The 55723-nt window shown below is 67.7% G+C and carries 54 protein-coding genes, 1 tRNA gene and 1 pseudogene (1 of these 56 cut by a window edge); 20 read left to right on the forward strand and 36 right to left on the reverse strand.

The window, feature by feature from the left end; translation table 11 throughout:
* The 5 genes from prfB to B3E43_RS04095 form a co-directional block, all read right to left on the reverse strand.
* Nucleotides 1–1021 (reverse strand): peptide chain release factor 2 gene (prfB, locus tag B3E43_RS04075; RefSeq protein ID WP_292026862.1). Its coding sequence is split into 2 segments (ribosomal slippage), with 1020 coding nucleotides annotated over them: nucleotides 1–951 and nucleotides 953–1021; the frame shifts between segments, so codons are not numbered across the junction. This gene is flagged as partial in the annotation.
* Between the two features lie 166 nt (nucleotides 1022–1187).
* Nucleotides 1188–3578, reverse strand: coding sequence for a penicillin-binding protein 1A (locus tag B3E43_RS04080; protein WP_292027414.1), 2391 nt, complete (start codon nucleotides 3576–3578; stop codon nucleotides 1188–1190).
* A gap of 63 nt (nucleotides 3579–3641) precedes the next feature.
* The gene (locus B3E43_RS04085) at nucleotides 3642–4370 is read right to left on the reverse strand and encodes a DUF3820 family protein (RefSeq protein WP_292026864.1); all 729 of its coding nucleotides are present in this window, start codon (nucleotides 4368–4370) and stop codon (nucleotides 3642–3644) included.
* 52 nt (nucleotides 4371–4422) lie between these two features.
* Nucleotides 4423–5736, reverse strand: coding sequence for an MFS transporter (locus B3E43_RS04090; protein WP_292026866.1), 1314 nt, complete (start codon nucleotides 5734–5736; stop codon nucleotides 4423–4425).
* 134 nt (nucleotides 5737–5870) lie between these two features.
* Nucleotides 5871–6329 carry a hypothetical protein gene (locus tag B3E43_RS04095; protein WP_292026867.1) on the reverse strand — a complete coding sequence of 153 codons (459 nt, stop codon included), beginning with the start codon at nucleotides 6327–6329 and terminating at the stop codon, nucleotides 5871–5873.
* A 212-nt stretch (nucleotides 6330–6541) separates the two neighbouring features.
* On the opposite strand from B3E43_RS04095, the gene B3E43_RS04100 reads away from it, so the two are divergent.
* The gene (locus tag B3E43_RS04100; protein WP_292026869.1) at nucleotides 6542–7429 is read left to right on the forward strand and encodes a LysR family transcriptional regulator; all 888 of its coding nucleotides are present in this window, start codon (nucleotides 6542–6544) and stop codon (nucleotides 7427–7429) included.
* 566 nt (nucleotides 7430–7995) lie between these two features.
* Here the strand turns inward: B3E43_RS04100 and B3E43_RS04105 are convergent.
* Nucleotides 7996–9228: an N-acetylmuramoyl-L-alanine amidase family protein gene (locus B3E43_RS04105; protein ID WP_292026871.1), complete on the reverse strand. Its 1233-nt coding sequence runs from the start codon at nucleotides 9226–9228 to the stop codon at nucleotides 7996–7998.
* 435 nt (nucleotides 9229–9663) lie between these two features.
* On the opposite strand from B3E43_RS04105, the gene B3E43_RS04110 reads away from it, so the two are divergent.
* From B3E43_RS04110 to B3E43_RS04120, 3 genes are read left to right on the forward strand one after another with little or no spacing between them, the layout of a single operon-like run.
* Complete coding sequence (locus tag B3E43_RS04110) at nucleotides 9664–12312, forward strand: Rne/Rng family ribonuclease (RefSeq protein WP_292026872.1); 2649 nt, start codon at nucleotides 9664–9666, stop codon at nucleotides 12310–12312.
* Between the two features lie 60 nt (nucleotides 12313–12372).
* Nucleotides 12373–13782: a M48 family metalloprotease gene (locus tag B3E43_RS04115; protein WP_292026875.1), complete on the forward strand. Its 1410-nt coding sequence runs from the start codon at nucleotides 12373–12375 to the stop codon at nucleotides 13780–13782.
* Between the two features lie 21 nt (nucleotides 13783–13803).
* Nucleotides 13804–14574: a thioredoxin domain-containing protein gene (locus B3E43_RS04120; protein ID WP_292026877.1), complete on the forward strand. Its 771-nt coding sequence runs from the start codon at nucleotides 13804–13806 to the stop codon at nucleotides 14572–14574.
* A gap of 18 nt (nucleotides 14575–14592) precedes the next feature.
* On the opposite strand, the gene B3E43_RS04125 is transcribed toward B3E43_RS04120, so the two are convergent.
* The 4 genes from B3E43_RS04125 to gor form a co-directional block, all read right to left on the reverse strand.
* Entirely contained in the window at nucleotides 14593–15291 is a 699-nt protein-coding gene (locus tag B3E43_RS04125) for a chorismate mutase (RefSeq protein ID WP_292026881.1), read from the reverse strand.
* 300 nt (nucleotides 15292–15591) lie between these two features.
* Complete coding sequence (locus tag B3E43_RS04130) at nucleotides 15592–16188, reverse strand: prephenate dehydratase domain-containing protein (RefSeq protein ID WP_292026883.1); 597 nt, start codon at nucleotides 16186–16188, stop codon at nucleotides 15592–15594.
* Nucleotide 16189: 1 nt separating this feature from the next.
* On the reverse strand, nucleotides 16190–17563 hold the full coding sequence (locus B3E43_RS04135) for a class II 3-deoxy-7-phosphoheptulonate synthase (protein ID WP_292026885.1): 1374 nt from the start codon (nucleotides 17561–17563) through the stop codon (nucleotides 16190–16192).
* A 55-nt stretch (nucleotides 17564–17618) separates the two neighbouring features.
* Nucleotides 17619–19004, reverse strand: a complete 1386-nt coding sequence (gene gor, locus B3E43_RS04140; RefSeq protein WP_292026886.1) for a glutathione-disulfide reductase — start codon at nucleotides 19002–19004, stop codon at nucleotides 17619–17621.
* Nucleotides 19005–19222: 218 nt separating this feature from the next.
* On the opposite strand from gor, the gene B3E43_RS04145 reads away from it, so the two are divergent.
* On the forward strand, nucleotides 19223–20173 hold the full coding sequence (locus B3E43_RS04145; protein WP_292026888.1) for a hypothetical protein: 951 nt from the start codon (nucleotides 19223–19225) through the stop codon (nucleotides 20171–20173).
* A 6-nt stretch (nucleotides 20174–20179) separates the two neighbouring features.
* Here B3E43_RS04145 and rpiA read toward each other — a convergent pair whose 3' ends face one another.
* Both rpiA and glmU read right to left on the reverse strand, forming a co-directional pair.
* Nucleotides 20180–20866, reverse strand: coding sequence for a ribose-5-phosphate isomerase RpiA (gene rpiA, locus B3E43_RS04150; RefSeq protein WP_292026891.1), 687 nt, complete (start codon nucleotides 20864–20866; stop codon nucleotides 20180–20182).
* Nucleotides 20863–22212 carry a bifunctional UDP-N-acetylglucosamine diphosphorylase/glucosamine-1-phosphate N-acetyltransferase GlmU gene (glmU, locus tag B3E43_RS04155; RefSeq protein WP_292026893.1) on the reverse strand — a complete coding sequence of 450 codons (1350 nt, stop codon included), beginning with the start codon at nucleotides 22210–22212 and terminating at the stop codon, nucleotides 20863–20865. The genes rpiA and glmU overlap by 4 nt, the downstream gene beginning before the upstream one ends.
* Before the next feature lie 66 nt (nucleotides 22213–22278).
* On the opposite strand from glmU, the gene B3E43_RS04160 reads away from it, so the two are divergent.
* The 3 genes from B3E43_RS04160 to B3E43_RS04170 all read left to right on the forward strand — a co-directional run bounded on the left by B3E43_RS04160 (nucleotide 22279) and on the right by B3E43_RS04170 (nucleotide 23604).
* Nucleotides 22279–22983 (forward strand): HAD hydrolase-like protein, encoded by a 705-nt coding sequence (locus B3E43_RS04160; RefSeq protein WP_292026895.1) that lies wholly within the window; start codon nucleotides 22279–22281, stop codon nucleotides 22981–22983.
* A 52-nt stretch (nucleotides 22984–23035) separates the two neighbouring features.
* A tRNA-Val gene (locus B3E43_RS04165) sits at nucleotides 23036–23110 on the forward strand.
* 269 nt (nucleotides 23111–23379) lie between these two features.
* Nucleotides 23380–23604, forward strand: a complete 225-nt coding sequence (locus B3E43_RS04170) for a hypothetical protein (RefSeq protein WP_292026897.1) — start codon at nucleotides 23380–23382, stop codon at nucleotides 23602–23604.
* A gap of 56 nt (nucleotides 23605–23660) precedes the next feature.
* Here B3E43_RS04170 and B3E43_RS04175 read toward each other — a convergent pair whose 3' ends face one another.
* The 7 genes from B3E43_RS04175 to B3E43_RS04205 all read right to left on the reverse strand — a co-directional run bounded on the left by B3E43_RS04175 (nucleotide 23661) and on the right by B3E43_RS04205 (nucleotide 29021).
* Nucleotides 23661–24296: a hypothetical protein gene (locus B3E43_RS04175; protein WP_292026900.1), complete on the reverse strand. Its 636-nt coding sequence runs from the start codon at nucleotides 24294–24296 to the stop codon at nucleotides 23661–23663.
* Complete coding sequence (locus tag B3E43_RS04180) at nucleotides 24293–25183, reverse strand: DNA-processing protein DprA (protein WP_292026902.1); 891 nt, start codon at nucleotides 25181–25183, stop codon at nucleotides 24293–24295. The genes B3E43_RS04175 and B3E43_RS04180 overlap by 4 nt, the downstream gene beginning before the upstream one ends.
* A 323-nt stretch (nucleotides 25184–25506) precedes the next feature.
* Nucleotides 25507–27084 (reverse strand): Fic family protein, encoded by a 1578-nt coding sequence (locus B3E43_RS04185; RefSeq protein ID WP_292026905.1) that lies wholly within the window; start codon nucleotides 27082–27084, stop codon nucleotides 25507–25509.
* A gap of 231 nt (nucleotides 27085–27315) precedes the next feature.
* Nucleotides 27316–27735 (reverse strand): helix-turn-helix transcriptional regulator, encoded by a 420-nt coding sequence (locus B3E43_RS04190; RefSeq protein WP_292026907.1) that lies wholly within the window; start codon nucleotides 27733–27735, stop codon nucleotides 27316–27318.
* Nucleotides 27732–27932, reverse strand: coding sequence for a hypothetical protein (locus B3E43_RS04195; protein ID WP_292026909.1), 201 nt, complete (start codon nucleotides 27930–27932; stop codon nucleotides 27732–27734). The genes B3E43_RS04190 and B3E43_RS04195 overlap by 4 nt, the downstream gene beginning before the upstream one ends.
* On the reverse strand, nucleotides 27925–28212 hold the full coding sequence (locus tag B3E43_RS04200) for a hypothetical protein (protein WP_292026911.1): 288 nt from the start codon (nucleotides 28210–28212) through the stop codon (nucleotides 27925–27927). The genes B3E43_RS04195 and B3E43_RS04200 overlap by 8 nt, the downstream gene beginning before the upstream one ends.
* Complete coding sequence (locus B3E43_RS04205; protein ID WP_292026913.1) at nucleotides 28209–29021, reverse strand: transglycosylase SLT domain-containing protein; 813 nt, start codon at nucleotides 29019–29021, stop codon at nucleotides 28209–28211. Before B3E43_RS04205 ends, B3E43_RS04200 begins: the two co-directional genes overlap by 4 nt.
* Nucleotides 29022–29124: 103 nt before the next feature.
* On the opposite strand from B3E43_RS04205, the gene B3E43_RS04210 reads away from it, so the two are divergent.
* Complete coding sequence (locus B3E43_RS04210; RefSeq protein ID WP_292026915.1) at nucleotides 29125–29532, forward strand: nuclease; 408 nt, start codon at nucleotides 29125–29127, stop codon at nucleotides 29530–29532.
* A 498-nt stretch (nucleotides 29533–30030) separates the two neighbouring features.
* Here the strand turns inward: B3E43_RS04210 and B3E43_RS04215 are convergent, their stop codons facing one another.
* Complete coding sequence (locus B3E43_RS04215) at nucleotides 30031–30393, reverse strand: hypothetical protein (protein WP_292026917.1); 363 nt, start codon at nucleotides 30391–30393, stop codon at nucleotides 30031–30033.
* Here B3E43_RS04215 and B3E43_RS04220 point away from each other — a divergent pair.
* The gene (locus tag B3E43_RS04220) at nucleotides 30377–30982 is read left to right on the forward strand and encodes a lysophospholipid acyltransferase family protein (protein ID WP_292026919.1); all 606 of its coding nucleotides are present in this window, start codon (nucleotides 30377–30379) and stop codon (nucleotides 30980–30982) included. The genes B3E43_RS04215 and B3E43_RS04220 overlap by 17 nt on opposite strands.
* A complete protein-coding gene (locus B3E43_RS04225; RefSeq protein WP_292026920.1) occupies nucleotides 30979–32085 on the forward strand; it encodes a glycosyltransferase family 4 protein in 1107 nt (368 codons plus the stop codon). Before B3E43_RS04220 ends, B3E43_RS04225 begins: the two co-directional genes overlap by 4 nt.
* A 380-nt stretch (nucleotides 32086–32465) precedes the next feature.
* Here B3E43_RS04225 and B3E43_RS04230 read toward each other — a convergent pair whose 3' ends face one another.
* Nucleotides 32466–33122 carry a DUF6629 family protein gene (locus tag B3E43_RS04230; protein ID WP_292026922.1) on the reverse strand — a complete coding sequence of 219 codons (657 nt, stop codon included), beginning with the start codon at nucleotides 33120–33122 and terminating at the stop codon, nucleotides 32466–32468.
* A gap of 338 nt (nucleotides 33123–33460) precedes the next feature.
* Between B3E43_RS04230 and B3E43_RS16180 the strand changes: the two genes are divergently transcribed.
* The 4 genes from B3E43_RS16180 to B3E43_RS04245 all read left to right on the forward strand — a co-directional run bounded on the left by B3E43_RS16180 (nucleotide 33461) and on the right by B3E43_RS04245 (nucleotide 35302).
* The gene (locus B3E43_RS16180) at nucleotides 33461–33649 is read left to right on the forward strand and encodes a DUF2933 domain-containing protein (protein ID WP_366517872.1); all 189 of its coding nucleotides are present in this window, start codon (nucleotides 33461–33463) and stop codon (nucleotides 33647–33649) included.
* A gap of 60 nt (nucleotides 33650–33709) precedes the next feature.
* Nucleotides 33710–33970, forward strand: a complete 261-nt coding sequence (locus B3E43_RS04235; protein ID WP_154726943.1) for a DUF5676 family membrane protein — start codon at nucleotides 33710–33712, stop codon at nucleotides 33968–33970.
* A 262-nt stretch (nucleotides 33971–34232) separates the two neighbouring features.
* Nucleotides 34233–34526 carry a hypothetical protein gene (locus B3E43_RS04240; RefSeq protein ID WP_292026928.1) on the forward strand — a complete coding sequence of 98 codons (294 nt, stop codon included), beginning with the start codon at nucleotides 34233–34235 and terminating at the stop codon, nucleotides 34524–34526.
* Nucleotides 34527–34777: 251 nt separating this feature from the next.
* On the forward strand, nucleotides 34778–35302 hold the full coding sequence (locus B3E43_RS04245) for a hypothetical protein (protein WP_292026930.1): 525 nt from the start codon (nucleotides 34778–34780) through the stop codon (nucleotides 35300–35302).
* Here B3E43_RS04245 and B3E43_RS04250 read toward each other — a convergent pair.
* Genes B3E43_RS04250 through B3E43_RS04260 form a run of 3 tightly spaced genes read right to left on the reverse strand, consistent with a single transcriptional unit; the run spans nucleotide 35287 to nucleotide 38234 of the window.
* The gene (locus B3E43_RS04250; protein ID WP_292026931.1) at nucleotides 35287–36645 is read right to left on the reverse strand and encodes a hypothetical protein; all 1359 of its coding nucleotides are present in this window, start codon (nucleotides 36643–36645) and stop codon (nucleotides 35287–35289) included. The genes B3E43_RS04245 and B3E43_RS04250 overlap by 16 nt on opposite strands.
* Nucleotides 36646–36694: 49 nt before the next feature.
* Nucleotides 36695–37909 (reverse strand): acetate/propionate family kinase, encoded by a 1215-nt coding sequence (locus tag B3E43_RS04255; protein ID WP_292026933.1) that lies wholly within the window; start codon nucleotides 37907–37909, stop codon nucleotides 36695–36697.
* A gap of 52 nt (nucleotides 37910–37961) precedes the next feature.
* On the reverse strand, nucleotides 37962–38234 hold the full coding sequence (locus B3E43_RS04260; protein WP_292027445.1) for a hypothetical protein: 273 nt from the start codon (nucleotides 38232–38234) through the stop codon (nucleotides 37962–37964).
* Between B3E43_RS04260 and B3E43_RS04265 the strand changes: the two genes are divergently transcribed.
* From B3E43_RS04265 to B3E43_RS04275, 3 genes are all read left to right on the forward strand, one after another.
* A complete protein-coding gene (locus tag B3E43_RS04265) occupies nucleotides 38175–38303 on the forward strand; it encodes a DUF2933 domain-containing protein (protein WP_292027415.1) in 129 nt (42 codons plus the stop codon). The genes B3E43_RS04260 and B3E43_RS04265 overlap by 60 nt on opposite strands.
* Nucleotides 38304–38314: 11 nt before the next feature.
* The gene (locus B3E43_RS04270; protein ID WP_292026935.1) at nucleotides 38315–38974 is read left to right on the forward strand and encodes a methyltransferase family protein; all 660 of its coding nucleotides are present in this window, start codon (nucleotides 38315–38317) and stop codon (nucleotides 38972–38974) included.
* A 279-nt stretch (nucleotides 38975–39253) separates the two neighbouring features.
* On the forward strand, nucleotides 39254–39940 hold the full coding sequence (locus B3E43_RS04275) for an RNA polymerase sigma factor (RefSeq protein WP_292026938.1): 687 nt from the start codon (nucleotides 39254–39256) through the stop codon (nucleotides 39938–39940).
* Here B3E43_RS04275 and B3E43_RS04280 read toward each other — a convergent pair.
* The 9 genes from B3E43_RS04280 to B3E43_RS04320 form a co-directional block, all read right to left on the reverse strand.
* Complete coding sequence (locus B3E43_RS04280) at nucleotides 39898–41424, reverse strand: thymidine phosphorylase family protein (RefSeq protein WP_292026940.1); 1527 nt, start codon at nucleotides 41422–41424, stop codon at nucleotides 39898–39900. The genes B3E43_RS04275 and B3E43_RS04280 overlap by 43 nt on opposite strands.
* Nucleotides 41421–42779 carry an MBL fold metallo-hydrolase RNA specificity domain-containing protein gene (locus B3E43_RS04285; protein WP_292026942.1) on the reverse strand — a complete coding sequence of 453 codons (1359 nt, stop codon included), beginning with the start codon at nucleotides 42777–42779 and terminating at the stop codon, nucleotides 41421–41423. Before B3E43_RS04285 ends, B3E43_RS04280 begins: the two co-directional genes overlap by 4 nt.
* Nucleotides 42776–45157, reverse strand: a complete 2382-nt coding sequence (locus B3E43_RS04290) for a xylulose 5-phosphate 3-epimerase (RefSeq protein WP_292026944.1) — start codon at nucleotides 45155–45157, stop codon at nucleotides 42776–42778. Before B3E43_RS04290 ends, B3E43_RS04285 begins: the two co-directional genes overlap by 4 nt.
* Before the next feature lie 196 nt (nucleotides 45158–45353).
* Nucleotides 45354–45803, reverse strand: a complete 450-nt coding sequence (locus tag B3E43_RS04295; RefSeq protein WP_230307566.1) for a hypothetical protein — start codon at nucleotides 45801–45803, stop codon at nucleotides 45354–45356.
* Entirely contained in the window at nucleotides 45800–46294 is a 495-nt protein-coding gene (locus B3E43_RS04300) for a pyridoxamine 5'-phosphate oxidase family protein (protein WP_154725712.1), read from the reverse strand. Before B3E43_RS04300 ends, B3E43_RS04295 begins: the two co-directional genes overlap by 4 nt.
* A gap of 80 nt (nucleotides 46295–46374) precedes the next feature.
* Nucleotides 46375–46836, reverse strand: coding sequence for a DUF305 domain-containing protein (locus B3E43_RS04305; RefSeq protein ID WP_292026946.1), 462 nt, complete (start codon nucleotides 46834–46836; stop codon nucleotides 46375–46377).
* Between the two features lie 92 nt (nucleotides 46837–46928).
* Nucleotides 46929–48206: an MFS transporter gene (locus tag B3E43_RS04310; protein WP_292026948.1), complete on the reverse strand. Its 1278-nt coding sequence runs from the start codon at nucleotides 48204–48206 to the stop codon at nucleotides 46929–46931.
* Nucleotides 48203–48562: a heavy-metal-associated domain-containing protein gene (locus B3E43_RS04315; RefSeq protein ID WP_292026950.1), complete on the reverse strand. Its 360-nt coding sequence runs from the start codon at nucleotides 48560–48562 to the stop codon at nucleotides 48203–48205. The genes B3E43_RS04310 and B3E43_RS04315 overlap by 4 nt, the downstream gene beginning before the upstream one ends.
* Nucleotides 48563–48649: 87 nt before the next feature.
* A complete protein-coding gene (locus B3E43_RS04320; protein WP_292026952.1) occupies nucleotides 48650–49735 on the reverse strand; it encodes a type II glyceraldehyde-3-phosphate dehydrogenase in 1086 nt (361 codons plus the stop codon).
* A gap of 106 nt (nucleotides 49736–49841) precedes the next feature.
* On the opposite strand from B3E43_RS04320, the gene B3E43_RS04325 reads away from it, so the two are divergent.
* Nucleotides 49842–50600: an HAD family hydrolase gene (locus tag B3E43_RS04325; RefSeq protein ID WP_292026954.1), complete on the forward strand. Its 759-nt coding sequence runs from the start codon at nucleotides 49842–49844 to the stop codon at nucleotides 50598–50600.
* Between the two features lie 14 nt (nucleotides 50601–50614).
* Nucleotides 50615–52915, forward strand: coding sequence for a glycoside hydrolase family 65 protein (locus B3E43_RS04330; protein ID WP_292026956.1), 2301 nt, complete (start codon nucleotides 50615–50617; stop codon nucleotides 52913–52915).
* A gap of 98 nt (nucleotides 52916–53013) precedes the next feature.
* Here the strand turns inward: B3E43_RS04330 and B3E43_RS04335 are convergent, their stop codons facing one another.
* From B3E43_RS04335 to B3E43_RS16185, 3 genes and pseudogenes are all read right to left on the reverse strand, one after another.
* Entirely contained in the window at nucleotides 53014–53400 is a 387-nt protein-coding gene (locus tag B3E43_RS04335; RefSeq protein ID WP_292026958.1) for a c-type cytochrome, read from the reverse strand.
* A 417-nt stretch (nucleotides 53401–53817) separates the two neighbouring features.
* Nucleotides 53818–54195 (reverse strand): copper-binding protein, encoded by a 378-nt coding sequence (locus B3E43_RS04340; RefSeq protein WP_292026960.1) that lies wholly within the window; start codon nucleotides 54193–54195, stop codon nucleotides 53818–53820.
* Nucleotides 54192–55723 (reverse strand): annotated as a pseudogene (locus B3E43_RS16185) (efflux RND transporter permease subunit) (it continues 1775 nt past the right edge of the window). Before B3E43_RS16185 ends, B3E43_RS04340 begins: the two are co-directional and overlap by 4 nt.

Here is a 55723-nt window from a genome sequence, read left to right on the forward strand (position 1 = left end):
CTCGACGTTGGTCCGCAGGTCCTTGACCATCTGATAGGGCTGCAGGACGTAGGACCGGATCTGGTGGCCCCAGCCGATGTCGGTCTTGGCGTCGGCCACGGCCTGGGCCGCCGCCTCGCGCCGCTGCAGCTCCAGCTCGTACAGGCGGGCGCGCAGCATCTTCCACGCCTGTTCGCGGTTCTGGTGCTGCGACCGGCCCGCCTGACACGCCACGACGGTGTTGGTCGGGATGTGCGTCAGACGCACCGCCGAGTCCGTCTTGTTGATGTGCTGGCCGCCCGAGCCCGAGGCGCGATAGGTGTCGGTGCGCACATCCGACGGATTGATGTCGATCTCGATGGCGTCATCCACCACCGGTGAAACCCCGATCGAGGCGAAAGACGTGTGCCGCTTGGCCGCCGCGTCATAGGGGCTGATCCGCACCAGCCGGTGCACGCCCGATTCCGACTTCAGCCAGCCATAGGCGTTCGGCCCGGTGATCAGGATGGTCGCCGACTTGATCCCCGCCTGGTCGCCGTCTTCCGACGCCTCCAGCTCGACCTCATAGCCATGGGCCTTGGCCCAGCGGGAATACATCCGCAGCAGCATCCCGGCCCAGTCGCAGGACTCGGTGCCGCCGGCGCCGGAGTTCACTTCCAGATAGGCGTCATTGCCGTCGGCCTCGCCGGACAGCAGGGCCTCCAGCTCGGCGCGGCCGGCGCGGTCCTTGATCGCCTTCAGCGAGGCGCGCGCCTCCTCCAGCGTCGCCTCGTCGCCTTCCTCGTCGGCCATGTCGGCGAGCATGACGCCCTCCTCCAGACCGGTCTCCATCTCGCGGACGGTGTCGATCTGGGCGGCCAGCCGGGAGCGGTCGCGCGACACGGCCTGGGCCGCCTCGGGGTCGTTCCACAGCGTCGGGTCCTCGACCCGTGCGTTCAGCTCATCCAGTTTTCGAAGCGCGACATCCCAGTCAAAGACGCCTCCTGAGCAGAGCGATGCTCTGCTCGATGTCGGCCTTCATGGCCTCGACATCCGGTCTCATCGCATTCTCCAGCGATACAAAAGTGAGGCGCGGACATAGAGCGCGCCGGGGGAAAGGGGAAGGGCGAGAGAGTAGGACTTGGGAACTAGGAATTAGGGGGTTCAGGGAACGCCGGCCACCGGAGCCGGCCTCCCTAATTCCCAATTTCTAATTCCTACTGCCTTCTTCAATACAGCCCGCTCAAATCCTCCGCCGGCTCCTTCTTCGGCGGCGGCGGCGTGACCGGCGGGGCGGGAGCGGTCGACGGCGTCTGGCCGGCAGCCTCCTCCTGCTCGCGGCGGACCACTTCGTTGTAGTTCTGCGGGCCGGTCGGGATTTCCTGCGCCGGGGCCTCCTCCTGGCGCTGGCGCTCGGTGCCGGGGCGGAAGGCCTCCTCTATACCGTTGATGGTGCGGAAGACCGCATTGCGCGGCCGCACGAACGGTCGCGCCGGGCGCTCGCGCAGGGCGGCCTGCATGAATTCGGTGAACACCGGCACCGGTCCGGTCGCGCCCGTCTCGCCCGAGCCCAGCGGCCGGTTGTCGTCGAAGCCGATGAAGACCCCGACCACGATGTCCGACGAGAAGCCGACGAACCAGGCCGAGCGGTATTCGTTGGTGGTGCCGGTCTTGCCGCCGACCCAGCGGCCCAGACCCCGGGCGCTGGCGCCGGTGCCGCGCTGGACCACGCCCTCCAGCATGGAACTGATCTGATAGGCGGTCACAGGATCGATGACCTGCGTCCCGCGTCCCTCGAGCCGGGGCGATTCCTGACCGGTGAATGGCCGGCCGCAGTCGCGGCAGCGGCGCTGGTCGGCGCGGAAGATGGTCTCGCCGTCCCGGTCCTGGACCATTTCGATCAGATAGGGATCGACCCGCCGTCCGCCGTTGACGAAGGCGGCATAGGCCGCGGTCAGGCGATAGGGCGTGGTCTCCCCCGCCCCCAGCGACACCGACAGGTTGGGCTGCAGATTGTCGGCCACGCCCATCCGGCCGGCGAGCGCCACGACATTGCGCATGCCGACGTCCTCGGCCAGCCGCACGGTCATGACGTTGCGCGACAGCTCCAGCCCGCGACGCAGGCTCTGCGGCCCATAGTATTCGCGGCTGTAGTTCTCGGGGCTCCAGCGCGTGCCGTTCGGACCGCCGGCGAAGCTGATCGGCGCGTCCAGCACGATCGAGGCGGGCGTATAGTCGCCCTCCAGCGCCGCGGCATAGACGAAGGGCTTGAAGGCCGAACCCGGCTGGCGGTTCGCCTGGGTCGCGCGGTTGAAGCTGGACAGGGCATAGGAATAGCCGCCGACCATCGCCAGCACGCGCCCGGACTGTGGTTCGATCGCCACCAGGGCGCCGTTCACATTGGGCACCTGTTTCAACAGATATTGCCCGCCGCGCGCCTCGACGAAGATCAGGTCCCCACGCCTCAGCTGGCGGTTGGCGTTGGCCCAGGCCGCGTCGGCCGTGACCAGCGCGCCCGAGCGGTTGTCGCGCGCGGTGCGGATGCGGACATTGTTGCCCGCGACGGATTCGACGGCCGCGGCCTCCCAGGCCCGGCGTTCGGGCGGTCGCTGACCGCGCACGGCGGTCTCGCGCCAGCCCTCGGCGAAGTCGGTCCTGCCCCACGGTCCGCGCCAGCCGTGCCGGCGGTCATAGTTCTCCAGCCCGCGCATCAGGGCGTCGCGCGCCGCCGACTGCAGCGTCGGGTCCAGCGTCGTCCGCATATAGTAGCCGCCGCGGTTGACCTCCTCCTGGCCGAAGCGGGCGATGGCCTGACGGCGCGCCTCCTCGACGAAGAAGTCGGCGTCGGCGTACGCCGCCCGGCGCGGCGCGTCCTGCGCCGACAGCGGCCGGGCCAGCGCCGTGGCCAGCTGGGCGTCATTGATGAAGCCGTTCTCGTTCATCTCCCCCAGCACCCAGTTGCGGCGGCCCAGGGCGGCCTCGGGGTGGCGTTTGGGGTGATAGTTGTTCGGCCCCTTGGGCAGGGCCGCGAGGAAGGCCGCCTCGTCCGGCGTCAGCTGGCTCAGCGACTTGCCGAAATAGTTATAGGCGGCCGCGGCCACGCCATAGGAGCGATAGCCGAGGAAAATCTCGTTGAGATACAGCTCCATGATCTGCTGTTTGGTCAGGGTCGCTTCCAGCCGGTTGGCGAGGATGGCTTCCTTGACCTTGCGGTTGATGCTGCTCTCATTGGTCAGCAGAACGTTCTTGGCCACCTGCTGGGTGATGGTCGAGCCGCCCTCCAGCCGCCGCCCGGTCGCGGCGTTGAAGATGTTCTTGAACATGGCCCGGCCCAGACCGCCCACATCGATGCCGCCGTGGTTGAAGAAATTCCGGTCCTCGGCCGCCAGAAACGCCTGGATCACCGGCAGCGGGATCTGCTCATAAGGCACATAGATGCGCCGCTCGTCCGAGAACTCGCCGATCAGCGTCCCGTCGCCGGCATAGACCCGCGTCGCCGTCGCCGGCCGATAGTCGGCCAGCTCCGAGGCGTCGGGCAGGTCATGGAACAGCCAGGCCGCATAGACGGCCACGATCAGCCCGGCCAGGGCGATCCCGCCCAGCAGGGCCACGCCCGCCATCACGAACCAGCGTTCGGCAATCTTCAACCTGAATACTCCGAAAGTCGGGCCCGATGGGCTGGTTTAGCCCGCGTCGGAGGCCCCGGCTAGAGCCGTGACGCGACGGTCCAGCTCCTGTCGCGCGGCGGCCACGACATCGGCGTCCATATCCCCTTGCCCGGCCATCCAGCGCAGATAGTCCTCGGGCGCCGCCGTCCACGGCTGGCCGCGATGCTTGCCGAACGGAATCCGGTCCAGCCGCCGCTTTTCATTCGTCCAGGCCAGCAGCTGCTCGACCGTGGCGACCTTCAGCATGTCGATCAGCAGATGCGCCGTCACCCAGGCGTCCGGCCCCGCCCGATGCGCCGGATCGGCCAGCGCCGGGTCCAGCCGCAGGCCGCGCCAGTACCGCAGCACCTGGTTGGAATGCCCCGGCGCCTCGGGCCAGACGTTCTTCGCCGCCCGCACGGTACAGATCCACGGCAGCCCCCCATGCGCCGTATCGGCGATGAACCCCCGCTCGAACCGCGCCGAATGCGCCACCATGACATCGGCGGGTGTGGGCAGGAACATCTCCCGCAGCCGGTATTCGTCACAGTGGGGATCGTCCTCGCAGAAATGCTCCGGCGTCAGGTGATGCACCGCCATGGCGTGAAACGAAATCTCCCCCCGCGGCCGGAACAGCTTCGTCACCGGCGCCGCCGCGACCCAGCCGCCTGCGCCGTCCGGCGTCACATCGACGATTCCGACCTCAAGGATCTCGGCGGACCGGTCGCCGCCGGAAGTTTCAAGATCGACGACACGCAGGCGCATGGGGCGGAGATAGGGGGTTTGACGGGGGAGTGCGAGGTCGCAAGTCTTCCTATCAGCGCGACCGCACGGAGGCTGCTCCCGCCGCGTGATCATCATCTCCGGCCCGCGAGAGGCTGACGAAGCCGGCGAATAGCGCGAGCGCCGCGCCGATCCCCAGCCCGAGCCGGGGAGCTGCTGCGACGGGGGTCAGGGTGAAAAGCAGCGTCATGAGCACCGCTCCGGCGGTCTGTCCCGTCAGCCGTGCGGCACCCTGCAGCCCGCCTGAAGCGGCGCTCCGTTCCAAAGGAGCTGACAGGAACATGTTGCGGTTATTCGGTGTCTGGAACAGGCCGAAGCCCACGCCGCAGGCCCCGGCGAAAAGAAAAATGGGACGGGCGTCTTCCGTCAGCGGCCAAAGCGCCGCTCCCATGAGCCCCAGCGCGAGAAAGGCTCCCCCCGCCGCGCACAGCCAGGCCGTGGAGAATCTGTCCGCAAGCCTGCCCGCCGCCACGGCCGTCACAGCCACGCTGAGCGGCCAGATCGTCATATAGATGCCCGTGGCGGAGGCTGACTGGCCGAGCCCCTGTTGCAGATAAAAGGGCAGCGCCACCATCGCTGCGGTTTGGCCTGCGAAGCAGAATACTGAAGCGATCACTGAAAACCGCAGAGACCTTACGCGAAGGAGATCGAGTGGAATGACCGGGGCCGCCTTTGGTGCCTCCCTGCGGACAAGCAGGCCGAGGCAGATCAGGCCGGCGGCGACCAGGCCGGTGGCGACGAGCGGGCGCGACAGCAAGAGTTGGACGCCGACGAAGACGCCGGCGAACATTCCGCCGCTCAAGGCCATGCTGGCGACATCAAGGCGATGGGGTCCAGCCGGCGTACGGGGTAGTTGCCCGCAGGCCAACAGGACGGCGAGCCCCAGAGGCACGTTCATGGCGTACAGCCAAGGCCACGGAGCATGTGACAGGATCAACGCTCCGACTCCGGGTCCTGCGGATGAGGCGAGCGCGACCGTCAGCGCGTTCCATCCGATGGCGGCGCCCATCCGCTGTGGGGGCACGGAAAATCGCAGCAAGGGGACGCCCAGCGCCATGATCGCAGCGCCGCCCAAACCCTGAACAGCCCGGGCGGCGACCAGCCAGGGTAGCGACGGTGCCAGCGCGCAAAGCACCGAGGCAAGCATGAACAGCCAGACCCCGGAGGCGAAGACCCGGCGGTAGCCGAAACGCTCACCCAGGGCGGCGAAGGGTAGCAGGGCGACAAGCAGGGCCGTCTGATAGGCAGTGACGACCAGCACCGCCACGGCCGGGGTCACATGAAGCGCGCCGGAAATAGTTGGCAGGGCCAGGTTTGTTATCCCGGCGTCCAGCACGACCAGGGTCATTCCGGTCAGGACGGCCCCAACAGCAAGGGCGCGCGCCGGAGTCGGCAACCCGCCGTCAGCGTGTTCGACGGGTCGGTCGCAGGGCGCGTCCCGTGTCGGCCCGCGGACAGGCGCCAGGTCGGGGTCCAAGGGCATCATGCGGGCGTCGGACCCGTGGTCCAGACCCCGTTGCGCTCGACATACCGGGTCAGACGGCGATGGTGTTTGTCCTCCACCCGCAGGTCGCGCTCCGTGAAACGGAACAGCACGGCGCTGTCGCTGATGCAGCGGGTGTCGTGGATATCGCCCGGCAGGTAGAGTTGCGCCTCCCCGGCGCGGACCCGCACGGTGTTGCGCTTGACCAGTCGGACCTCGCCTTTTTCGCCCTGAATCCGGGCGTAGGTCCCCATTTCGATTTCACCGTGCTGGATTCCATAGAGAACCCAGCTTCGACCGTGGTCGTGTGGCGGCCGATAGAGCCCCGCCTGTTCGGCGTGGGCGAGAAGCACAAACCCATGATCAGGGTCGCGATGGAGCTCCTCTGAAGCCGGCGCGTCCCGGTGGAGTGCCGCAAGCCAGACCTCGGCGGTCGAGGTGGCGAGCAAAATCTCCATCCGCCTCTGGCAGGTTTCGGCTAGCTCGGTCGTGAGGGGCCCCCAATGCGACCGGACGCTTTCGGTGAATCTTTGCAGTGACGTCCTGCCCAAGATCGTTCCTCCATTCCTGATTGCTGGACGGAAGGTACGACGCCGCAAATATTGCGATAGACGCAGCATTTGCATCTTATTAGTGCACCAGACGCCATGTTTGGCCGAGGAAGCAACGGATGTCTCACCCGGACCTGAATCTGCTGGTCACGCTGGATGCCTTGCTCAGCGAGGGCAGCGTTGCGGGAGCAGCGCGGCGGCTACGGCTGAGCCCCTCGGCCATGAGTCGCGCGCTGGCTCGACTGCGCGAGACGACCGGCGATCCGTTGCTCGTCAGGGCCGGGCGAGGGCTGGTTCCGACGCCCCGGGCGGTCGAGCTTCGGGATCCTGTCCGCCAGATCGTTGACGAGGCAGGGGCGGTATTGCGCCCGGAAGACCACATCGATCTCGGAAAGCTGGTTCGGACCTACACCCTGCGAACCAGCGACGGATTTGTTGAAAGTTTTGGACCCCGCTTGCTGGCGAGGGTCGCAGACGATGCCCCGGGCGTTCGCCTGTTCTTCCTCCACAAGCTGGACAAGGACAGCACGCCGCTGCGGGATGGACGCGTCGATCTCGAGACCGGAGTCATCGAAGAGACAACCGGTCCGGAAGTGCGGAGCCAGGCGCTCTTCAGGGACAGATTGGTCGGGGTTGTTCGGGAGGGTCACCTTCTCAGCCACGGTGCCGTCACCGCACCGGCGTATCTGAAAGCCATTCACGTCGTCGTGTCCCGCAGCGGCGTGGAGGACGGCGCCGTCGATAACCCGTTTCTGCCACCGGGCACGCGGCGCGTGGTCAAGACCATCGTCAGCGGGTTTTCAGCGGCCCTGTCGCTGGTCCGGGGCTCCGATCTCGTGGCCACAGTTCCCGAACGGCATACCCAAAACTTGCGTGAAGGCCTGATCACCTTCCCTCTTCCACTGCCCTCGCAAGCGTTCACCATATCGATGCTGTGGCACCCGAGAATGGATTCCGATCCCGCTCATCGCTGGTTGAGAGACTGCGTTCGAAAGGTTTGCACCTAGGCAATCGCAAATTGGGGCAAATACACTCTTTCCTCCCTCAACGCTGGCTCACACCCGCCTCTTCGGGCGCTGCCCCGCGTCTCTTGCGACCGATCTGTGGATCCGACGGCGCCTGGCCGCTCGCCGCCTCTAGCGCGGCCAGCCCGAGGATGAGGTCGGCCGCAACTTGCGCCGCGCCTCCTTCTCCTCCTCCACGTCCAGATCGACGAAGGCGGTCATCGCCTCATCGAAGGAGGCGGGTGCCCTTCCCGCGCCCCAGAACAGTGTCTTCCCGCCCCCTATAGTCTCGCCCCTCCCGACCCTGAATCCGCCCCTTTCACCCCCGGTCGCGGACCCCTTCAGGCGCGTCTCCGCAGCCTGCGACCGAAACTGACGTCGGCGTGTGCTCTATGGCGAAAGTCCCACAGGGCCGGTCTTTGACAGTCTGAATCCGCCGCCGACGCCGCCCCGGGTCCGGCCGCTCATCCGTCCGCCGACGGCGTCGGGCCGGCGCCGGAACGCCCCGCGCATTTTTCCGTGTCTTCTCGCCCCTGGCGCGCCCGGCGCGAGCCCGCTTCCGCCCGGCTTCAGGGCTGGCCCTGCGCCCCACCCACCGAGGCCATCTGCAGCGTACCCGACGGTTCCCGGAAATAGCGGTCGATCCCGTCCGCCACCGCGCGCATCAGCCTGCGGCGGGCGCGGTTGTCGTTGAGCAGCCGCTCGTCCTCGGGATTGGTGATGAAGCCCATCTCCAGGAGGACGGCGGGCACATCCGGGGCCAGCAGCACGGCCAGGCCGGCGTCGCGGTGGCTGCGGCGCAGCATCGGGTGGTCGGCGCTCTCCAGCTCGCCGAGCAGGGTGCGGGCCAGCCGGGCCGAGCGGTTCTGGGTGGCGCGCTGGGTCATGTCGAGCAGGATGCGGTCCACCGACGGGTCGCGGCCCGGCAGGTTCAGGCTGCGGTGCCAGTTTTCGCCGCGGGTGAACTCGCGCACGGCCCGGCCGGCGCCCTGTTCGGACAGGGTGTAGACGGAGGCGCCCCGCGTGGCCGGATCGGCCCCGGCGTCAGCGTGCAGGGAGATGAACAGGTCGGCGTCGGCCTGACGGGCGATGGCCACGCGGCGGTTCAGGGCGACATAGGTGTCGGTCTCGCGCGTCAGCCGGACCCGGAAGCGGCCTGTGCGCTCCAGTTCCCGCTTCAGGTCGAGGGCAGCGGCCAGGTTGATGGCGCTCTCCCGCGCCTCCGCGCCCTGGGCGCCGGGGTCGCGACCGCCGTGGCCAGGGTCGATGAAGATCAGCGGCCGCTCGGCGGGCCGCTCGGCCGCGCGGGGCGGCGGGGTCCGGGCCGGGCGCGCCGCCGGGGCGCGGCCCGTGGCCTTCAGGTCGATCACATAGCGGTAATGGGAAATGCCGTCGCCGGGCGGCAGCAGGAAGCGGCGCTCGATCTCGGCGCTGGTCGCCAGGTCCAGCTCGACCCGCGAGGCGGCGCCGGCGCCGGTGACCCGCCAACCGCGCACCAGGCCCGTGCCCGCGCCGGTCAGGCCGCGGCTTGTGGGAGCCACGCCCGCCAGCGACACCACCACCCGGCCGTCGTCGCCCGCCTGGATCACCTGTCCGCGCGAGGTCCGATCCAGATCGAGCACAACGCGGGTATGCTGGGCGTCGCCGCCGAACCGCACGCGCAACACCTCGCCCATGGCCCCCGAGGCAAGGCCCCGCCCGGCCGCCAGCAGGACGACGCAAATCACGACGAGGGCTATCGCCGTCATCGCCCATTCGCGAACGCGCCACTGCGTCAGGTTGATACGCGACAGTCCGTTCATTTTGACGGAGACCCACCTTCTTGGTTGGGGCCATCATGCCGCAACGTCGTCGCCAACCGGTTAAAGCGCACGCGGCTTTTAATTCACGATTGTCATGCCTATGCTTGCAGGGCTCGCGACCGATCGCGTCCCCTGAACTCTCAGGCCGGGCGCGCCCTCTTCGCGGCATGACTTTCACTGATCCGAGAACCGGCCGGGTTTCCACCCGCCTGTTCGACGACCGGGTCCGGGACGCCCCAGACGGCGTCCGGGCCCAGGACCGTACGTACCCCATGGGCCTTATCGCCTGCGCTCCCTTCCGGTCTGATCTGACCGACCTCGCCCACGGCATCCGCCGCGGCGACGGGATGGCGCCTGCGTTCGCCCCCAATCCCATTCGGCGAGCCGCCTGCCCCCTTCGCGGGGATGGCCGAGCGCGCCAGAGAGAAATATCCCATGTCAAAGACCATGTTGATCGATGCCGCGCATCCCGAGGAGACCCGGGTCGCCATCGTCGAGGGCCGTCAGGTCGAGGAATTCGACTTTGAATCCCGCGCGAAGCGCCAGCTTCGCGGCAACATCTATCTCGCCAAGGTCGTTCGCGTAGAGCCCAGCCTGCAGGCCGCCTTCGTTGAATACGGCGGCAACCGCCACGGCTTCCTCGCCTTCAGCGAAATCCACCCTGACTACTACCAGATCCCCGTCGCCGACCGCGAAGCCATCATGGCCGAGGCGCATTCGGACGACGACGATCACGACGAACACGCCCGCGAAGGCGACGACGAATCCGAAGGCGGCATGGCCGAGGAGGAGCGGCTCAAGCGCCGTCTGATGCGCCGCTACAAGATCCAGGACGTGATCAAGCGTCGTCAGGTCATGCTGGTCCAGGTCGTCAAGGACGAACGCGGCGGCAAGGGCGCGGCCCTGACCACCTGGCTGTCGCTGGCCGGCCGCTACTGCGTGCTCATGCCCAACACCGGCAAGGGCGGCGGCATCTCCCGCAAGATCACCCAGGCCACCGACCGCAAGCGCCTGAAGGCCGCCGCGGCCGCCCTGCATGTGCCCCAGGGCATGGGGCTGATCATCCGCACCGCCGGCGCCAAACGCACCAAGGCCGAGATCAAGCGCGACTACGAATATCTGCTGCGCCTGTGGGAAACGATCCGCGAGACCACGCTGAAGTCCAACGCGCCTTCCGTCATCTATGAGGAAGAAAACCTTGTCCGCCGCGCCGTGCGCGACATGTTCGACAAGGATTTCGACGGCATCCAGGTCGAGGGCGTCGAGGGCTTCAAGGAAGCGCGCGACTTCATGCGGGTGCTGATGCCCTCGCAGTCCAAGAAGGTGCACCTTTACCAGGGCGCGCGTCCGCTGTTCGCGACCAACGGCATCGAGGAGATGCTGACCCAGATTCACCAGCCGATCGTGCCCCTGCACTCGGGCGGCTATCTGGTCATCAACCAGACCGAGGCCCTCGTCGCCATCGACGTCAACTCGGGTCGCTCGACCAAGGAACGCAACGTCGAGGCCACCGCCACCAAGACCAATATGGAGGCCGCCGTCGAGGCCGCCCGCCAGCTGCGTCTGCGCGACCTCGGCGGCCTGATCGTCATCGACTTCATCGACATGGATGAGTCGAAGAACAACCGCGCCGTCGAAAAGGCCCTGAAGGACGCCCTGGCCAAGGATCGCGCCCGCATCCAGATGGGCCGTATCTCCGGCTTCGGCCTGATGGAGATCAGCCGTCAGCGCCGCCGTCTCGGCGTCATCGAAGGCGCCACCGAAGTCTGCCCGCACTGCCAGGGAGCCGGACGCGTCCGCTCCGCCGAGAGCGCCGCCCTGATGACCCTGCGGGCTGTCGATATCGAGGCCGGCAAGAACGGCGCGGGCTCGATCAATCTGCGCCTCTGCACCGCCGTCGCGCTCTACATCCTGAACCACAAGCGCGACTATCTGCAGCGCATGCTGACCCAGCGCGGCCTGAACGTGGTCATCCTGATCGACGACAGCCTCGGCCAGGGCGAGCACGCCGTCGAACGCACCGAAACCAACGAGGACTTCGTTCCGCTCGAACGCCCCGAAGCCTTCGTCGATCTCGACGACGACTTCGACGACAGCGCCTGGGCGGATGATGACGAGGACGGCGAGGAGTTCATCGCCGGCGACGACGATTCCGACCTCGACGCCGAGGACTCCGGCGACGACCAGCCGCGCGAGCGCGCGGAACGCGCCGAGGGTGAAGGCGGCCGTGGCCGCGGCCGCCGTCGTCGGGGCGGACGCCGTGACAGCGCCGACGCCTCGACCGACGACGCCGCGCCCGCCGCTGCTCCGGCCGCAGGCGAGGATGACGACGACAGCGAAAGCGGCCGCCGTCGCCGACGGGGCCGCCGTGGCGGACGCCGGGTGCGGGAAGAAGGCGGCGAGCGCGACGGCTTCAACTGGGTGCGCGGTCGCACGCCGTCGCTCGAAGACCCCTATGTCTGGTTCGACCCGATCAATCCGGACCGGAGCGAAGCGCGCGCCGAGACCCCCGTGGCCTCTGCCGCATCCGGCGACGTCAGCGAAACCATCGGCGAGCGTCCCGAGGACGAAGGCGGCGGCGAGCGCACCGGACGTTCGCGTCGTCGTCGGGGTCGGGGCCGTGGTCGGGATCGTGGCAGCGAGCAGGGCCTGACCCACGAGGTCAAGGTCGAGACCCGCGCCACCAATGAAGGCATGCCGCCGGACGGCTCACCCGACACGCCGATGGCGGTGGTCATCGACGACTCAGCCGACGCCGCCCCTGTGGCGGTCGCAGAGGAACCCAAGCGACGTCGGGTTCGCCGCAAGGTCTCGGCCAGCGCCACGGCGGAGTCGGCCGTGGAACCCACGTCGGAGGTCGAACCCAACGAGATCGAGTCGGCCGCGGAACCGGCCGTTCTGGACGTAACCCCTGCGGAGGCCGCAGCGGAACCCGAAGCAGCTCCGGCCCCCGAAATCGCCGTCGTGGTCGACCCCACGCCGGTCCCGCAACCCGAAATCGACGTCGCCGCCCTCATCGCGGACGACCCGAACCAGATCGTGGCGCCGCCCGAGAAGCCCAAACGCGGATGGTGGCGCCGCTGAATGGCCGTGATTAGATAGTGAGGATTGTCGCGGGGGTGTTCCGGGTATGAGGAGTTCGGCTTGAACTGGTTTTCCCGCACCGCCTTCCGTGCATCAGGCGTTGTCGCCGCCGTCGGCCTTGTGCTGGCGGCGGCCTCGCCAGCCTCGGCCCAGAGCGCGATTCGGGACACCGAGATCGAGGGCATCATTCAGGAGTGGGCCGACCCGGTCCTCGTCGCCATGGGACTGGAGCCGACCGAGGTCGAGATCCTGCTCATCAATGACAACGATCTGAACGCCTTCGCTACGCGTGGGCGGATCATGGGCATAAACACCGGCCTGATCCTGAAGACCCGAACCGCCAACGAACTGCTGGGCGTGCTGGCCCACGAGGCCGGGCATATCAAGAACCGCCACACCCTGCGCGACGGGGCGCAAAACGCCGGTATGCAGCCGATGCTCATGACCATGGCTCTCGGCGCCCTCGCCATCGCGGCGGGTTCGCCTCAGGCCGGCGCGGTCCTGCTCGGCAACAGCCAGTATTTCGGTACGCTGAGCGCCCTGCGCTACATGACCCACCAGGAGGGCGAGGCCGACAACACCGGCGCGCGCGCCCTGGAGAACGCCGGCGAGTCCGGCCGGGGACTGGTCAGCTTCTTCGAGAATTTCCGCTCACAGGAAGTCTTCTCCGACGCCCGGCGGTTCCCCTATTTCCGCAGCCATCCCTTGTCGTCCGACCGGATCGAGAACCTGCGCCGTTTCGTGTCGGAACAGTCCAACTACGATCGCAGGGACAGTCCCGAGCGGGTTGCCCAGCACGCCCTGATCCTGGCCAAGATTCACGCCTTCATGGATGAACCGAGCCAGACGCTGCGGGACTATCCGGAAAGCGATGTCTCCCTTCCCGGGCGCTATGCCCGCGCCATCGCCTGGTACCGCGACGGCCAGACGGACAAGGCCGTCGCCGCCGTCGACGCCCTCCTGACCGAGCAGCCCGAGAACCCGTATTTCTGGGAGCTCAAGGGCCAGATCCTGTTCGAGGAAGGCCGGCCCGCGGAGGCGATCGGCGCCCACCAACGTTCCGTCGACCTGCTGCCCGACGCCCCGCTTCTGCGCATCAACCTCGCCCATGCCCTTATCGAGACCCATGACCGCGCCCTGCTAGATGCGGCGATCGCCGAGCTGAAGCGCGCTACCGCGCTCGAAAATGACAACACCATGGCCTGGCGGTTGATGAGCCAGGCCTATGGCGCCCAGGGCAAGGAGGGCGAGGCGCGGCTGGCCTCGGCCGAGATGTATTTCGCCGGCGGCGCCGAGGTACAGGCCACCCAGTTCGCCCTGCGCGCCCGCGATATGCTGGAGCCCGGCACGGCTGAATGGACCCGCGCCATGGACATCGTCTTCGCCTCGGGCGCGACCCAACAGGACATTGATGACGTCGACCGCCGCAACAGCCGCCGTGACCGCGGCGGCGTCATTCCCGCCGGCTAGGCCTTCGTACCGAGAGACCGCATGACCGACACGCCCGAGACACCCCGCGGCGGCTTTCTGACAGGGCCGCGCGCCAGCATGGCCGCCCTGGCCGTATCGATCATCGCCCTTGTCCTCGCCGTCGCCCCCTATGCGACCGGCGGCGACTTCGATGGCCGGGTCCGCTCCTATCTGCTGGAGAACCCGGAAATCCTGCAGGAGGTCAGCGTCGCCCTCCAGGCCAAGGAAGAACGCGCGCTCACCGAGGCCATCAACCAGCGCGCTGCGGCCATTCCGTCCCTGCTCGCCGCCGATCCCCGCGATCCGGCCTTCGGCCCCGCCGACGCCCGGGTGACGGTGGTCGAGTTCTTCGATTTCCGTTGCCCTGGCTGCAAATCGACGGCCCCCGAAGTGCTGCGCCTGATGCAGGCGCACCCTGACGTCCGGTTCGTGTTCAAGGACTGGCCGATCCTTGACCGCGGAGCGGAGGATACGTCCCACTACGCGGCTCGCGCGGCCCAGGCGGCCCACCGTCAGGGCAAATACCTTCCGGTATTCCGCGCCCTGATGGCCGAACCGGCCCTGACCAAGGCCGCCGTCGATCGCATTCTCGCCGCCAACGGCGTGGTCATGCCGACCGCCCGGACGGCGATGGCGGGTCCCGAGATCGCCCGGCATCTGGCCGACATCCAGTTGTCGGCAACCAGCCTCGGCCTTCGTGGGACACCGACCTTCTTCATCAACGGTCGGGCGATGGCCAGCATCCAGCCTGCCGATATCGACCGCGCCATCCGGGCCGCCAAGGCTGGCTGACCCTGAGGCGCAACCCGATCAGCCGATCGCGCCGACGCAGCCCTCGTCTCCACCGACCGAAAGTTTCGCGTCGGTCAGCGACAGCGTCCATCCGTGGTGTGTCGCCAGACCGCGCCGGCGGATGCCGCCGCCGTCGCCGGCGTCGCCGCCCGCATCGACAATGACCCGCCGTCCGGTCGGCAGGGCCGCCGGATCGATCCGGCCGACGGCCAGCGCCGTGGGCGTCTCACCACCGAACCCGTCGAAGACGCTCAGCATCGACCATTCGCGACGCAGTCCCGTCCACCAGGCGTCATCGGCATTGACCGCCAGGACGGCGACCCCGTGGCCCTCGGCGGCCCATGCGAGGGCCGCCTGCGGGTCGCGGACCGCGCGCATATCGGCCGCTGCGCCGAAGCGCAGGCGCGCGCCGTCGAACGCCCGGGTCGGCTCCACCGGCGACCAGACCTGGACCTTGATCCGGCCCTGACGGGCCAGGCCCCAGCCAACGATCTGCCGCCAAAGGCTCTCGACCGCCTCCTGGTTGTCAGGTCGGGCACGCTCGAGCATCCGCGCCAGCACGGCCTGTTCGCGGTCAGGCCGCAGCTTCACATGGGGCCCGGCGGGGGCATCCTTGGCCTGGCCGACGCGGGCGGCGATGGCCAGACGGCGTTCGAACAGGGCCAGCAGATCGTCATCGATCTGGTCGATCTCGTGGCGCAGGGCAGCGAGCGCCATATGCTCGGGCGAGATCTCCGAGACGGCGGGCCAGACTTGCTGGAGGGCGGGCTTGGTGCATGAATTGGACACTGGAAACGGCTTTCGATTTCGATGAGCGGCAATGAGGATTTGCGAGCCGCCGCCCCGTCCCGGGGCGGTCGCCGGCGAGGCCGTCAGGACGATGTCCCCGAGGCCTCAGCCGGCGTATCGAAAGCCGTAGAAATACAGGTCCGCGGCCGCGAAAACGCGGGCGAATGCAGTCGCAGCGATGGCTTGCGAACGGACCATACGCCCAGAGGGCGCACGGATTGTGCGACGTCAACCTGCCCTGGCGCTCAACAGGACAAAACGCGTGCGATTGTCTTCTGAATCCTGGATGTCGTTGCGCAAAATCGACAATCCATAGACCTCGGCGGCCCGGACCGGTGCTACCGCGGCGCGGCTGAGGTCGCCCGCTTCCGCCACCGCCCGCGCGGCGCCGGCGGTGTCAAAGGCCTCGACAGGCGTGATGCCCAGGGCGGCCAGCGAGGCCGGACACTGGCGCAGGGCGACCGGATGGCTCTCGGCGGTCTTCACCGTCCGCAGGCTGGCTCCAGCCGGCGCCATCAGGGCCAGACGAATGGGTCGCCAGACCTCGGACACCACTCTCAGTTTCGCCGCCTCGACCAGTGTGGCCGCCGGCTCTACCCGGCCGATAGTCGTGTTCTCGACCGGGATCAGGGCGCAACCGACGTCCCCGGATTTGAGGGCAGCGATGGCGGCCTCAAACGTGTCGTAGGCGACAGCCTCGTCCCACGGCCGCAGGTCCAGACAGGCTTCGTGGCTGAAGGCCCCCGGCGCGCCCTGATAGGCGCAGCGCCCGCCACCCGCCTCGAGTTCAGCGGCGTCGCCCGCGGGTCTGCCGACGCCTTCCATCTCAGGCCGCTTCCGACTGCGCGCGCCGTCCGGCCTTCAGCCGCTCGGCCACGAGGAAGGCCAGCTCCAGCGCCTGGTCGGCGTTCAGGCGGGGGTCGCAATGGGTATGATAGCGGCTGGACAGGTCGTCCTCTGTCAGGGCCTGGGCCCCGCCGAGACATTCGGTGACGTTCTGGCCGGTCATCTCCAGATGCACGCCGCCCGGGTGGACGCCCTCTGCCTCGGCGACGTCGATGAAGCCCCGGACCTCGCCGAGGATGCGCTCGAACGGCCGGGTCTTGTAGCCGTTGCCCGCCTTCAGCGTATTGCCGTGCATCGGGTCGATCGACCAGACCACGCGCTTGCCGTTCTCCTTCACCGCCTTCATCAGGCGCGGCAGGCGGTCATGCACCTTGTCCGATCCGAAGCGGCCGATCAGCGTCAGCCGACCCGGCGTATTGTCGGGGTTCAGCACATCGATCAGGGCCAGCAGGACGTCAGGCTCCATGGTCGGCCCGCACTTCAGACCGATCGGATTCCGGATGCCCCGCGCGAATTCGATATGGGCGCCGTCCAGCTGGCGGGTGCGCTCGCCGATCCAGACCATGTGGGCCGAGGTGTCGAACCATTCGCCCGTAGCGCCGTCCAGGCGGGTCAGGGCGCTCTCGAGGTTCAGCAGCAGGGCCTCGTGGCTGGTGAAGACCTCGACCCGGCTCAGGTCGGGATGGCTCTCGGGCGTGACGCCGACGGCCTCCATGAAGGCGAGGGCCTCGGTGATCTTGTCGGCCAGTTCGCGGTATTTGTGGCCATAGGCGCTGTCGGCCGCGAAGCCCATCGTCCAGCGGTGGATGTTGTACAGGTCGGCATAGCCGCCGCCGGCGAAGGCGCGCAGGAGGTTCAGGGTCGAGGCCGACTGGTTGTAGGCGCGCAGCAGTCGCTGCGGATCCGGCAAGCGCTCTTCCGGCGTGAAGGCCATGCCGTTGATGATGTCGCCGCGATAGCTGGGCAGCTCGACCCCGTCGATCTGCTCGACCGAGGATGAGCGCGGCTTGGCGAACTGGCCCGCGATGCGGCCAACCTTCACCACCGGCTTGCGGCCCGCGAAGGTCAGGACCACCGCCATCTGCAGGATCAGGCGGAAGGTGTCGCGGATATTGTCGGTCGAGAATTCCTTGAAGCTCTCAGCGCAGTCGCCGCCCTGAAGCAGAAAGGCGTTCCCAGCCTCAACCTCGGCCAGTTTGGCCGTCAGACGCCGGGCCTCGCCGGCGAAGACCAGCGGTGGAAGGGCCCGAAGATCATCCTCGACACGCGCGAGAGCGGCCATGTCGGGATAGTCCGTCGGCATCTGCACAACGGGCTTTTGTCTCCAGCTATCGGGGGTCCAGCGCATACTCATGCCGCCAAGATAGGCGGATGGCCGTTCGGGGACAATGAACCCGGTGTCGCGTTTGTCAGCCCGCCGACATATTTCCGGGCTGTTGTTTCTCTTTCAGCGTGACCAGTTCCTCGGCCATGGTCGGGTGGACCGCGCAGGTGGCGTCCCATTGCGCCTTTGTCAGACCGGCCTTCACGGCGATGGCGGCCAGCTGGATCATCTCCGGCGCCTCGGGTCCGACGATGTGGACCCCGACGACCTTCTGGCTCTGGCCGTCGACGACCAGTTTCATCAGGACCCGCTCGTCGGAGCCGGTGAAGGCGTATTTCATCGGACGGAAGCGGGTAAGATAGACATCGACCTCGCCCGGACAGCTGTGCCGCGCCTCGCTTTCGGTCAGACCCACCGTACCGACGGGCGGCTGACTGAACACCGCGCTGGCGACGGCCGCATAGTCAAAGGCCTGCGGATTGTCGCGATAGACTGTCTCGTGAAACGCCACGGCCTCCCGGATCGCCACGGGTGTCAAATTCATCCGGTCAGTGACATCGCCGATGGCCCAGATGCTGTCGGCGGTGGTTTTCGAGAGCGCATCGACCTTGATGGCCCCGTCGTCGTTCAATTCGACTCCGGCGGTCTCCAGCCCCAGCGCCTTGACGTGCGGCACGCGGCCGGTGGCGAACATGACGACGTCGGTCTCGATCTTCATGCCGTTCCCCAGCACGCTGAGCAGGCCGGTCTCCGTCTTCTCGATGGCCTCGTGCTGGCAACCCAGGATGACCTTGATGCCCCGCTTCTCGATCTCGCCCGCCAGATGGGCGCGCACGTCATCGTCGAAGCCGCGCAGGATGTTGGGGCCGCGATAGATCAGCGTCGTCTCGACGCCCAGGCCGGCGAAAATCCCCGCGAACTCCACGGCGATATAGCCGCCACCGGCGATCAGGATGCGCTTCGGCAGTTGCGGCAGGTGGAAGGCCTCTTCGGAGGTGATGGCGTGCTCGATCCCCGGCAGACCTTCCGGAACCCAGGGCCGGCCGCCGGTGGCGATCAGGATCCGCTCGGCCGTGACGGTCTGGTCCTTGCCGAGGATCTCGACCGTGTGAGCGTCCTTGAGGACTGCGCGGCCATGGATCAGGTCGACGCCCGCCTTGCCCAGGTTGGCGGCGTAGATGCCCGACAGCCGGGCGATCTCGACATCCTTGGCCTGGAGGAATTCCGGCCAGTCGAAGCTGGCCTCGACGGTCCAGCCATAGCCTTCGGCGGTATGGAACTGGTGAGCGAAGTCACTGGCCATGACCATGAATTTCTTGGGCACGCAGCCTTGGATCACGCAGGTGCCTCCGACCCGATGCTCCTCGGCGATGGCCACGCGCTTTCCGCCAAGCGCGGTCAGGCGCGCCGCCCGGACGCCGCCCGAGCCGGCGCCGATGACGAACAGGTCGTAGTCGTAGGTTTTTGCCACAGCGCATTTCCCGGAAGGTTCGTCGTGGCAGGTAGCCATCCCCTCCCCGACCGGCAAGTCGCCCGCGCCGGAATAGCCGGAGCCGCCCGTATAAGGCGTCGTCCGGGCGTGTCGTCCGAACCTCGTTTCGTGACCGGAACATCGATCCGCGCCGATTCGCGTTGACCGTGTCCGATCCGGCCCGTTAGTGACCGCAAAAGTATCAAATCAGGGCGTGCATGATGATCGAACTGTTCCTCGCCGGCGCGCTGCTTCTGGCCCCGCCGCAGACTTCCGGCCCTGTCGTCAGCCAGGACCCGGTCCAACTGGAAGACGTGGTCGTCTCCGGACGGACGCTGGACAGCCTGATCCGCGACTTCGTCGGCGAGGTCGCCGAGCCCAACCGCAACCGCGGCCTCGCGCGCTGGAAAGACCGCGTCTGTGTCGGCGTCGCGAACCTCGACGGAGAGGTCGCCCGCTATCTGTCCGACCGCATCTCGACCGTCGCGGAGGATGTGGGCCTTTCGGTTGGGGGGCCGGGCTGCACACCGAACATCCTGGTCATCGCCACCGCCGACGCCGGCGACCTCGCTCGCCAGTTGACCGAGGAACGTCGCCGCGCCTTCCGTATGGGGGGCGCCGGCATGGATCGGGGTGGCGCGGCCCTGCGCGATTTCGTCGAGACGGATCGGCCGGTGCGCTGGTGGCAGTTGGCCATCCCGGTGGACTCCGAGACCGGGGACATCGCCGTCCGTATCCCCGGCGTCTGCACGGGCGCCTGCGTCAGCGCTGCCGACTACGCGCCCCAGATCGCGGTCGCCTCCGCGTCCCGCCTGACGACCCAGATCGTCGACAATCTGACCCGCGCGATCGTCATCGTCGACGTCGACGAGGTATCGGACGTCTCGGTGCTTCAGCTGGCCGACTACATCGCCATGGTGTCCCTGGCCCAGATCGACCCCAAGGCCGACACCAGCGGCTACGCCACCATCCTGAATGTCTTCCAGGCCCCGGAGACCAGCGACAGCCTGACGGACTGGGACCTGGCCTATCTCGACGGCCTCTACGGCGCCGAACGCAATCATCTGGCCACCCAGGCCGACCGCAACGAGATCGCCAATTCGATCCGCCGGTCTCATGAGCGACTGCGTGAGAGAGACGAGGCCGAACAGCCAGCCCCCGCCGAATAGGCCGCCTCAGGGCGTCCGCAATTCGAATCCGTCATCCGTGCCGATGATCGCCTCGTCCGCAAGGTCGAGGAACAGGCCGTGTTCGACCACGCCGGTGATCAGCTTCAGGTCATCAGCCAGGCGCACCGGGTCGTGAATGGCGACGCATTTCGCGTCATAGATCAGGTTGCCGCCGTCGGTCCGAACCAGCCCCCGCTCCGCCGAGCGCACGCGGGCAGGCATGGCGATGTCATGATCGGCCAGCACATCGGCGATGCGGTTGGCGGTGGTCTTGTGGCCGAAGGCGACCACCTCGATCGGCAGGGCGAAGGCGCCCAGCACCGGCACCACCTTGGCCTTGTCGGCTATGACGAGGCAGCGGGCCGAGGCCTCCCACACCAGCTTCTCGCGCAGCAGCGCCGCGCCGCCGCCCTTGATCAGGGCCAGCCCCGGCCCGACCTCGTCGGCGCCGTCGACCGTCAGGTCAATTCGCGGCGTGTCCTCGAGCGTCGACAGGGTCAGACCGAGCTCACGCGCCAATTCTGCCGTGGCTTCCGACGTCGGCACGCAGCGCAAACCGTCCAGCCCGCGCGCCGCCAGCGCCTTGACGAACCAGGCGGCTGTGGAGCCGGTGCCCAGGCCCACGACCATGCCGGGCTCGACGCGCAGGGCGGCGGCTTCGCCGGCGTGGCGCTTCTGGTCGTCGGCGCTCATTTCGCCTTCGCCGCCTTCTTCGCCCGCATGGTTTCCATGAACCGCGCCGCCCAGCCGGGCTTGGCGGTCTGGGTTCCGCGCGCCAGCGCCAGATCGCCCGGAGCCACATCGGCGGTGACCACCGAACCCGAGCCCACCATGGCGCCCGCCCCGACCGTCACCGGCGCGACCAGCGAACTATTGGAGCCGACAAAGGCCCCCTCGCCGATCGTGGTGCGGTGTTTGAAGAAGCCGTCGTAGTTGCAGAAGATCGTGCCGGCGCCGATGTTGGCCTTCGCCCCCACCACGCCGTCGCCCAGATAGGACAGGTGATTGGCCTTGGCCCCGGCGTCCATGCGGACGTTCTTGACCTCGACGAAATTGCCGACCTTGACCCCCTCGCCCAGGTCTGCGCCGGGCCGCAGCCGGGCATAGGGACCAACCTCGGCCCCGGCGGCGACGGTCGCCCCCTCGATATGGCTGAAGCTGCGGATGCGCGCGCCGCCCGCGATCTTCGCGCCCGGGCCGAAGACGACATAGGGTTCGATCGTCGTCCCGCCGCCGATCTCGGTATCGAAAGAGAAATGCACCGTCTCGGGCGCCGGCATGGTCACCCCGGCGGCGAGGAAGGTTTCGCGCTGAACCGTCTGGAACAGGGCCTCGGCCACCGCCAGCTCGGCCTGGGCGTTGACCCCCATGACGGCGTCCTCGCCCGCGAAGACGGCGCGGGTCGGTTCACCGCGCTTGCGGGCCAGCTCGACCACGTCGGTCAGATAGTATTCGCCCTTGGCGTTGTCGTTCCTGACCTCCGCCAGCAGCCCGAACAGCAGGGCGGACGGCGCGGCCATGACGCCGGAGTTGCAGGCCGTCAGGGCCAGCACCTCCGCCGACGCCTCCTTGGCTTCGGTGATGGCCGCCAGGGTCTCGCCGTCCATGACCAGGCGGCCATAGGCCCCCGGATCGCGGGCCTCGAAGCCGATGACCGTGACCCCGTCCGCCGAGGCGAAGACCGGCTCGATGTCGGCAGCCTTCAAAAGCGGCACGTCGCCATAGGTGACCACCACCTGACCCGCGAACCCCTTCAGCGCCGCCTCGGCGCAGCGGACGGCGTGGCCGGTGCCGATCGGCGGATCCTGCACCGCGATCGCGGTCTCGCCCAGCCGCTTGACCACATGGGCCCGCACCTCGGGTGAGTGATTTCCGACTACGACGATGATCCGCTCACAGCCCAGCGCCTCGGCGGCATCGATGGCGTGATCCAGCATGGCGCGGCCGCCGACCGGGTGCAGCACCTTGGGCAGGGGCGACTTCATCCGCGTGCCCTGGCCGGCGGCGAGGATGATGGCTGCGCGAGGGGTACTGGTCATGAATCGGTCCGGCGGTTAGTCGTCGCCAGCGGTCTAGCCCATCCCGGCGGACTGGGGGAGATGCCGATGCGCATACGCGATCTCGAGGGCTGGACCATCGCCTTCGATCTGGACGGCACGCTCGTGGACTCCGCCCCGGACCTGATCGGTACGCTGAACCGCATGCTGGCCCCGCGCGGCTATCCGCCCGTGCCCCTGTCGTCCGCCCGCCACCTGGTCGGCCACGGCGCGCGCGCCCTGCTGCGTCATGGTTTCGCCGAAGCCGGCGCCGTCTGGGACGAGGCGGCCGAACCCGAACTGTTCGACCATTTCATCGACGACTATATCGGCCACATCGCCGACGACAGCCGGGCGTTCGAGGGTGTGGTCGAGACGCTGGACCAGCTTTCTGCGCGCGGCGCCCTCCTGTGTGTCGCGACCAACAAGCGCACCGACCTGGCCGTCGCCCTGATCGACGCCCTCGGCCTTGCGCGCCATTTCGTCGTGGTCGCGGGTCCGGATCGGGTCAGCGCCCGCAAGCCGGACGGGGCCCATGTGAGAGAAGCGGTTCAGCTGGCGGGCGGCGATCCGGCCCGGGCGGTGATGGTCGGCGACGCCACCACCGACACCGGCAGCGCCCGCGCGGCGGGCGTGCCCTGCGTGGTGGCCGGCTTCGGCTACAACGACGCCCCCCTCGCTGAACTGGGCGGCGACATCGTCATCGACTGCTTCTCCGATCTGATCGCCGCGGTCGAGACCCTGCACCGGGCGGCGAACCCCCGCGCCATCTGACGGCTTGCCAGCCCCGGACGACCGGGCTAAGTCCCCGCCTCCTGAATCGGCCGGATGCGTAGCTCAGCGGGAGAGCACCTCGTTCACACCGAGGGGGTCACAGGTTCAATCCCTGTCGCATCCACCATTTTTCCTGAACAAAAACATACATCTGGCGGAGAGCCACCCTCCGCATACGGATGATTTTTTGGGCAAAATCGAGTTAGTGGGGCAGTAGTGGGGCAGTCGCCGCGCAAAACTACCGCCCGAAACGAGACAAAGCGCCCTGAAAAGCATTGATTGGAACCGAGACCGGGGCTGATTCGACCCCGCTCGGCCGCGGCCTTTTGCAGGGCGTTTCATCCAAATCCGTCTCCCGGCCTCAATCCACCGCGACCCGTTATCGAAAGAGCTCCCATGGCGTTGATCCCGGACCATCCCAACGACGCCGGAACCTGGACCCGCCTGGAGGGTCGGGAGGGGTTCGCGCTTTGGCGTCGCGAGCGTCTGACGTTGGCGCCGGTCACGATGTACTATGTCGTCGCGCCGCCCCGGCAGAGCGAGATTCTCTACGACGAAGCCAAGGCTCGCCTTCGCTTCAACGAACTCGCTGGCGTTTCCGGCCGAGAGACAGCCCTTTAAGGAAGGCTTCGCAGACGCGCGATCCGCCGGCGGTTCCGGCGGCCCGCTCCAGATCCTCAGCCCTGGGCGGCGGCAAATGGATTGGCGAAGACCCGGCGCGCGATGAAGATGCCCGTGATAGCCACGCCTGGAAATCTGCGCGACAGGATCGTGTGGGCCGCCCGAAAATGGGTGCCGGCCGTCAGGACGTCGTCCAGAATTCCGATTTGGCCGACGGGCGCGACGGCAAGAGACTCGTCAATCTCGTAGGCTCCCAGGAGATCCTCGACCGTGTTTCGAACGCTCCCCGCTTCATGAGAAGGGGTCATGGACCGGGTTTGGCGGATGAGCCGGCGAACATCAGCGGCAGGCTGGATCGCCGCTGCCATGTCGAACATACGGTCGTCGTAAGCCGGGTCGCCCACCATTTTCGAGGGCGGAATAGGGACGATGACGGACTGCCGGATCCAGTCGTGGTTCAGCGCCTTTCCGAGCGCGCCGGCGCACTTCCCGATCGCTTCCCGCTTGTAGCCAAGCTCGGCCGCTGATGCCGTGGGCTTCTTCTTGAGATTGGAAATCAGGGAGTTCGCCTTGCTGTACGAATAGCCCTGCCCCGACGTGAACTCGAGGAGGTACAGGCAGGCGTCCGCCGGCGTCAGGTGGTAGTGATCGCCGCGGTTGCTGTCATCGATCTGCCTGAAGCGGATCGTCATGCAAGGGCGTTCCAGATGTCATCCATCGATCGAACGCGAATGGCGCCCAGGTCGGCGAACCTCCGGGGCCACGTCAGCTTCAGCGACGGGTCGAAACAGCTGTCGAGGATGAAGAGCTTGCGGCCCTGGTGCAGGGCGGCCCGTGCCTGAGTGAGGGTCCCGGACGTGTCGCTCGCCTCCACGATAACGGTGCCCTCGGTGAGGGCGCTCATCGTCACATTTCGCTCGGGGAAGAACAGGCGATTCTGCTGGGGCCCCTGTTTGCCGTAGCGCAACAGCGGCACCTGCGAGATCAGCAGATGATCCGTGGCGATCTGGTCCTGAAGGTCCCTGTTGGCTTTCGGATAGTACTGTCCAAGCGGTGTTCCGATGACGGCGATAGTGCGGCCACCGCATCCCAAGGCGGCGGTGTGCGTCGCGCGGTCGATACCCTCTGCCAGCCCGGACACGACGGTGAACCCACGCTCAACCAGGCCTTTGGCGATCTGGGCTGCTCGTTGGGTGCCCTGCTCTGTGGCTTTCCGCGCCCCTACGACCGCGATGGAGCGGGTCTCGGTGAGCTCCCATGCCCCCTGGTAGTAGAGGACTTCGATCGGGTGGCGCGCGTCGCGAAGCCGTTCGGGATAGTCGCCGGCATGGTTGATCCGGACGCCGAACCGATGGACGCCCGACTTCTTGAGCCGGGCGAACACCTCGTCCGCAGCCGCCTCGGCGGCGGAGCGGGACACGAAATCGGACGGAAGAGCCGACGGGTCCCGAGCGAAACGGTCTGCGAGCGTCTTGAAGGTCGCGCCCTGCTCCAGCCACAACGATTCGTACGCGCCCAGCTCGAGGCGCGGCGAAATGGGCGCCAGGGCCGCTCCATCTGCACGTAATGCCAGGTTCATTCTGAAGTCCGTTTGACAGAGATTGAATCAGCTGTCCCGAAGGATCAACGCCTGAGGTCGGTGAGCGTCACATTATGCTGCGCCAGATCAGGGCGTAGGGCACGTCTTAAGAACGCCCTCCAGGACCGAGGCGAGCGCTTTTCGGGCAGCGGACGTTGCGAAAGGTCAGTTCTAGACGTCCGGCGGCGCCCGCGCCAATCTCCGCTCAGGGCGGGTCGTAAGCGGACATTGGCCCGGCGGGCCGGTTCGTCGGGCCTGCCGGCATCCGCTAAATGGCGAGCTCCCAAGCGCGAGGCAGAACCCTGGTCGACACGGTTCACGGATCAGATCGGCATCGGCGCGCCCCGGTCGCGCCTGAGCGCCTGCCAATAGTCTGCAGGCGCCGGCGTGCCGTCATGCGTCTCGATGACCAGGGCCGGGTTCGGCATCGTCAGCCGGGCGTGACGCGGACTCTCGCAGAAGGCATAGGCGCGCGCCCACGTCGTGATGGCGGCCTCCGTCGTCTCCTCCGAGCAGGCGGCGCTCACGCGCTGGCAGAATTCGAGCGACCGCACCAGGATGGAGGGGTCGTTCCGCCGCGACAGGGCGCGCAAGGCGTCGAGGTAGTCTTCCCTGAACACCGTCGGGATCACGATGCGGGACAGGCCGCCAGCCATGAGCTCCTTCGTCATCATGATGCGGCTCAGGCGCCCGTTCCCGTCATTGAAAGGATGGACGTCCGACAGCAGGAAATGGACGAACACGGCGCGCGAGAACGGGTCCTTCAGGGTCTCGAGTATCGATACGCCCTCCCGCAGGGTTCCCTCGACGCGGTCAGGGGCGACGAAGGTCGTATCCCCGGCCTTGTTGGTTCGCGTCTTGAACTGACCCGGCCGGACCGACGGCCGGGCGTCCATCAGGATCCGGTGCCGTTCCTGGATCTCGGCGAGAAAGGCGTCCGCCCCGCGGGGCACAGCCGCGCGCGGCCCCAGATCGACGAGCTGGAGATAGGCGCCCAGGACGTCGTGCCCGTCTTCCGGCCGGGCATCGGGCATCTTGCCTTCGAAGACGATCTCGACGGCCTCGCTGACGGCGAACTCCGTGCCTTCGATGAAGTTGGAGAAATAAGCCTCCATGAACGCGCCGCTCGTCTTGCGGCCGGGCGTCGCGTCCCGATCGGCGATCGACAGGGGGGCGCGGGCCTGAAGATGATCCGCCAGGGTCACGAGGCGACCGACGCAGGCGGGGTCCAGAGGCGCGCCGGCGGCGCGGGCCCGTCCCTGGACCGTGCTGAGCTTGTCCTGGCGGGTCCGCAGCAGCGCGCCGATCAGACCGTTCAGGACCTCGAATTCCTTTTCCCGCTGGAGGACGGGCGCCAGAACCCGGGCCTGGTCCCGGATATGGTTCAGGCCCTCTTCGCCGTGGGTCGAGCACAGACTTTCAAGAGCGGCTTCGACCCCCGCCTTGCCGAGGGTGCGGGCCGGTCCATTCCGGGCGCGCGACGGACTGAGGTTGTCGAGCAGCTTTCGGACCGGTCCCGCCAGCCAGGAGCCTAGATAGGGGATGTCGCCGTCGACGGGTCCAACACCCTGACGGATGTGGATCTCAAGACCCGGGAGGGTGATCACGTCCCGGGTCCGCGGCGCGCTGACGAAGACGTGGCCGACCCCGGTCGGCGCGCCGCCGGAGCGGTCCCTCCACGGCTGGCTTTCCATGCCCGTCCGGTCGGTGGCGACGCCGTCGGGAACGAGCCTGCCGAGGATGGTGGACCATTTTCGACGCACGACGGCGTCGACCGGCTCGGCGCCGGGTTCGACATAGACGCCGGTCGCGATGCGAACGAGCTTGCCGCCTTCATGATCGCGGCGGATCTTCCTGTCGGTCGCTTCGCTGCCCGAGGGCGTGAAGAGGATGTCAGCCATGACCGTCTCCCAAGACCGCGCGAAATACAGGAAATGTCCGTCACAGTCCCTTAAATCGCAATAATGTCCGCTATAGTCACTTAACGTAGTTTCTCTTAGGCGGCCAGCCAAAGGCAAAATGTCCGTAAAACTCCCTTATCGCGCTGAAATGTCCGCCAGGCTCTCTTTGTGCGATTGTGATGGGCAAAATCCGCAGGGGCGGCCTCTGAGCCCGTCGCCAGGCCCTTCGCCCTAGAATCCGAAATCGATCTGGTCGGCGGAGACCTGTCGTTTCCGTCGGGGCGGGGCCGCCAGCGCCACAGGGCTTGGAGCCTCCGGCACGACCGCCGCCGGGGCGGCAGTGGGCTTTTCGGGCTGACGACGCGGCGATCGCGCGGTCTGGATCAGCTTGGGCTCCCGGGGTCGGACCAGCGGTCTGGGACAGGGGAGCCCCCGGGTCTTGCGTGTCGCCTTCCAGGCGGTCAGTTCGCTTTCCCACCAGCCGACCCGGTTAGGCGAGATGCGCACGGGTTCGGGAAAATCCCCGACCTGTTGCAGACGCCACGCGGTGGACCGGCTGAGGCCCGTGACGTCGCGAACCCGATCCCAGGGCAGCAACCGGTCTTCCGGCCCGCCCGTCTCGACCGGCCCGCCTTCAGGTTCGAACGTCACGACGCGCCTCCGAACATCCGGTCGGCCGCCGCCTCGAACACCTGACAAAGCACTCGGGCGTCGGTCGCGGCGTCCACGCAGTCGCGCGCCGCCCATCGCCGGGCCACATCCTTGATCGCGAAGCTGGCGGCCGGGTCCGCCAGCAGACCGGCGACCGTCGGCGGCGGCGGCGGCGTTCTGATCCCATGGTCAGCCACGGCGGCGCCCTCTCGCCGCCGGCGGCGCGGCGGTGCGGACGTCCGTGATCTGCGATCGCGCCCACTCCCGCAGCAAGCCGCGCGGATAATGGGGCCTGGACCGCACGTGACGGCAGGGCGGACCGCCACCGCCGGTCGACCACAGCCGCGCGAGGGTGGACGGCTTCAGCCGGATGCCGAACTGGGCCAGGAAGGCCGACGCCTCCGCCCGCGTCAGCAGGTCCTCGTCCCCGCACGTCGGGACCCCGGGTCCGGCCTCCGTCCCCGTTTCCCCGATCATCGCCCCGCTCCGCGCGGGCGACACTGGGTCGAGCTGGTGATTCCCTGCCCCGCCGTCAGCGCCAGGTAACAGTCCACGACCGTCGCTACATAGGCTTGGGTCTCGGCTATATCCGGCACTCGCCCCAGCCGCGCGACGCGGGCCGGACCCGCATTGTAGGCCGCCAGCGCGAGCCGCAGATCACCGAACCGCCGGATCTGACGCGCCAGATAGTCCGCGCCGCCGCGCAGGTTCTCGACGGGATCGAAGCGGTCGCGGACGCCGAGCTCCAGGGCGGTGCCCGGCATCAGCTGGGTCAGTCCTCCCGCGCCGACGGGCGAAAGGGCGTCGGGCCTGTAGGCGCTCTCGTCCGCCGTCATTTCATCCCGAAGCAGGATATTCCGCCGATCCAGAAAAAGGGTCCGGAACTGCTCGCGCGGCTCGTGAGCGAGCGCCGCCCGCACATAGGCCACCAGCGCGGTCCAGGACGTGATGACCGGGCGGCGGCTGGCTTCGGCGCGCGCAAGACGGACCGCGAACTCGCGCAGAAGCGTCAGCTCGGCCCGGAGGGCGGACCCGGCGCTGGACGCCTGGGCCAGTTCGCCGGGCGCCGCGCCGGCGACGCCGCCGAGGCTCCCGAACCGTTCGAGCAAGGCCGCGGCGAGCCGCGCAGGGTCCGTCTCCGGGTCCATCCTCTCCAGTATCAGGGCCAGCAAAGTCTGATCGTCCAGCGCCGCATGGACGAGGGTCGGCGACGCGGGGCGGCGCCCGCGTGGTTCGGGGGCCGGCGCCCGGATCAGGGTCGGGGTCGGGGTCGGGGTCGGTCTCATGGCGGTCTCCTTCTCCGCTCCACCACGGAGCGCCCGCCGTCCGGCCTTCCTTTCTCTCCCTGTCGGGCTTGTCCCCGGCCCGGCGCCGCGCCACCCTGGGCCGATGAAATGGCTTCTGATCACCGCCGGACTCCTGCTGGCGCCGGCCGTCGCCCGGGCCGATCCGTGCGAGGGCCGGCTGCCCGCTCGCGCCGGGGAAGCCTTTGAGGGGATCGTGCGCTACGTCGGCGACGGCGACAGTCTGTGCGTGGGTGACGCCGTCGACCCGGCCGCCTGGATCGAGGTGCGCCTTTCGGACTTCGACGCCCCCGAACTGCACAGCGCCACCGGCCGCGCGGACCGTGACCGCCTGGCTCGCCTCGTCGCCCGCCGCCGGCTCGATTGCGTCGCGGTTCGGGGCCGGAACGGCCGGGTCATCGTCCACGACCGCGTGAGCGCCTCCTGCAGGGTGAACGGACGTCGGGTCGGCGACCTCCTCCGCGCCGCCGGGGGCCGGGAGGGTGGAAACTAAGGCCCCGATCTCCGGTCGCCCGGAGGGACCGTTCTGCGGATAGACAACCTGTCGAACCCGGGTGGCGCGGCGTGGAGCAGCTCCCGCCTCACCGCGTGGGTGGTCAGGAAAGGCTGGGCTGATGCGTGGGCTGCGCCACATCACGCCAAGCCGTCAGTCGTGAACATCTCCGGCTCAATTGGCTGATTGTGCAGAGGCCGGGCTCTGCTTCGATGCGGCCTCTGTGCGGCGCCGGTGCTGGACAAGGAGGTCGAGGAGCTCGCCTTGGCCACGGCCCGCTACAGGGTGCATGCGTCTGCTCACCTTCCCGCAGACCAAGTCGTCGAGATGCCAGCGGGGCGACGGCGCGGGCCGTCGGCGCTTCAAGCGGCCGGGCGATCAGAGGCCCTTCACTCGGCGCATGACGGCGGTCGCCGGCAAATTGCGCCAATCCGGCTCCGTCCCGGATCTCAAGCCGCGGACGGAGCCGGATTGGCGCGCCGGATCGCCGTTCTCAGCTCAGGCCTTCGCCTCGGCCGGCGCGTGATGGTGCCGCTGTTGGGCCGCGTGACCTTCATGGCCGGCGCAGGTGCCATGATGAACCTGCAAGTCGCTGGGCGCGGCTGACTTCAGCAACACCTGAACGCGCTTGATCTCTTCCGGCGCGCCGTGGGCCAGGACCAGGAATTTGTCCGCCTTGACTGCTTCCTGGTAGCGGATGACCGAGTCCTTCGGGATGCCGATGCCAGCCAGGGCGCCTGCGAGAGCGCTTACGCCGCCGACCAGTAGCGCGCCCTCGACGGCGCCCAGGAGCATGGCGGCGAGATGCCCCAGCACGACCACGGGACCGATCAGCGGCACTGTCATGAAAATGCCGCCCACGAAGAGGCCCCATCATCCTGTGCCGGGCCTGATTGTCTCCAACCATCAATCGACCTGGGAAACCTTGGCGGCCCTCATCCTGTTTCCCGATGTTGCGATTGTGGCCAAGCGCGAACTCCTGCGTATCCCGGTGATGGGCTGGTACCTGAGGCACTCGCCCATGATCCTGATCGATCGGGCATCGGCGGCCGCCTCCCTTCGGGAAATGACAGTGCAAAGTCGGGCGGCCCTGGCGCTCGGACGCCCCGTGCTGATCTTTCCGGAGGGCACCCGCAAGGCGGTCGGCGAACCGATCGAATTCCGGCGTGGTGTGGAGTTTCTCTACAAGGCGCTCGGCGTCCCGGCCCTCCCTGTTGTCCTGGATTCGGGGTGCTTCTGGGGTCTCGGCGGCCTTCCCGAGCGGTCAGGCGTCATCACCGTGTCGCTCCTGGAGCCGATCAACCCTGGCCTCAGCGCAAAGGATTTCACCCGGACGGCGCAAGCCGTCATGCAAGCCGAGGTCGGTGCGATCGAGAAGCGGCGAGTGGCGGCGCCCGGCTTGTCTGCGGGTTGGCTCGCATCTTCTCAAATGCCGGAGCTCCGTCCATGAAGATCGCCCAGGTCACGCCGCTGTACGAAGCCGTGCCACCCAGGCTGTATGGCGGCACCGAGCGGGTCGTCGCCCACCTGACCGACGCTCTGGTCGATCTGGGCCACGACGTCACCCTGTTCGCCTCGGCCGACGCCGAGACGCGCGCGCGGCTCATCCCCGTACGCGATCAGGCGATCCGGCTGGATCCGGCGCCGTTCAAGTCGGACCTGGCCGCGCACATGGTCATGCTGTCGGAGGTGCTGAAGCGCGCCGACGACTTCGACGTCATCCACTTCCACACCGACATGATCCATTTCCCGATGTTCGAGCGGTACGCCGATCGGGCCCTCACCACCCTGCACGGGCGCCTGGACATGAAGGACATCGGCGGCGTCTATGAACGTTGGGCCCAGTTCGGCCTCGTCTCGATCTCGGACGACCAGCGACGCCCCCTGCCCTTCGCCAACTGGAAGGCCACGGTGCACCACGGCATGCCGGGCGAACTCTACCGGTTCTCGCCGAAGTCGGAGGGCTATCTGGCCTTCCTGGGCCGCATCTCGCCCGAGAAACGGCCGGACCGGGCCATCGAGATCGCCGTCAAGCTGAACAAGCCGCTGAAGATGGCGGCCAAGGTCGATGCGGCCGACAAGGTCTATTGGGAGACGGTCATCAAGCCGATGGTCGACGCCAGTCCGTTGGTCGAGTTCATCGGCGAGATCGGCGACCACCAGAAGTCGGGCTTCCTCGGCGGAGCGGAGGCCCTGCTGTTCCCCATCGACTGGCCCGAGCCCTTCGGCCTGGTGATGATCGAAGCCATGGCCTGCGGCACGCCGGTGGTGGCCTTCCGCTGCGGCTCGACGCCGGAGGTCATCGAGGACGCGGAGACCGGCTACCTTGTCGACACCCTGGAACAGGCGGTCGCCGCCGCCGGCCGGGCGCATCTGCTGGACCGCGCGGCGATCCGCGCCCGGTTCGACCTGCGGTTCTCGGCCACGGCCATGGCGAGGCGCTATCTGGACGTCTATGGCGACCTGTCGGCGCAACGGCCTTTTGCCGAACAATTGATCGACGGCTACGCGGCGCCCCGGCACGAACCGTTGAGCTTCGCAGTCCTGGCCTGAGACAAGCCCGCCAGTATCGCTCTTGCCCGGTCCGGCGCTCCGGCAGAAGACATGACCGGCGCGCCGGATCATGCGGCTGTGCTGACCTCAGGTGGTCGCCGACCCCTTCCACGCCCCGGCGCCACCACAGCCTTGGCGGCATGAGCGTCGCGAGCGTGACACCCGCGCGGGCAGGTCAGGGGCGAGTTTGTCGCGGGATCCGGCACAGGATCAGTTCGAGGCAGAGGACGGTTCGAAGGACGCGGACGCCGGAGCGCGGCGCGGACCCCTTCCTTTTCTCACAAAGGCCTGGCTCTGGCTTCAGCCCCAGCCCGCGAGTTTCGGGAGTCAGGCGTAGCGAGCGACTGAACGCCTTTCGCGCCCGCATCCGCAACGCCCTGTCAAACAGCGGGCGAGCGAAGCTGTGAGGTCGGAGGTCGCCGAGGGAAGTGCAGCAACACGATGACACTGAGCACTGCCGCGAAAAAGCACCACACGGAGATCAACCATACGGCGTAAAAAACATAGGCCCCGACGAAGGCCACGAAGGCCGCGAGACCAAACAGCCTGACCCTGGAGTGGCTCGAAAAAAGCATGCTGACGCAAGTGCTGAGGACGTACAGCAACATTACAGCGGCGGCATAGAAGTGTGGGGACACGTAGGCGATGTGCGCGCCCTGCACCTTCGAAACGATCGGCAAGTTGACGATGAAATACAGCAGGTAGAGGCCTACCGCGGCCCCGACGAACGCAATGGCGAGCAACACCCGGCGACGCCACGGTATGGGCTCAAGCAGCAGAACCGCGATCGGAACATAGACCGGCCAAAGCACGTGCGAGAAAACCGAATAGACGACCGTCAGAACTGTGTTCAACAGCGGCGCCTTGTCGGGAAACGTCAGCCAGATGGCTCCCTCGATCAGCTGTTGAATGCCGAACAAGACCGGAATCAAAGCAAAGGGCAGTTCAGCGCGCCGCCGTGCGCGCCGAACCGTCACCGTGCCGATGATCAGCAGCGCGGCGCCTGCTGAGAAACTGGCCGTGGCTGAAAAACACATGCGTGTTTGATCCCAAACGCTCGACAGTCTCGGGGACGGGTTGGCCGGACTATATCCCGCCGGCCAATAAAGTCCCGAGCCAAAAAGCTGGCGGTGATCAATCTCAAACGACACGGGTCCGGTCAGACACCCGGAGACGCGATCTGTCCGTGCGGAACCGACCTGACCCCGAGACTTCAAAAGCGGCGGCGCCGGAAGCGCTCCCGGCGTGATCCGCCCCTGTTCTGTAAGGAGCCTGGATCGGCCGCGTCATAGGTTTCATCGGAGCGATCCTGACAAGACTTCGGCCATGCCGGAGATCGGACCGAACGCTCCACCGAAAGATCCAGGAAAGACCGATGAATTGGGTGGTGGACAACTGGCCCTGGCTCCTGTTCGGGGCAGCCTTCATAGGGCTGCACCTTGTGGGGCATGGCGGTCATGGCGGGCACGGCGGGCACGGCGGTCGTGGGTCGCGCCGAGCCGAGGAGGACAGCGATGGCGGCGTTTCGCGAGAGGACGACCGAAAACCGCCCCATGTCCACTGAGCGGGATCGGGCCCGGGCCCGGGCCCGGCCAAGTTGCAAAACCATCGAAGGAAACGCCGAATGATGGACACTAGAATTGTGAGCTGGGCCCTCGGCATATGGGCGTCCGTGACGTTCCTCCTGTGCGTGGTCTACGGTTTGATCGCGCCCGAGAATTTGCATGCGCAGGCTCTGCTGGAGCAGCTGTTGCCCGCCTTCCAGTGGCTGACATGGCCCGGATTCCTGTTGGGCCTTGCCGAGAGCTTTCTCTACGGGGCCTACGCCGGATTGGTTTTTTGCCCCGTCTACAACTGGCTGAACCGGCGCTGGGGTCGGGGTTAGATACGGAGGGCCATGGGGCTTTCGGGACTCCCAGGATCGGGGGACGCTTACCGCGCGGGTCACGGGCCCGTTGCAGACCCGATAAGAGAAGCACGAGTGGAAAACCACTGACTGGCGTCGTCATGGCGCCCGTGTCACGACCGTTCACCCTCACCCTCGTCGATGCCGGGTGGCGGCCCCGTAAACTCCAGGCTCGCCGCGCGTCATGGCCAGCACGGGCCGACGATTGTCGACGACCCGACCAACCTCAAGGAGGATCGCCATGACTGAAGCCAAAGTCCTTCCGCGACGCACCCGCCTGCATGTCCTTCGCGTCGCGAGCACGGGCGCATTCGCGACGCTCTGGCTGTTTGTTCTCGGGTGGATATGGGCCGCCCTGGGCCTGCCCGGCGCCGACGCCTTCATCGGCCTGTTCACAACGCAACTCACGGACCAATCCATGGGTTCTGTCGCGGCGCTGGGGATCGGCAGCCTGTGCGCCTTCATCGTGGGCGGAATTTTCGGCGTGCTGATAGCCCACTGCTACAATCTGGCGGGACGGGTGCTCGGCGAATAACGCCGGTTGACGCGCCTTAGTGAAACAAATGTGCTGCAGCACGCCGCCGAACCCGATGATCAACGGGTGGTGGACTGGGCGGTGATCCATTCGGCCAGCAGAAGCCGCAATCCGGCTCATCCTGCGCCGGAGAGGCGGGTTCGAAGCGGTCGTCCGGCCGTGTGGGGACGGAAGTCCTGTAATGTCGGCGCGCGGGCGCGCGTCATTGATCGATGAGCGTTCAGTTCCGATCACCGCGAAAAGGCCGGAAGATGTCTGTCGTCCACTCCTTGCGCCACAGGGCGCGCCCGTTCCTGCTGGGCGTCTTTGGGGCGCTGTCGCTGGCGTCCTGCCAGGCCGAGCCCTCCCATGACCCCTCGCAGACCGTGGACGGCCAGTCGCAGACCTTTGACGGTCAATCCCAGACCGTTGACGGGCTGCGACTTGAGTACGGCGTGGTCGATAGCGCCACCGTGGCCGCCCACCCCCGGTCCCACCCCGAGTCCGGGATGCACGACGGGCCGCCTTCGGGGACCGATCACGTCACGCTCGCTGTGTTCGACGCCGCAACAAACCGGCGCATCGATGACGCCGAGGTGTCCCTGAGCATCAGCGGGCCACATAACCCCGGCCCCGGAGCCGGGCCGCTGGAACTCATGCCCCTGGACGGTTTGGCCACCTACGGCGGCTATGTCTCGCTTCGGCGACCCGGGCGCTACCTGCTGACCTTTCACGTGGCGCGCCCTGGTCGGCGTGATGATCCGGTCAGGGCCGTCTTCGCCTATGAACGGTCGTGACAGGCCGCGCCGGGTGACGGTGTGACGGCGCCGGGGCACTCATCAATGTCGGCCACGGCTGCCGGCAGGACGAGGACCGGCGCGAAACCCCCGCCGGGCGTGCGCATGTTGGTGGTCTGCCCCTGGTAGAGCCGGGCGGCCGCGAGCAGCATCCTCCCCCCGTAGGTGTAGAGGCGCACATCGACCTTCAGACTGACCGGTTCGGCGGCGGGCGGGATGCGTCGTTCTCCCGGAGCGGCATAGGTCTGGGCGACGTAGGTGGCGTTCCTGATTTCTTCCCAGACCCGCCGGGTGAGTTTGTCGCCGCGGTAGGCCGCCTTGCTGGCGTGGCCCCGGGCCGGCTTGAAGAACCAGTTGCGCCGGTCCGCCCAAAGCTCGGCGGCGTTTTCCGGCCGTACGAGGATGGTGCGGGGAACGGCCGCCGCAAGAACCGCGGCCGGCTCCGCCGCCAGTCCCCAGCTGCGGAGGCTGTCGGGGTCGGACAGCAGGGTGAGGTTCTGCTTGTCCGCGAGGCGGCTATAGATGTGCGGGTTGGGCGTGACCGCCACCAGGCCTCGCTCGTAGGCCTGCCTCAGGACCCCGTGGGTCGGCTGCTCCAGCAGAAAATCGACGAGACGATTGTAGACGATGTCCACCCGGACGCCGCCGAGCATCAGCGCATCACCTACGATCGTCAGATCGCGAGGGTCCGCGACCAGGGCTTCAAGGCCGGCCGCCCGAAGCTGGGCCTGGGCGAGCCTGAACTCCGGGTACAGCGGCTGCGCCCTCGGATCATCATCGAGGATGGCCACCGTTGCGGGCGTCCCTTTCCCGTTTTGCAGTCGCCACTCTTTACGGAACATCTCGCCGACCTGCTGCTGGAACGCAGCGGGTCCGGGCGTTTCGACACCGGCGACGACGCCGGCGCAACAGATCTGCTGCGAGCGGGCGAGAACCGCGTTCAGGAAGGCGCCTCCGGCGTTGGTGTTGATCTCGATGAGCTTGGGGCCGGACGGCGTGACGTGGAAGTCATACCCCATGAAGACGCCACGGGGACCGGGATCCCGACGTGCGAGCGGGGGCGTCCATGCAGCCGCCGCTTCGCGATAGCCGGGTAGCATTACAGCCGTTTCCGCGGCCGCGACCACGGCCATCATCCGGTCGAGCGTCTCCGCGGGCAGGAAGACGGGGGACCGCGCGAACAGCCAGGGGTGGGTTTGCGCCAGGTCCGCGGCAAATCCGGGGATCCCCGTCTCACGATCAAGCGCGGCCGCGAGGGCCGTCTGATCCACCCCCACGCAGAAGCAGCCGCCGTTCAGCTGGTCTGCGCGTACGGAGCCGGCCGAAGGCGACAGGTCGGACATCAATGAACGGGCCTCCTTGTGGTGGCGAACCGGCGTGAACCGCGCCGGGTCACCGGTCAAGGCCGAGCAGCCGCGACGTGTGGCGGGCGATCACGCGTTCTTCGTCCGTGCGGATCATCCGGACGGTGACGGGAGCGCCGACCGGGCTCAGGCGTCCAGAACCGCGACGATTGGCGGCCGGGTCGAGTTCGACCCCCAACCAGGCGAGCCGTGCGCAGGTCTCCGCGCGGATCCGCGGCGAATTCTCGCCGATGCCCGCGGTGAAGACCAGACCGTCGAGACCCTCCAGGCTCCCTGCCAGGGCCGCGACCTCGCGCGCCGCCCGATAGACGAACAGATCGACCGCCTCCCGCGCGGCCGGGCTGTCGCTTTCCAGCAAAACCCGCATGTCGCCACTGAGACCCGAGACGCCCAGCAGGCCGGATCGCCGATAGAGCAGATCGACCAATCCGGCGGCGTCGAGGCCCCCGGCTTGCTGCAGATAGAGCACCACCCCAGGGTCCAGGCTCCCACAGCGCGTGCCCATGACCAGGCCGTCGAGCGGCGTGGCGCCCATGGTGGTGTCGATGCTCCGGCCGTTCCTCAGCGCGCAAAGGCTCGCGCCCGAGCCCAGATGGGCCGCAACCACGCGTCCCTCAGCCATCGACGGATCGAGCACCGCAAGCTGTCCGGCCACAGACTCGTAGGAGAGACCGTGGAAGCCGTAGCGGCGAAGCCCTCTGGCTTCCCAGAGCCGGGGCAGACCCAGCCGGTCCGCCACGGGTTCGTGACCGCCATGGAAGGCGGTATCGAACGTCAGGACCTGAGGCAGATCGGGACACGCCTTGCGGAGCGCCCGGACCCCCGCAAGTCCTTGCTGCTGGTGCAGGGGCGCAAGCGGGGCAAGGGCCTCAAGGCTCTCGAGAACGGCTTCGGAGGCGGCGACCGCCTGGCTGAAGTCGGGGCCGCCGTGGACCACGCGATGTCCGACCGCGGCCACGGGCCCGGCCAGTCGCGCCTCCACCCAACGCAAGAGATCTGACGTGGCGTCGTCGCCCCCGGCGGGCCAGGGCGTTTCGGACAGGACGCCGCCGGTGGTGTCCAGGCTCACGAGCCGTCGGCCCGAGCCGTGGGACTCGATCCGGCCCCTCAACACCGGAGCAAGGTCTCCCCGGGCGGCTTCGAACACGCCGAACTTGACCGTGGAGGAGCCGATGTTGAGGGCGAGGACAGGCGGCATCCTGGCGGTGACCCCGGACTGGCGCACGCCGGGCGTGCTGATCACGTCCTGACGCAGCCAGTCCTCCCCCCTTACGGACCCGACCGCGCCGGCCACCTCACACCGCCCTCACCCGCGAGCCGGGCGCGGCGTAATGCTTTGCCGCCGGCGGCGTCAGACAGGCAGCGATGTCCAGTCTCTCCCGAAAGGATTCAGCCCCATGGCTTCGAACCGACCAGGACGCATCCTGAATCTCCTCACCTTCGCAGCCTTCGGCGCAGGGTTGGCCTATCTGCTCATCGGGGAGCACCGTGTTCATCTCCTCGGCTGGCTGCCGTTCCTCCTGATCCTGCTCTGCCCGCTGCTGCACATGACCATGCACGGCGGTCATGGGCGCGGGCATCGTCAGGGACCGCCGGGCCCTTCGGCCGCCGGTTCCTCCCATCCGCACCAATCCTGAACGAGGTTCCCATGCCCGAACCGCAAGCCTACGGCCTCTGGTCCCTGGTCATCCTGAACTCGGTCCTCTTCATTTTTTTCGCCTTCACCTTCTTCAAGCCGAGGACGGGCCGGGACTGGCGCTCGTTCGGCGCCTTCAGCGCCTTCCTGGTGGCGCTCTTCACCGAGATGTACGGCTTTCCGCTCACCCTCTATTTCCTGGCCGGCTGGCTGCAAACGCGCTTCCCGGGCGTCGATTGGTGGTCGCACGACGCCGGCCACCTTCTGGAGACGATGTTCGGCTGGAGGGCGAACCCCCATTTCGGACCCTTTCACATCCTCAGCTTCGCCTTCATCGGCGGCGGCTTCTGGCTGATCTCCGCGGCCTGGCCGGTGCTCTATCGCGCTCAGCAGGAAGGCGTATTGGCCGCCAGCGGCCCCTATCGGTCCATCCGCCATCCGCAATACGTCGGCTTCGTCCTGGTGATGTTCGGCTTCCTGTTGCAGTGGCCGACGGTCCTCACCCTGGCCATGTTCCCGGTCCTGGTCTTCATGTACTGGCGGCTGGCCCGGAGCGAGGAGCGCGAGACCGAAGCCCGCTTCGGCCTGGACTACGCAACCTACAGGCTGGCCACGCCCGCCTTCATTCCGCGGCTGCGCTCCCGGGCGGCCCCGACGCCTTCCCGCCTCTGATATTCCGTTCGGGTCCCGACCCCAAGGAGCCCTGCGCCCACCACAGATCGGCGATTGGCGCCAGCGGCATCCGAAGGGCGCTCACCACACGACCGCAAGATTCGTTTCAGCTTTCGCCGAACGGCCTTACCTCGCTCACAGCGCCAATACGCGCCGCAAAGGACAATCCCTCGGAATATCGGCTGCAAATATTCTTGATCTGACCGTTTGATCTATCGCAATCCCGGCCGACATTTCCGAACCGATCCTGCTTTCAAGTTGAAGGACGGGATTTGTCAGATGAGCCTGAATTACGCCTCCATATCGACCGCGCCCGGGACAGCGCGCGCTCCGCTTGGGCTTGTCCCGGCGTCGGCCCGTCCCGAGGACATTCAACAGCTGGTGGAACTCGGGCTTCGAAAGGGCCGGGCCGGCCATTTGCGTTTCCTCAGGCGACGCCTCCGGTCGGAGGAAGACGCCGAGGACGTTCTGCAGGAGTTCGCCCTTAAGGCCACCCAGGGTGCAAGACACCTGACCAACCCCGGCAAGATTGACGCATGGCTTGGCATCGCGCTGCGCAATGCCCTGTTCGACCGCTACAGGCGCAATGCGAGCCGCACCCGACTGAACGAGGCCATACTCTCGGAGCTCCCTCGTACCATTGGGGATGACGCGTCCGAGGATCTGAACCGGGCGCTGCAGTGCCTGGCCGGAGCACTGGACGAGCTCAGGCCCGAGGCCGCCCAGCTCGTGCGGCGCGCCGAACTCCAGGAGACGCCTCTGAAGGTGATCGCCGGTGAGATGCAGCTGACCACCAACAACATCGGTGTTCGGGTCCACCGCGCCCGCGCGGCGCTGCGTGAACGCATGCAGGCGCGTTGCGGCGCCTGCCCGGAGCCCTGCGCCCTCGCGGCGCGGTGGAGGCAAGCCGTCGGTACGGCGGGTCAGGCCTCGATCTCGATCATATCGCCATGCGACGCCGCATAGTCGAGCGCATAGGCGAGTTCGCCCGCTGTCTCGGCGTGCACCGTCAGCAATGGCTGGCCCGCTGAGACTTCCGTGCCAAGGCGCACCTGCATCTGGACGCCGGCGGCCTTGCGTTCAGGCGCGCCAGCCAGCTTGGCCAGCGTAGCGACCTGGCGGTTGTTGATGAGGATGACGCGGCCGGACCGGGTCGCATGGATGGGCGCCCGCTGGGCCGCGACGGGCGGTGTGCGCATGCCCCCTTGCGCCTCGCAGATCCGCTCAAATCGCGCCCAGGCGCGACCATCAGCGAGAACAGCCTCGGCCGCTTCGGCGCCCAGACCCGCTTTCGCCACGCCGGCGAGTTCGAGCGCGGCGCCCGCCAGCAGGCAGGCGCGCTGGCGCAGGTCCTGCGGCGCTTCGGGCCGGTTCTGCAGCACCGCCAGGACATCAAGCGCTTCCAGCGTCGGGCCGATGCCGACGCCGACCGGCTGCTCCCCGTCGGTCTGAACGCAGAGGGCCTTCAGGTCGAACCGGGCCGCGATCTCGACGAGCCGTTGCGCCAACTTCGCGGCCGCCTCTCTCGTCCGCACCTTGGCGGTGGCGCCGACGGGAATGTCCAGCACCACATGGGTGGAACCCGCCGCGATCTTCTTGGACAGGACCGAGGCGATCAGCTGGCCTTCGGTGTCGACGTCGAGGACCCGCTCCACGCGGATAAAGATGTCGTCGACCGGGCTGAGCTTCACAGCCCCGCCCCAGACGACGCAGCCGTTCTCGGCTTCCACCACGCGGCGCATGGCGGGCAGGTCGAGATCGACCGGCGCCAGGGTCTCCATGGTGTCGGCCGTGCCGGCCGGTGAAGTGATGGCCCGCGAGGAGGTCTTGGGCGTGACCAGGCCGCAGGCGGCGAGGATGGCGACGACGATCGGCGTCGTGCGGTTGCCGGGAAGTCCGCCGATGCAGTGTTTGTCCATGACGATATCCGACGGCCAGCTCAGGCGGTCGCCGACGTCCACCATGGCCCGGGTCAGCGCCACCGTCTCGGCGTCGTCCATCGGCAGCACCGATGTCGCGGTCAGAAAGGCCGCGAGATGGATCGGCGTGTATCGCCCGGCGGCCACGTCCTGGACGACACCCCGGATCGCGGCCTCATCCAGCCGCGCTCCATAGATCCGGCGGCGAACGCTGGACATGGAGTCGATGGCCGGAGCGTGTCGCACGACGACGGGATCGCCCGGCGCCACCGCCAACTGCCGCCAGGCCTCTTCCGAGAGCGCCGCCTCGTCGAGGCCGAGAACGTCGCCGTCCATCTGGTACAGGGTGGCGTAGACCTCCCGGCCGGCGGCCGAAAGCACCACCTGGGCGCGGGACGACAGGCCTTCGGAGCGGCATACGTGGCAGTCGCGCCGCATCAGCACGATGGATTCGTGCTGGGCGTACAGGCCGAAGCGGCGCGCTTTGAGGGGCGCCGCCGCATGGGGTGCAGTCTTGACCACTTCGCTCACAGTTCGTGCCGCTCCATCATCTGCGGGATGACGCAGTCCCATCCGAGCCGGTCCTGAATCCGGACCCGCAGGGCGTCCGCCGCATGGGGCTCGCCGTGGACGATGAAGGTCTTGCGCGGCGGTCGCCTGAGGCCGGAAAGCCAGCGCAGGATTTCCTCGTAGTCGGCGTGGGCCGAGAGCATCGGCAGGTTGGCCACCTCCGCTTTGACCTGAACCCACTGACCGTGGATCTTCACCTCCTTGGCGCCCTCGACCATCGAACGCCCGCGGGTTCCCGCCGCCTGGAAGCCTGAAAACAGGATGGTGTTGCGCCGATCCGGGCCGAAGGCCTTGATGTGATGGAGCACCCGCCCGCCGGTGGCCATGCCACTCGCCGACAGGATCACCTTGGGCATGGGGCTTGCGGTGAGCTTCTTGGACGCCTCCACGTCGCGCACATAGGTGGCGACGGCGCAGGCGGCGTCGCACACGTCGGCCGGCATGCGGTGGTCCTCCAGGTGCGCGCACAGGAGGTCGGTGGCGTTAATCGCCATGGGGCTGTCCATATAGATCGGCGTCAGGCCGATCCGCCCCGCCTGCTTCAGCCGCCAGATGTGGTACAGCAGCGACTGGGCCCGGCCGACGGCGAAGGTGGGAATGACCACGGTCCCGCCGCGCGCGGTGGTGCGTTCGATGACCTCGCCGAGGGCTTCCGTGGGGTCCTGGGGGTCATGGAGTCGGTCGCCATAGGTCGATTCCACGACCACATAGTCGGCCTCCGCCACCGGCTCGGGATCGACCATGGTGGCGTCGCCGTAGCGGCCGAGATCACCGGAAAACAGGATCTTCGTCCCGTTCCAGTTCACCTCGGCGGTGGCCGCGCCGAGGATATGCCCGGCACGGCGAAGGGTCAGACTGGCTCCGCCCGGCAGCTGGACCGACGTGTGGAACGGGGTCGGGGCAAATCGCTCCACCGCGCGTTCGGCGTCGTGCACGCCATAGAGCGGCAAGGCCGGCTTGTGCTTGCCGTAGCCGTAGCGGTTGGCCTGTTCGGCGTCCTTCTCCTGGATATGGCCGCTGTCGCGCAGGATGATCTCCGCGACATCCCGCGTCGCGGCGCTGGCCAGGATGGGTCCGCGAAAACCGTCCTTCACCAGTTTCGGCAGGTAGCCGGAGTGGTCCAGGTGGGCGTGGGTCAGGACCACCGCGTCGATGCTGGAGGGCTCGATCTGGAGGGGGGCCCAGTTCTGTTCGCGCAGGGTCTTGAGGCCCTGGAAAAGGCCGCAGTCGATCAGGATGCGGCGGCCATCGGCCTCCAGGAGGTGTTTTGATCCGGTGACGGTGCCGGCGCCGCCGAGGCTGGTGAGACTGATCACGATGGAGATCCTTCCGGGGGTGAGATTTGCAGGATGCGGGGGTGTGCTTCGCCGCGGACAGCGGCCAGCTCCCCGGGGGTCAGGACGTCGGCCGCGTCGGCGCCGAGGAGGTCCGCACAGGCGACCGCGGCGTGAGCCCAGGTGCACCGGTTGGCGAACAGCATGCCGGGGGTGTCGAGCGTCCCGCCACGGCTGAGGTAGCCGAGCGCCCGGGTGCGCTCGGGCCCTCCGTCGAGGCGGCGCAGCAGTCCGAGCATCGGCTCCGGGCGGGTGTGGGTGAGGATCAGACGGGGCAGGCGTCGGGGAAAGAGCGCTTCCAGCGCCTCGGCCGAGACCACGTGCGCCGCCTCGATCTCGTCCCTCGGGGCCCGGAATCGTCCCGGTTCGAGCAGAGCCGTGACACAGGCGTGGCGGCCGCGGTGCGTGAGTCGCGCAGCCGCCGCCAGCGCCTCCCGCGCCTGATAGGCGCCGACCGCAACGATCTGGATCTCGGCCCTGTCCAGGTCCCCGGCGATGAGCGCCGCGCCCCGCTCCCAAAGATCCTGGGCCGCGGCCCCGTCGAGCACCTGCGGCAGCGTCCGTTTGGGCGTGATCAGGCAGGCGACCTCGCCGCGCCGGCCGTAGACCCCGCGGAGCGCGGCGACGGCGCTGTTGGCGTCCACCGGGAACAGCACCCGGGCGGTATCGGACATCTCCCCGAGCAGGGCCTCGGCGAGCGTGGGATCCTGGTGCGACTGTTCGTTCTTGCCGTTCTCCCAGGTGTGGGATGTGGCCAGCAACGGGACGGCGAGCCATCCGGGGACCTGGCCGCTCTCGCGTTGATGGCGCGCGAAAATCACCTCCTGGCGCAGGAGACCCAGCATCTTCACCGCAAACGCTTCGTAGCTGACGATGAGATTGAGCCCGCCCTTGTTGCCCAGCGCGGCGCCGGCCACCGCTTCTTCATTGAGGGCGGTGATCACCGCCCCGTCGATCGCCTCGGGAACGCCGGGTTCCGGCCGGTTCACCCGGTGGCCAAGCCGGTCGAGCGTCCGTCCCATGCCGTTGCTGCGAAGCTCGTCGGGGTTGCCGAGGCGGACGCGCAGGCCCGGGTTGGCGTCGACGAATTCCACGAACCAGGCATCGATGGCCTCCATCGGGGACCTCGCCCTGTCCGACCAGTCCGGAATGGGCCGCACGGGCGGCGGCGGCGCGCGCCGCGCGGCCGGATGGCGGCTTTCCAAGGGCCGGCGCTGCAGGTCATGGGTCGTGAGAACCCCCAGGGCGGCGTCGAGCTCGCTTCCCTGCACGAACAGCGCCGCCGCCGCGGCGTTGAACGCCGCCCGCGCGCGTTCGTCCGTTCGGGGATCGCCCTCCAGTGGCAGGTTGTGGGCGCGGTTCGTCCCGGCGCCTGGAAAGCCGAACCCCTTGACCGCCCGCGCGATCACATAGGGCAATGGCGCCGGATAGGCCCGGTCGGGATCCGCTGTGAAGCGCTTCAATCGCTCCTCGGAGTCGAGAATGGCCCACGCCACGGCGGCTGGATCGTGACCGTCGATCTGGATCGGGTCAAAACCGTTCAGACGCAGGTGTCGTTCGAGCCAGCCCGCGCCGCCGTCCTGGGCGATCTCCGTGCGTTCCTCTATGCGCCGCCCGTTGAGAATCATGAGGGGCGTCACCAGGCCGCTGTCTTCCGCCCGCCACCAGCGCGGGGACCAGTCGGAGCCGCGCTGCTCTTCGAAGGCTCCGTCGCTGAGGAAGGCGACCAGACTTTCGCCGGCCAGCGGCATATGGACATATTCGAGCTCGGCGAACCCGAGATAGCCGCCCTCCGAGACGGCTCCGGCCGTGTCCGGCCCGGCATGGCTGCCGAGCGGCGCGGCGGGCCGGCCGTCGGCGCCAATGGCGTAGCTGTAGAAGTCCGAAACGAGCTGGGACAGGCCGGCGTCCGAGCGGCTGTACCGACCCTTTTGGCGGCCTGAGACATCGCCGGTCAGCGCATTGACCGCCTCGATCGCAGCCACGCAGTGCCCCTGGCCCATGATCCAAGACCGCGTGACGCCGGACAGGGCGTTCGCCAGCAGATAGCCGACGAAGGCCGGGACCATGTTCAGCGAGCCGCCGGTATGGCCCTCCGGCAAGTCCTTGAAGGCTTCCGCCGGCAAGGGCGCTCCGGACAGATCCACCCGGCGTGCATAGGTCATGTGCGCCACCAGCCACATGCCGGCGCTCGCCAGCCGATCGGCGGCGGCCACCACACGGTAGACCGACTCCTCGTCCGGCCAGACGCCTCGGCGCACGAGACGCTGCGCCATGTCCTCGATCCGCGCGACGGTGTCGGCTTGCCGGACCAGCGGCCCATAGCCGGGTTTCCACGTTTCAGCCCAGGTGATCGACACGATAGCGCCTTGCCACGAACAGACGGGCGCCGTGCCCGCTCCGGAGATATGACGCCCGCCCCCCGGAACGCTTACATCTGGCGGATAGACGGCCGACAGGATCACCGGCTCCAGGACCGGTGCCTGCCGCCTGAGTGACCGACCCCGGTCCTGACATCCCGGTTTTCATCGCCCACGCCCGGCGCGCCGCGACAGCTCATGCGCCTGGGTCCATGCGCCTCGCGTCGGCCCGGGACAGCGCAAGGGCCACCACCCACGGCAGGGTGAAGGCCAACAGCAGCCATTTGAAATCGGAGTCGATGGCGAAGTTGGTGACGGCCATGCCGCCGATCGATACCAGCCCCGAGACGGCCGCGACCATCGTCGCCCCGGGCCGGGCGGACCGGAAAGTCGTCATCGCGACATGGACGGTCAGCAGACCGGTGGCGAGCATATAGCCCCCCAGCACGCCGAAGACGCGCCGGAGCCACGGGGCCAGCCGGGGCAGGATGTCCTGGATCTGCGCCACGGTGGACCCCATGTATCTGGCGTCTTCAGGCAGCAGCGCCGGTCGCAGGAAGACGAACCAGAGTCCCATGCCGATGAGGATCATTCCACCCAGGGCGAGCGCACCCGTCGCGAGCGTGCGCAACGTCATCCCGGTCACGGAAGCCGTTCGTCCCGGTGATCGGGCGAGGCTTGACGGTCACCCAGCTCGATCAGATCCGTCTGACCAAAGGATCGGCTGTAGTCCAGAAGCGAGACGATGGTGGGGCGCAGGCGAACGACCGCCACACCCTCCAACACCCCAGCCGGCGCGGGAGGCCCCGGTCGGGGAAACTTCTTCAGAACCAGTCCAGCCACGTTCAACAGCTCCCCGGGGTCCGTAACCCGCTGCGCCACCGCCGCGAGCGAGATCGCCTGGATGGGTTTCGACGTCTCATGCTCGGGGGTGACGGTCGCGGACACCCGGGAGTCCCGGGCGATGTTCTCCAGCTTCTGCGAGTGAAAAGTCGTCCCGAAATAGAGGTCGAGGTCGTCGTTCACGAAACTCACGACCGTCGCCTGCGGCCAGCCGTCTTCACGGACCGTCGCCACGGTCAGGGTGTCTGCCCGGCTGAGAATGGAGAGGATCAACTCCCTCTGTTCAAGGTCCAACTCAAATCCTCCAGATTGCAAGGGGCGTCGGACCGCGAAGGCAGAGGGTGTCGGGACACCGCCGCACCGCCCTCAAGAGTTCACCCCGGATGGCGCTCAAGCCAGGATTCGAGTTCCGCGATTTCCCGTGTCTGCGCGTCAATGACCGCCTGAGCCATGCGGCGCGCTTCAGCATCGGTCGCATCACTTCCCAGCAGAGCCTGCGACATCGCGATGGCCCCCCGGTGGTGGGCGATCATCTTCCGGGCCCACGTGCGCTGTGTGTTCACGTCGGTCGCCATCATCATGGCGCGGTGCATGCCCATCTCGGCCTCGGAGAAGGCGGTCCGGGGCATGTTCATCCCCGGCGGCATCGCGTGACCCTGCCCCATCATGCCGCTGCTCGAGGCCGAACGGGGCATGCTCATGCCGGCCATCGGGGGATCCGGCATCGCCATGCCGGAGTCTGAGGCGGTGGCGGCGCACCCGGCGGCGCCGAGCAGCGAAAGGGTCGACAAGGCGATGGCGGTTCGCCTGACCGAGCGTTCTGTGACGTTGAACATGGCGGTGGATCCTTGGGATCGAGCCGCCCGCCACCGGACATGGCGTCCGGACCGCGGCGACTGTCATTTCAACGAACACCGGCGCCGTTGGTTCAGTTCGCCACGCGAGGCGCGCCTGGACTATCAGCGGGGTCGGCGCGCTGGCCCAGCATCCGGGGCAAAACGAGGCTGAGCACCACGCCCAAACCGGTCACCGCGGCCATGACGAGGAATGACGCATCGGGCAACCAGGCGAGATCGTACAACAGCCCTCCCGCCGCCGAACCCACGGCTGCCCCCAGGCTTGCAGCGGCCGTCTGCTTTCCGAGTTGCGCACCCTGCGCCTGGCCGGCCTTGCTGGAGGTCCAGTAGGTCAGGATCGGCGCCAGGATGCCGGCGCTGGCCGCCACTGCGCCGATCACCGCAAGCATCAGGTTGAAATCGGTGGCGCGCGGCAGCAGAAACAGCCCGATCCCCAGGACAGCCAGCGCCGGCGCGATCAGCCAGCGGGTCGTCGAGGGTTTGACCCAGGGCGAAAACACCAGGGCCTGCACCACGAGCATGACCAGGCTGCACTCCGTGAACATCAGGGCGATCTGGGTGGGGGTCATGCCCAGTTCCTGTTTCCCGCGCAGCGCCAGCCCGACCTCGAATACACCGACCCCGGCGGCGACGATGAACCCCAGGATCAGGAGATTGGGGATCAGCCATCGGCTTGTCGGCGATACGGTGGGATCCGGACTGGCGAGCCAACCCTGGCGCCGGGTTCGCGGCAGGGCGACGACGGCGGCGCCGGCGATGGCAAACGCCAGAACGGCCGTCGCGGCCAGCGGAAACGTCAACGACGCCATCGGATCGGCGGTCGCGACCATGTCGGCGCCGGCGCGAGCGATGAAGACACCCAGCATGGGTCCCAGTAGAAATCCCGAAATCCCCGCCAGGCTGACGAAGGTCAGGCGGCGCGCCCGCGCCTCTTCGGTCGCCGCCAGATCTCCGACGGCGGCCAGCGCCACCGGCGTGACCGCAGCGGCAAACAGGCCGCTCAGGACACGCTCCGCGTAGACGGCGACGAGGCTCTCTACGAAGGCGAAGACCAGCATGGTGGCGCCGAAGCCGATCAGGCCGATCAGCAGGACGACACGGCGCCCATACCTGTCGGACAGGCGTCCCCACATGGGCGCAAAGAGAAACAGCGACAGCATGTACAGGCCGGTCAGCAAGCCTGTCGCCCGGGAGATCTGTCCTGCCTCAGCCCCCCCGCCAAGCAGCCGTTCAATCAGGAAGGGCAGCAGGGGCAGGACGACTCCGAAGCCCATCGACACCGTGAAGGCTGACGCCATCAACACGGCCATCGCCGCGAGAGAGAGGTTTGCTTGAGCGCGGGGTTTCACGCCGCCGCCTCCCCGCGAGACGGCTTCGCCCCGGCGGCTGCGCTCCCGGCATGCCCTCGATGCGCCTCGGCCGCCGCGAGTCCGACCGGCTCCGGGGCGCTTTCGGCCGGCGCCGGGTGGTCCAGGCAAACATGTTTGGGCAGGGCCACGCCGGCGCAGGGAAAGCCGCAGGCCTCGATCGCGGCCCTGATATCAGACAGGCTGGTCCTGGCCGCGTCATAGGCGACCGTCGTGGAGCCGGAAACCGGGTTCACCGACACGCGGCCGACACCGTCGATGCGGCGCAGCTGTCGCCCTATCCCGCGCGCTCCGAGGACGGAAAACAGATTGCCGACGTCGAGTGTGCGGGTGGTCATGGCTGCTTTCTGACTGGTGACGGGACGTCCGAAGGACACCCCGCTCGATTATCTTCCCCCTCCCTGACGGCGACGACCCGGATATCGTTACAAATCTGCCTCGGGCGGCGGCGAATCCGACGTCCAGACCCGGCTCCCGGCGAACAGGTCGTTGTCGATTCCCATGGCCAGATCCGTCGCGGCGATCGACCGGCGGCCCGATGTCTCGCCTCCGCCGAGCGCCCTTATGGCGTCGATCGTTTCCGGCACGACGATCGCCTGATTGTCGACCATATAGGCGTAGAAGAGTTCATCGCCCTGCACCGTGAGCATGTCGGCCCAAAGCGCCACCTCATAGAGATCGCCGCGGGATCGGCCCCGATCCGCCGTCAGCTCCTTGACGGCGTTGAGGGCGTCCAGACCGTACGCGTCCTTCATCAGCAGGATGCGTGACGAGGATCGGAAGGCGTCGAGCACCTCCTCCTTGTCCGCCGGTCGGGTCATCTGGATCGACCAATAGTGCAGGTGGGCGATCGTCTCCGGCACCTTGACCGCCATCGTCACCACATCCAGATCAGGATCGACGGTTTGGGCGTCGGGACCCTGGTGACTGGGGATTTCAGGCTCCGGAACGAGGGTGTTCATGATGCCGCCCTGGTGGCTTTCCCACGGATCGGTCGCGCGTCGAAGCAGGGTGCCCCGGGCCCGTTGAAGCAGACCGGCGCGCTTCAGAGCGCTCAGCGTGCGCACCGTCGCGGTGGTGTTGCACGATACGACCCGGGTCGCCTGACGACCGACCGCCGTCTCGAAATTGGCCTCCGCGACGAAAGAGTGTCCCGTGACGGCGTGCTTCTCTCCCCCCTGAAGGATGAACTTCAGGCCCCGGGCGCGGTAGAGGGGAACGTTGTCCGCCGCCACGTGCTTGGGCGTGCAGTCAATGATGACATCGACCTCGCCCAACAGATCGTCCAGCTGACCGACCGTTTGGCGTCCTGCGGCCCGGAGTTCGTCAAATGCCTTGGGCGTGGCGGCAAAGAGCGGCACGCCCTTGGTCTGAAGGACCCGGGTGCGCCAGTCCGTCGCGACGTCCGCCACGCCGATCAGGGTCATGTCCTTCTGAGCCTTGACCGCATCGGCGACGCGTTTGCCGATGACGCCATATCCGTTCACGGCGACCCGTATTGGTTTGATCATAAGGAACTCTCGCTTGGCAGATCACAGAACAGGCGATGCACGGCCGGCGCCTTGATCCGGATCAAGGTTCGGCGCGCCGGCGCATGTCACTCTGGGTGGATGGCGGATGAAGCGGAAGCCCTACACGAATGACCGCAAAAGCCGCATCGTGGGCGGATCGCAGCGAATGCTGACTGCGGGCATCTTCGACGTGGATGGGGTCCTGCTCGCATCGCCTCACGAGCGAGCGTGGCGCGACGCACTCGACGGCTTCGCTGAACGGGAGCGCTTCACGACGGCGATGTACCAGTCCCATGTCGCGGGCAAGCCGCGTCTCGACGGCGCCCGTTCCGCCCTTGAGGCCCTGGGCGTGCGAGATGCCCAGGGTCGCGCGGCCGCCTACGCCCAACGAAAACAGGCCCGGCTGGAGATGCTGATCCAGACCGGCGCGGTCGCAGCCTACCCGGACGCCCTGCGTTTCGTCGAGGCGGTCGCGGCTCTCGGCTGGCCGATGGCGGTCGCTTCATCCTCCAGAAACGCCACCGACATGATGCGATCGGTCATCCTCAGCACGGGCCAGAGCCTGCTCGACATCTTCCCCGTCAATGTTTCCGGTCGCGATCTGAAGCACGGCAAGCCGGATCCGGAGCTTTTCCTGATCGCGGCCGCCGAACTGGGTGTTTCGCCGGCGCAGTGCTTCGTGGCCGAGGACGCGCCTGCGGGCATTCAGGCGGCCCGCGCCGGCGGCATGGCGGCGCTCGGCGTCGCCCGGCTGGGCGACGCGGACCAACTGTGGGCGGCGGGATCGGACCTGGTCGTCAAAACCCTGGACGACGTCGCGGTGGTCGATCTCGCGCTGGGCCGTCTCAAGGCTCGGACACCGTGAAGGAACCCAGGACCATGAAACAGGCGCTGGAGCCGACGGCGGATGCCGCATGGGTCCTGAACGACGACGGCTGCGATCCGCTCCGCGAGAGCGATCGCGAAACCCGCTTCACGGTCAGCAACGGTTTTCTCGGGGCCCGGGCCTCCCACGCCGTCAATCGATCGTTCCGGCGCCTCGTTTCGCCGAACTCCTATGTCGCCGGGCTGTTCGATACGCCGGACACGGACCGGCCGGTCCCGGAAAGGGTTTTCGCTCCAGACTGGTTGGACGTCCGCATCGGCCTGGCGGGAGGACCGCTTGTCCACCACTTCGGACAAGGGCCCTCACACCCACTGACGCTCGACATGCGGCGCGGCCTGGCGCTCGCCGAATGTCGCCTGGTGGAAGGAACAGCCGTGAGCGTCCGACTGGGTCTCCTGCGCTTCGTCTCGCTGAGCCGGCGGTCGCTCGGCCTGCAGTTGCTGCATCTGGAGGTCGATCAGGGCGAGACTGACATCACACTGGAAGCTTCTTTCGAAGGCGGCGATCACGACCTCATTTCCGAACGCCTCGAGATCGAATTCGGCCTGTGGCGCACTCATCACTCCGGCAAACGTCTCGCCATGGCGGCAGCCGTGGCCTTGCGGATCGACGGTCAGGATCTGCCGCCGACGGCGCTCGCCCCGCTCAAATGGTCGTGGACCTGGCGCGCCCGCCCGGGGCAAGTCGTCTGTCTCGAGCGGATCGTGACGGTGGCGCGAAGCGACGGTCCCGATCAGGATCCTGGCGCGATTGTACGGAAAGAACTTTCGGACGCCCGACGGTCAGGCTGGCGAAGCGTGATGGAGCAACACGAAACGGCATGGGCAAATCGTTGGTCGTGCAGCGACGTCGAGGTTGAAGGCGACGCCGCGGCGCAGAAGGCGATTCGGTTTGCGGTCTACCACCTCAACAGCGCCGCCAACCCGGACGACCCGCGTGTCTCGATCGGCGCCCGGGGCCTGACCGGCGCCGACTATCGCGGGCATGTCTTCTGGGACACCGAAATCTTCCTGCTGCCCTTCTATATCCTGACCTGGCCCGAAGCAGCCCGGTCCTTGCTGATGTACCGCTTCCATACCCTGGACGGCGCGAGAGCGAAGGCGGCTGACCGGGGCTGGCGAGGCGCCTTTTACGCCTGGGAGTCCACCGACACCGGCCTGGAGGCGACACCGGAGCAGGCCGTCGGTCCGGACCGGCAGATCATCGACATCCTCACCGGCGCCCAGGAGCAACACATCAGCGCCGACGTCGCCTATGCCGTCTGGCAATACTGGCAGGCGACGGGCGACGACGAATTCCTGGTCGCGGCCGGCGCGGAAATCCTTCTCGAAACCGGACGCTTCTGGGCCAGTCGGGCCCAGCCCGAGGCGGACGGCTTGCATCACATCCGCGGCGTCATCGGCCCCGACGAGTATCACGAGGCCATCGACGACAACGCCTTCACCAACGTCATGGCGCGCTGGAACATTCGTCGGGCGCTCGAGGTCGCGGCCATGCTGGGCGAGCGGTGGCCCGCAGAATGGACCATTCTCTGCCGGCGCCTCGACCTGGATGAGGCCGACCTCGGGCACTGGACCGGCGTCGCCGAGACGCTGGCGACCGGCCTGGATCCGGACACGGGCCTGTTCGAGCAGTTCACGGGCTATTTCGATCTCGAAGACGTGGACCTGGCGGCCTATTCGGGCCGTTCCGTTCCGATGGACGTGGTGCTCGGCCGCGAGCGAACCCAGCGGTCCCAGGTCATCAAACAGGCCGATGTCGTCGCCCTGCTGGCCCTGTTGCCCGAAGAGTTTGCAGGCGAAACCGGAGCGACCAACTTCCGGTACTACGAGCCTCGTTGCGGTCACGGCAGCTCATTGAGCACCGCCATGCACGGGCTCGTCGCCGCCCGCCTGGGCGATGTCGAGATGGCGCTGGACTATTTCCACAAGACGGCGGCGATCGATCTCGCCGACACCAAGGTGGCGATCGGCGGTGGTATTCATATCGCGGCGCAGGGCGGCCTGTGGCTGATGACGGTCTTTGGGTTCGCCGGGCTGTCGCTGCGAAGCGACGGCATCGGCCTCGCCCCCCATTTGCCGGCGAGTTGGCTCAGCCTGGGCTTCGGCCTCCAGTGGCGAGGCCGAAGCCTCGCGGTCAGGATCGACCAGACCAATCAGAAACTCGACGTCTCGCTGGAATCCGGACAGCCGATGATCATCACCATCTATGGACAACCGCACAGTCTCAGCCTCGACCAGGCCCTTGTCACAGACATCAAGCGACCCCGCCAAAGTGATGATCGTTCGCGGTAACCATCGGCCAGGGCGAGATGGATCAATGCGAGGACGCGCGGACTGGCCCTCCTGGCGGGGTCCTCACCGCGCCGCCCCCCTGAACGGCTGCCGGCCAGCTAAGGTCTCGAATGGTTCTGGACGTCCTGAAGATAGGCGATCAGATCCGTAATCTGGTCGGCCTCCAGGGTGATTTCCGGCATCTTAGGATGTCCGTTGGTTAGGCCCTCGGCGAAGGCTTCCTGAAGATCCGTCACGGGATAACGGGTTCCGAGATGACGCAGCGGGGGCGCGCCCGCCACCGGGCTTTCGCCGGTCGGCCCGACCGAATGGCACGCCGCGCACCGGCTCTGCACGAGCGCTCGGCCCCGCGCCGCCGAGGCGAGGTCCACAGCCGGTTTGGGATAGTATTTCGCCGCTTCAGCCGTGCCAGCAGCTTCGCGATATTCGGGACCAGCCGTACATCCCATCTGCATCAACACGGCGGCAATCGCGATCAACCTCAAGACGCTCTCCATACCGCACATCGACCAGCCTGATCTTCGACGAGGCGCCCGGCATTGATCTCGATCAATGTCATCGTGGCGCACCCGTTGGACCTTCGACGCTTGTCGGGAGCGGAAACTCCGTGAAAAATGTCGTCCTAACCGGCACGCAAACCCCGCCTTCCGTCCAGGACTCACCTGACCCCGAAGACCTGGTGAGGGCCTTGGTAGAGCGGGGCTTCTACGTCTTGCGTCGGCTCAATACTCAACAGACCGGCCAAGGTGGAAAGACCGTCGCCTCCACGGCGCAGGACGTTGCATGGGGCAGACGAGCCGAACCGGTTCCGCCATTCGAGCTGGGCACAGCATCGGTGGCCGGCCCGGCGCCATCCTCCAACCTGATCGATGGACCGTCCTCATCGCATGACGCTCTGAGGATCAATGGGGGTAGATCGCCGTCACCTCTCCGGCTCCGTCCCGTACCGTCAGGTCGAACTGGATGCGGTCACCAACGGCGGCCTCCCGCAACACAGCCGGCGAAGCCTTGAACGTCATGGTCATCGCGGGCCATCCGATCGAACGGATGGCCTCGTGGTTGATGGTGATCGTCGCCGCCGTCGGGTCCACGGCTGTGATGACGCCCGCGCCGTCTGCGGTCGTGGCGTCGGCGGTCGGCGGCGTCGAGGCGCCACCCGCGCCAACCGTCGGTGATCCGGGCTGGGCCATCGGGATCGCCGGGCTTTCGGGTTCCGCCTGCTGACCGCAGGCGGCCAGAACGGCAGTGATACCGGTCAGCAGGATCATACGGCGCTTCATTGTGTGTCTCCTCGAAGGACGGGGGTCGAACGGAACCTGCGACGTCTCAGCAGCAGATAGCCCGCGGGGATAACGAGCATCGACAGCAAAGGCGCCGTGATCATGCCGCCTATAACGGGCGCGGCGATCCGGCTCATGATCTCCGAGCCGGCGCCGTGGCCGATCAGGATCGGGAACAGGCCCGCCAGGATCACGGCCACGGTCATCGCCTTGGGCCGAACCCTGAGCAGAGCGCCTTCCCGGACCGCTTCCTCGACCTGCAGGGCATCAGGGTGGGGCCCCCGATCCCTGAGCGCGTGCTTGAGGTAAATCAGCATCACCACGCCGAACTCGGCCGACAGGCCGGCCAGGGCGATGAACCCCACCCCGGTCGCGACCGACTGATTGAAGCCGAGCAGGTAGAGCATCCATACGCCCCCGGTCAGGGCGAAGGGCAGCGTGGCCATGATCAGGGCGGCTTCGTCGAACCGGCCGAAGGTCAGGTAGAGCAGCAGGAAGATGATCGCGAGCGTCGCCGGCACAACGATCTTCAGGCGGTTGGCGGCGCGCTCGAGATATTCGAACTGGCCGGAGTAGGCGATGCTCACCCCGGGACCGAGATCGACCTCCGCAGCGACCGCCCGCCGCAGGTCCCCCACCACCGACGCCAGATCCCGGCCTCGCACGTCGATATAGACCCAGGTTGAAGGCCGTCCGTTCTCGGACTTGAGCATCGGCGGCCCATCGGCGATACGGATCTCGGCCACCGCGCCCAGGGTGATCTGCTGGCCCGCCGGGGTCAGGACCGGAAGATTCCGCAGCTGTTCGGGATTGTCGCGCAGTTCGCGGGGATAGCGGACGCTGATCGGATAGCGCGCCACCCCCTCAATGGTTTGACCGATGGTCTCGCCGCCGATGGCGCCGGCGACGATCGACTGGACATCGGCGATGGTGAGCCCGTAGCGGCCGGCGGCGGCGCGATCGATATCGACATCCACATACCGGCCGCCGGTCAGGCGCTCCGCGATCGCGGAGCTCACGCCGGGCACGTCTTCCGCGACCTCGGCGACGCGGCCGGCGATGCGGTCGATCACGGCCAGATCGGCCCCGGAGACCTTGACGCCGATGGGGCTCTTGATCCCCGTCGCCAGCATGTCGATGCGGTTGCGGATCGGCGGCACCCAGACGTTGGCGAGGCCCGGAACCTGAACCGCGCGGTCGAGCTCCTCGACCAGCTTCTCCGGCGTCATGCCGGGGCGCCACTGGTCGCGCGGCTTGAACTGGATCGTGGTTTCAAACATCTCCAGCGGGGCCGGATCGGTGGCGGATTCCGCCCTCCCCGCCTTGCCGAACACGGTGGCGACCTCGGGAATGGTGCGGATCATGCGGTCTGTCCGCTGCAGCAGCGCTGACGCCGCCGCCGCCGACAGACCCGGCTGGGCCGACGGCATATAGAGCAGATCGCCCTCGTCCATGGCCGGCATGAACTCGCCGCCGATCTGGCTGAGCGGCCAGGCCGTGGTGGCGAACGCGATGACAGCGATCGCCA

Source organism: Brevundimonas sp. UBA2416 (assembly GCF_002343105.1).
GTDB lineage: Bacteria > Pseudomonadota > Alphaproteobacteria > Caulobacterales > Caulobacteraceae > Brevundimonas.

Excerpts from the sequence above, each read along its gene's own strand:
- B3E43_RS04080 (WP_292027414.1), bottom strand. The coding sequence starts at position 3,578 with ATGGCGGGCGTGGCCCTGCTGGGCGGGATCGCCCTGGCCGGGCTGATC.
- B3E43_RS04085 (WP_292026864.1), bottom strand. The coding sequence starts at position 4,370 with ATGCGCCTGCGTGTCGTCGATCTTGAAACTTCCGGCGGCGACCGGTCC.
- B3E43_RS04090 (WP_292026866.1), bottom strand. The coding sequence starts at position 5,736 with ATGACCCTGGTCGTGCTGGACGCCGGGATAACAAACCTGGCCCTGCCA.
- B3E43_RS04095 (WP_292026867.1), bottom strand. The coding sequence starts at position 6,329 with ATGGAGATTTTGCTCGCCACCTCGACCGCCGAGGTCTGGCTTGCGGCA.
- B3E43_RS04100 (WP_292026869.1), top strand. The coding sequence starts at position 6,542 with ATGTCTCACCCGGACCTGAATCTGCTGGTCACGCTGGATGCCTTGCTC.
- B3E43_RS04105 (WP_292026871.1), bottom strand. The coding sequence starts at position 9,228 with ATGAACGGACTGTCGCGTATCAACCTGACGCAGTGGCGCGTTCGCGAA.
- B3E43_RS04110 (WP_292026872.1), top strand. The coding sequence starts at position 9,664 with ATGTCAAAGACCATGTTGATCGATGCCGCGCATCCCGAGGAGACCCGG.
- B3E43_RS04120 (WP_292026877.1), top strand. The coding sequence starts at position 13,804 with ATGACCGACACGCCCGAGACACCCCGCGGCGGCTTTCTGACAGGGCCG.
- B3E43_RS04125 (WP_292026881.1), bottom strand. The coding sequence starts at position 15,291 with ATGGCGCTCGCTGCCCTGCGCCACGAGATCGACCAGATCGATGACGAT.
- B3E43_RS04130 (WP_292026883.1), bottom strand. The coding sequence starts at position 16,188 with ATGGAAGGCGTCGGCAGACCCGCGGGCGACGCCGCTGAACTCGAGGCG.
- B3E43_RS04135 (WP_292026885.1), bottom strand. The coding sequence starts at position 17,563 with ATGAGTATGCGCTGGACCCCCGATAGCTGGAGACAAAAGCCCGTTGTG.
- B3E43_RS04145 (WP_292026888.1), top strand. The coding sequence starts at position 19,223 with ATGATGATCGAACTGTTCCTCGCCGGCGCGCTGCTTCTGGCCCCGCCG.
- rpiA (WP_292026891.1), bottom strand. The coding sequence starts at position 20,866 with ATGAGCGCCGACGACCAGAAGCGCCACGCCGGCGAAGCCGCCGCCCTG.
- glmU (WP_292026893.1), bottom strand. The coding sequence starts at position 22,212 with ATGACCAGTACCCCTCGCGCAGCCATCATCCTCGCCGCCGGCCAGGGC.
- B3E43_RS04160 (WP_292026895.1), top strand. The coding sequence starts at position 22,279 with ATGCGCATACGCGATCTCGAGGGCTGGACCATCGCCTTCGATCTGGAC.
- B3E43_RS04170 (WP_292026897.1), top strand. The coding sequence starts at position 23,380 with ATGGCGTTGATCCCGGACCATCCCAACGACGCCGGAACCTGGACCCGC.
- B3E43_RS04175 (WP_292026900.1), bottom strand. The coding sequence starts at position 24,296 with ATGACGATCCGCTTCAGGCAGATCGATGACAGCAACCGCGGCGATCAC.
- B3E43_RS04180 (WP_292026902.1), bottom strand. The coding sequence starts at position 25,183 with ATGAACCTGGCATTACGTGCAGATGGAGCGGCCCTGGCGCCCATTTCG.
- B3E43_RS04185 (WP_292026905.1), bottom strand. The coding sequence starts at position 27,084 with ATGGCTGACATCCTCTTCACGCCCTCGGGCAGCGAAGCGACCGACAGG.
- B3E43_RS04200 (WP_292026911.1), bottom strand. The coding sequence starts at position 28,212 with ATGATCGGGGAAACGGGGACGGAGGCCGGACCCGGGGTCCCGACGTGC.
- B3E43_RS04205 (WP_292026913.1), bottom strand. The coding sequence starts at position 29,021 with ATGAGACCGACCCCGACCCCGACCCCGACCCTGATCCGGGCGCCGGCC.
- B3E43_RS04210 (WP_292026915.1), top strand. The coding sequence starts at position 29,125 with ATGAAATGGCTTCTGATCACCGCCGGACTCCTGCTGGCGCCGGCCGTC.
- B3E43_RS04220 (WP_292026919.1), top strand. The coding sequence starts at position 30,377 with ATGAAAATGCCGCCCACGAAGAGGCCCCATCATCCTGTGCCGGGCCTG.
- B3E43_RS04225 (WP_292026920.1), top strand. The coding sequence starts at position 30,979 with ATGAAGATCGCCCAGGTCACGCCGCTGTACGAAGCCGTGCCACCCAGG.
- B3E43_RS04230 (WP_292026922.1), bottom strand. The coding sequence starts at position 33,122 with ATGTGTTTTTCAGCCACGGCCAGTTTCTCAGCAGGCGCCGCGCTGCTG.
- B3E43_RS16180 (WP_366517872.1), top strand. The coding sequence starts at position 33,461 with ATGAATTGGGTGGTGGACAACTGGCCCTGGCTCCTGTTCGGGGCAGCC.
- B3E43_RS04235 (WP_154726943.1), top strand. The coding sequence starts at position 33,710 with ATGATGGACACTAGAATTGTGAGCTGGGCCCTCGGCATATGGGCGTCC.
- B3E43_RS04240 (WP_292026928.1), top strand. The coding sequence starts at position 34,233 with ATGACTGAAGCCAAAGTCCTTCCGCGACGCACCCGCCTGCATGTCCTT.
- B3E43_RS04245 (WP_292026930.1), top strand. The coding sequence starts at position 34,778 with ATGTCTGTCGTCCACTCCTTGCGCCACAGGGCGCGCCCGTTCCTGCTG.
- B3E43_RS04250 (WP_292026931.1), bottom strand. The coding sequence starts at position 36,645 with ATGTCCGACCTGTCGCCTTCGGCCGGCTCCGTACGCGCAGACCAGCTG.
- B3E43_RS04260 (WP_292027445.1), bottom strand. The coding sequence starts at position 38,234 with ATGACCGCCGTGCATGGTCATGTGCAGCAGCGGGCAGAGCAGGATCAG.
- B3E43_RS04270 (WP_292026935.1), top strand. The coding sequence starts at position 38,315 with ATGCCCGAACCGCAAGCCTACGGCCTCTGGTCCCTGGTCATCCTGAAC.
- B3E43_RS04275 (WP_292026938.1), top strand. The coding sequence starts at position 39,254 with ATGAGCCTGAATTACGCCTCCATATCGACCGCGCCCGGGACAGCGCGC.
- B3E43_RS04305 (WP_292026946.1), bottom strand. The coding sequence starts at position 46,836 with ATGTTCAACGTCACAGAACGCTCGGTCAGGCGAACCGCCATCGCCTTG.
- B3E43_RS04315 (WP_292026950.1), bottom strand. The coding sequence starts at position 48,562 with ATGACCACCCGCACACTCGACGTCGGCAATCTGTTTTCCGTCCTCGGA.
- B3E43_RS04320 (WP_292026952.1), bottom strand. The coding sequence starts at position 49,735 with ATGATCAAACCAATACGGGTCGCCGTGAACGGATATGGCGTCATCGGC.
- B3E43_RS04325 (WP_292026954.1), top strand. The coding sequence starts at position 49,842 with ATGAAGCGGAAGCCCTACACGAATGACCGCAAAAGCCGCATCGTGGGC.
- B3E43_RS04330 (WP_292026956.1), top strand. The coding sequence starts at position 50,615 with ATGAAACAGGCGCTGGAGCCGACGGCGGATGCCGCATGGGTCCTGAAC.
- B3E43_RS04340 (WP_292026960.1), bottom strand. The coding sequence starts at position 54,195 with ATGAAGCGCCGTATGATCCTGCTGACCGGTATCACTGCCGTTCTGGCC.